51 protein-coding genes and 1 tRNA gene (1 of these 52 running past the window's edge) are annotated in these 57,671 nt (G+C 36.0%); 19 read left to right on the forward strand and 33 right to left on the reverse strand.

Going from position 1 to position 57,671, the window contains the following annotated elements; genetic code table 11:
- Window positions 1-105: 105 nt before the first annotated feature.
- The 3 genes from AC106K_RS22925 (at window position 106) to AC106K_RS22935 (ending at window position 3,387) form a co-directional block, all read left to right on the forward strand.
- A complete protein-coding gene (locus AC106K_RS22925) occupies window positions 106-1,449 on the forward strand; it encodes a sigma-54-dependent transcriptional regulator (protein ID WP_482447808.1) in 1,344 nt (447 codons plus the stop codon).
- Between the two features lie 91 nt (window positions 1,450-1,540).
- Window positions 1,541-2,857, forward strand: coding sequence for a sensor histidine kinase (locus AC106K_RS22930; protein WP_482447810.1), 1,317 nt, complete (start codon window positions 1,541-1,543; stop codon window positions 2,855-2,857).
- 131 nt (window positions 2,858-2,988) lie between these two features.
- Window positions 2,989-3,387, forward strand: a complete 399-nt coding sequence (locus AC106K_RS22935) for a VOC family protein (RefSeq protein WP_482447812.1) — start codon at window positions 2,989-2,991, stop codon at window positions 3,385-3,387.
- A 111-nt stretch (window positions 3,388-3,498) separates the two neighbouring features.
- Here AC106K_RS22935 and AC106K_RS22940 read toward each other — a convergent pair whose 3' ends face one another.
- Window positions 3,499-4,251 (reverse strand): hypothetical protein, encoded by a 753-nt coding sequence (locus tag AC106K_RS22940; RefSeq protein ID WP_482447813.1) that lies wholly within the window; start codon window positions 4,249-4,251, stop codon window positions 3,499-3,501.
- 110 nt (window positions 4,252-4,361) lie between these two features.
- Between AC106K_RS22940 and AC106K_RS22945 the strand changes: the two genes are divergently transcribed.
- On the forward strand, window positions 4,362-4,796 hold the full coding sequence (locus AC106K_RS22945; protein WP_482447815.1) for a hypothetical protein: 435 nt from the start codon (window positions 4,362-4,364) through the stop codon (window positions 4,794-4,796).
- A gap of 1,103 nt (window positions 4,797-5,899) precedes the next feature.
- Here AC106K_RS22945 and AC106K_RS22950 read toward each other — a convergent pair.
- Together AC106K_RS22950 and AC106K_RS22955 are read right to left on the reverse strand one after the other, a co-directional pair.
- Complete coding sequence (locus AC106K_RS22950; protein ID WP_482447816.1) at window positions 5,900-6,541, reverse strand: response regulator transcription factor; 642 nt, start codon at window positions 6,539-6,541, stop codon at window positions 5,900-5,902.
- On the reverse strand, window positions 6,531-8,237 hold the full coding sequence (locus AC106K_RS22955; protein WP_482447817.1) for a sensor histidine kinase: 1,707 nt from the start codon (window positions 8,235-8,237) through the stop codon (window positions 6,531-6,533). Before AC106K_RS22955 ends, AC106K_RS22950 begins: the two co-directional genes overlap by 11 nt.
- Window positions 8,238-8,853: 616 nt before the next feature.
- On the opposite strand from AC106K_RS22955, the gene AC106K_RS22960 reads away from it, so the two are divergent.
- The 4 genes from AC106K_RS22960 to AC106K_RS22975 all read left to right on the forward strand — a co-directional run bounded on the left by AC106K_RS22960 (window position 8,854) and on the right by AC106K_RS22975 (window position 14,738).
- Window positions 8,854-10,041 carry an FAD-dependent oxidoreductase gene (locus AC106K_RS22960; RefSeq protein WP_482447818.1) on the forward strand — a complete coding sequence of 396 codons (1,188 nt, stop codon included), beginning with the start codon at window positions 8,854-8,856 and terminating at the stop codon, window positions 10,039-10,041.
- Between the two features lie 14 nt (window positions 10,042-10,055).
- Window positions 10,056-11,819, forward strand: a complete 1,764-nt coding sequence (locus AC106K_RS22965; RefSeq protein ID WP_482447819.1) for a flavin monoamine oxidase family protein — start codon at window positions 10,056-10,058, stop codon at window positions 11,817-11,819.
- 276 nt (window positions 11,820-12,095) lie between these two features.
- The gene (locus AC106K_RS22970; RefSeq protein WP_482447820.1) at window positions 12,096-13,235 is read left to right on the forward strand and encodes a vWA domain-containing protein; all 1,140 of its coding nucleotides are present in this window, start codon (window positions 12,096-12,098) and stop codon (window positions 13,233-13,235) included.
- A 48-nt stretch (window positions 13,236-13,283) separates the two neighbouring features.
- Window positions 13,284-14,738 (forward strand): sigma 54-interacting transcriptional regulator, encoded by a 1,455-nt coding sequence (locus AC106K_RS22975; RefSeq protein WP_482447821.1) that lies wholly within the window; start codon window positions 13,284-13,286, stop codon window positions 14,736-14,738.
- Window positions 14,739-14,965: 227 nt separating this feature from the next.
- Here the strand turns inward: AC106K_RS22975 and AC106K_RS22980 are convergent, their stop codons facing one another.
- The 6 genes from AC106K_RS22980 to AC106K_RS23005 form a co-directional block, all read right to left on the reverse strand.
- Window positions 14,966-15,508, reverse strand: coding sequence for a hypothetical protein (locus tag AC106K_RS22980; RefSeq protein WP_482447822.1), 543 nt, complete (start codon window positions 15,506-15,508; stop codon window positions 14,966-14,968).
- Between the two features lie 164 nt (window positions 15,509-15,672).
- On the reverse strand, window positions 15,673-16,002 hold the full coding sequence (locus AC106K_RS22985) for a helix-turn-helix domain-containing protein (protein ID WP_482447823.1): 330 nt from the start codon (window positions 16,000-16,002) through the stop codon (window positions 15,673-15,675).
- 67 nt (window positions 16,003-16,069) lie between these two features.
- Window positions 16,070-16,516 (reverse strand): transposase, encoded by a 447-nt coding sequence (locus AC106K_RS22990; RefSeq protein ID WP_482447824.1) that lies wholly within the window; start codon window positions 16,514-16,516, stop codon window positions 16,070-16,072.
- 161 nt (window positions 16,517-16,677) lie between these two features.
- On the reverse strand, window positions 16,678-17,199 hold the full coding sequence (locus tag AC106K_RS22995) for a hypothetical protein (protein WP_482447825.1): 522 nt from the start codon (window positions 17,197-17,199) through the stop codon (window positions 16,678-16,680).
- Window positions 17,200-17,211: 12 nt separating this feature from the next.
- On the reverse strand, window positions 17,212-19,173 hold the full coding sequence (locus tag AC106K_RS23000; protein ID WP_482447827.1) for a hypothetical protein: 1,962 nt from the start codon (window positions 19,171-19,173) through the stop codon (window positions 17,212-17,214).
- A gap of 344 nt (window positions 19,174-19,517) precedes the next feature.
- Window positions 19,518-20,942: a tetratricopeptide repeat protein gene (locus tag AC106K_RS23005; RefSeq protein ID WP_482447829.1), complete on the reverse strand. Its 1,425-nt coding sequence runs from the start codon at window positions 20,940-20,942 to the stop codon at window positions 19,518-19,520.
- A gap of 426 nt (window positions 20,943-21,368) precedes the next feature.
- On the opposite strand from AC106K_RS23005, the gene AC106K_RS23010 reads away from it, so the two are divergent.
- On the forward strand, window positions 21,369-22,193 hold the full coding sequence (locus AC106K_RS23010) for an AraC family transcriptional regulator (protein ID WP_482447831.1): 825 nt from the start codon (window positions 21,369-21,371) through the stop codon (window positions 22,191-22,193).
- A gap of 68 nt (window positions 22,194-22,261) precedes the next feature.
- Window positions 22,262-23,389, forward strand: a complete 1,128-nt coding sequence (locus tag AC106K_RS23015; protein WP_482447833.1) for an agmatine deiminase family protein — start codon at window positions 22,262-22,264, stop codon at window positions 23,387-23,389.
- 102 nt (window positions 23,390-23,491) lie between these two features.
- On the opposite strand, the gene AC106K_RS23020 is transcribed toward AC106K_RS23015, so the two are convergent.
- Window positions 23,492-23,866 carry a VOC family protein gene (locus AC106K_RS23020; protein WP_482447834.1) on the reverse strand — a complete coding sequence of 125 codons (375 nt, stop codon included), beginning with the start codon at window positions 23,864-23,866 and terminating at the stop codon, window positions 23,492-23,494.
- Window positions 23,867-24,136: 270 nt separating this feature from the next.
- Here AC106K_RS23020 and AC106K_RS23025 point away from each other — a divergent pair, with 270 nt between their 5' ends.
- Window positions 24,137-24,280, forward strand: a complete 144-nt coding sequence (locus AC106K_RS23025) for a bacteriocin-like protein (protein ID WP_156173017.1) — start codon at window positions 24,137-24,139, stop codon at window positions 24,278-24,280.
- Between the two features lie 24 nt (window positions 24,281-24,304).
- Window positions 24,305-24,451 carry a bacteriocin-like protein gene (locus tag AC106K_RS23030; protein ID WP_482447836.1) on the forward strand — a complete coding sequence of 49 codons (147 nt, stop codon included), beginning with the start codon at window positions 24,305-24,307 and terminating at the stop codon, window positions 24,449-24,451.
- Window positions 24,452-24,661: 210 nt separating this feature from the next.
- Here the strand turns inward: AC106K_RS23030 and gwsS are convergent, their stop codons facing one another.
- The 5 genes from gwsS to AC106K_RS23055 form a co-directional block, all read right to left on the reverse strand.
- Window positions 24,662-25,753, reverse strand: coding sequence for a grasp-with-spasm system SPASM domain peptide maturase (gene gwsS, locus AC106K_RS23035; protein WP_482447838.1), 1,092 nt, complete (start codon window positions 25,751-25,753; stop codon window positions 24,662-24,664).
- 2 nt (window positions 25,754-25,755) lie between these two features.
- Window positions 25,756-25,935: a hypothetical protein gene (locus AC106K_RS23040; RefSeq protein ID WP_482447840.1), complete on the reverse strand. Its 180-nt coding sequence runs from the start codon at window positions 25,933-25,935 to the stop codon at window positions 25,756-25,758.
- On the reverse strand, window positions 25,926-26,843 hold the full coding sequence (locus AC106K_RS23045; RefSeq protein ID WP_482447841.1) for an ATP-grasp domain-containing protein: 918 nt from the start codon (window positions 26,841-26,843) through the stop codon (window positions 25,926-25,928). The genes AC106K_RS23040 and AC106K_RS23045 overlap by 10 nt, the downstream gene beginning before the upstream one ends.
- A 73-nt stretch (window positions 26,844-26,916) precedes the next feature.
- Entirely contained in the window at window positions 26,917-27,123 is a 207-nt protein-coding gene (locus AC106K_RS23050; protein WP_482447843.1) for a hypothetical protein, read from the reverse strand.
- 92 nt (window positions 27,124-27,215) lie between these two features.
- A complete protein-coding gene (locus tag AC106K_RS23055; protein ID WP_482447844.1) occupies window positions 27,216-27,482 on the reverse strand; it encodes a hypothetical protein in 267 nt (88 codons plus the stop codon).
- Between the two features lie 323 nt (window positions 27,483-27,805).
- On the opposite strand from AC106K_RS23055, the gene AC106K_RS23060 reads away from it, so the two are divergent.
- Window positions 27,806-28,645, forward strand: a complete 840-nt coding sequence (locus AC106K_RS23060; RefSeq protein ID WP_482447845.1) for a helix-turn-helix domain-containing protein — start codon at window positions 27,806-27,808, stop codon at window positions 28,643-28,645.
- 73 nt (window positions 28,646-28,718) lie between these two features.
- On the opposite strand, the gene AC106K_RS23065 is transcribed toward AC106K_RS23060, so the two are convergent.
- Both AC106K_RS23065 and AC106K_RS23070 read right to left on the reverse strand, forming a co-directional pair.
- Window positions 28,719-29,066: a helix-turn-helix domain-containing protein gene (locus AC106K_RS23065; protein ID WP_482447846.1), complete on the reverse strand. Its 348-nt coding sequence runs from the start codon at window positions 29,064-29,066 to the stop codon at window positions 28,719-28,721.
- A gap of 144 nt (window positions 29,067-29,210) precedes the next feature.
- Window positions 29,211-29,654 carry a transposase gene (locus AC106K_RS23070; RefSeq protein WP_482447847.1) on the reverse strand — a complete coding sequence of 148 codons (444 nt, stop codon included), beginning with the start codon at window positions 29,652-29,654 and terminating at the stop codon, window positions 29,211-29,213.
- Between the two features lie 326 nt (window positions 29,655-29,980).
- On the opposite strand from AC106K_RS23070, the gene AC106K_RS23075 reads away from it, so the two are divergent.
- Window positions 29,981-32,959 (forward strand): sensor histidine kinase, encoded by a 2,979-nt coding sequence (locus AC106K_RS23075; RefSeq protein WP_482447848.1) that lies wholly within the window; start codon window positions 29,981-29,983, stop codon window positions 32,957-32,959.
- On the forward strand, window positions 32,956-33,570 hold the full coding sequence (locus AC106K_RS23080) for a response regulator transcription factor (RefSeq protein ID WP_482447849.1): 615 nt from the start codon (window positions 32,956-32,958) through the stop codon (window positions 33,568-33,570). Before AC106K_RS23075 ends, AC106K_RS23080 begins: the two co-directional genes overlap by 4 nt.
- 127 nt (window positions 33,571-33,697) lie before the next feature.
- On the opposite strand, the gene AC106K_RS23085 is transcribed toward AC106K_RS23080, so the two are convergent.
- The gene (locus AC106K_RS23085; RefSeq protein WP_482447850.1) at window positions 33,698-34,798 is read right to left on the reverse strand and encodes a hypothetical protein; all 1,101 of its coding nucleotides are present in this window, start codon (window positions 34,796-34,798) and stop codon (window positions 33,698-33,700) included.
- 340 nt (window positions 34,799-35,138) lie between these two features.
- Here AC106K_RS23085 and AC106K_RS23090 point away from each other — a divergent pair, with 340 nt between their 5' ends.
- Window positions 35,139-35,900: a hypothetical protein gene (locus AC106K_RS23090; protein WP_482447851.1), complete on the forward strand. Its 762-nt coding sequence runs from the start codon at window positions 35,139-35,141 to the stop codon at window positions 35,898-35,900.
- A 300-nt stretch (window positions 35,901-36,200) separates the two neighbouring features.
- Here the strand turns inward: AC106K_RS23090 and AC106K_RS23095 are convergent, their stop codons facing one another.
- The 15 genes from AC106K_RS23095 to AC106K_RS23165 all read right to left on the reverse strand — a co-directional run bounded on the left by AC106K_RS23095 (window position 36,201) and on the right by AC106K_RS23165 (window position 52,185).
- Complete coding sequence (locus tag AC106K_RS23095; protein ID WP_482447852.1) at window positions 36,201-36,542, reverse strand: helix-turn-helix domain-containing protein; 342 nt, start codon at window positions 36,540-36,542, stop codon at window positions 36,201-36,203.
- A gap of 10 nt (window positions 36,543-36,552) precedes the next feature.
- Window positions 36,553-36,777, reverse strand: coding sequence for a hypothetical protein (locus AC106K_RS23100; protein WP_482447853.1), 225 nt, complete (start codon window positions 36,775-36,777; stop codon window positions 36,553-36,555).
- A 676-nt stretch (window positions 36,778-37,453) separates the two neighbouring features.
- Window positions 37,454-37,831: a hypothetical protein gene (locus AC106K_RS23105; RefSeq protein ID WP_482447854.1), complete on the reverse strand. Its 378-nt coding sequence runs from the start codon at window positions 37,829-37,831 to the stop codon at window positions 37,454-37,456.
- Between the two features lie 10 nt (window positions 37,832-37,841).
- A complete protein-coding gene (locus AC106K_RS23110; RefSeq protein ID WP_482447855.1) occupies window positions 37,842-38,606 on the reverse strand; it encodes a DUF2314 domain-containing protein in 765 nt (254 codons plus the stop codon).
- Window positions 38,607-38,630: 24 nt separating this feature from the next.
- Window positions 38,631-39,605: a hypothetical protein gene (locus AC106K_RS23115; protein WP_482447856.1), complete on the reverse strand. Its 975-nt coding sequence runs from the start codon at window positions 39,603-39,605 to the stop codon at window positions 38,631-38,633.
- A gap of 26 nt (window positions 39,606-39,631) precedes the next feature.
- Entirely contained in the window at window positions 39,632-39,988 is a 357-nt protein-coding gene (locus tag AC106K_RS23120) for a hypothetical protein (RefSeq protein WP_482447857.1), read from the reverse strand.
- Window positions 39,989-40,215: 227 nt separating this feature from the next.
- Complete coding sequence (locus tag AC106K_RS23125) at window positions 40,216-40,374, reverse strand: putative toxin (protein WP_482447885.1); 159 nt, start codon at window positions 40,372-40,374, stop codon at window positions 40,216-40,218.
- 264 nt (window positions 40,375-40,638) lie between these two features.
- Window positions 40,639-40,723, reverse strand: a tRNA-Ser gene (locus tag AC106K_RS23130).
- 270 nt (window positions 40,724-40,993) lie between these two features.
- Window positions 40,994-46,075, reverse strand: coding sequence for a hypothetical protein (locus tag AC106K_RS23135; protein ID WP_482447858.1), 5,082 nt, complete (start codon window positions 46,073-46,075; stop codon window positions 40,994-40,996).
- Window positions 46,075-47,094 carry a hypothetical protein gene (locus tag AC106K_RS23140; RefSeq protein WP_482447859.1) on the reverse strand — a complete coding sequence of 340 codons (1,020 nt, stop codon included), beginning with the start codon at window positions 47,092-47,094 and terminating at the stop codon, window positions 46,075-46,077. The genes AC106K_RS23135 and AC106K_RS23140 overlap by 1 nt, the downstream gene beginning before the upstream one ends.
- 13 nt (window positions 47,095-47,107) lie before the next feature.
- Window positions 47,108-47,947 carry a hypothetical protein gene (locus AC106K_RS23145; protein ID WP_482447860.1) on the reverse strand — a complete coding sequence of 280 codons (840 nt, stop codon included), beginning with the start codon at window positions 47,945-47,947 and terminating at the stop codon, window positions 47,108-47,110.
- 866 nt (window positions 47,948-48,813) lie between these two features.
- Window positions 48,814-49,917, reverse strand: a complete 1,104-nt coding sequence (locus AC106K_RS23150; protein ID WP_482447886.1) for a PAS domain-containing sensor histidine kinase — start codon at window positions 49,915-49,917, stop codon at window positions 48,814-48,816.
- Between the two features lie 305 nt (window positions 49,918-50,222).
- Window positions 50,223-51,053 (reverse strand): PAS domain-containing protein, encoded by an 831-nt coding sequence (locus AC106K_RS23155; protein ID WP_482447861.1) that lies wholly within the window; start codon window positions 51,051-51,053, stop codon window positions 50,223-50,225.
- A gap of 491 nt (window positions 51,054-51,544) precedes the next feature.
- Window positions 51,545-51,781 carry a hypothetical protein gene (locus AC106K_RS23160; protein ID WP_482447862.1) on the reverse strand — a complete coding sequence of 79 codons (237 nt, stop codon included), beginning with the start codon at window positions 51,779-51,781 and terminating at the stop codon, window positions 51,545-51,547.
- Window positions 51,751-52,185 (reverse strand): transposase, encoded by a 435-nt coding sequence (locus AC106K_RS23165; RefSeq protein WP_482447863.1) that lies wholly within the window; start codon window positions 52,183-52,185, stop codon window positions 51,751-51,753. The genes AC106K_RS23160 and AC106K_RS23165 overlap by 31 nt, the downstream gene beginning before the upstream one ends.
- 533 nt (window positions 52,186-52,718) lie before the next feature.
- Here AC106K_RS23165 and AC106K_RS23170 point away from each other — a divergent pair.
- The 3 genes from AC106K_RS23170 to AC106K_RS23180 all read left to right on the forward strand — a co-directional run.
- Entirely contained in the window at window positions 52,719-54,413 is a 1,695-nt protein-coding gene (locus tag AC106K_RS23170) for a tetratricopeptide repeat protein (protein ID WP_482447865.1), read from the forward strand.
- Window positions 54,414-55,485: 1,072 nt separating this feature from the next.
- On the forward strand, window positions 55,486-57,375 hold the full coding sequence (locus AC106K_RS23175) for a beta strand repeat-containing protein (RefSeq protein WP_482447867.1): 1,890 nt from the start codon (window positions 55,486-55,488) through the stop codon (window positions 57,373-57,375).
- 55 nt (window positions 57,376-57,430) lie between these two features.
- On the forward strand, window positions 57,431-57,671 hold the 5' end (the start) of the coding sequence (locus tag AC106K_RS23180; protein WP_482447868.1) for a hypothetical protein. It continues 1,334 nt past the right edge of the window; the window shows 241 of its 1,575 coding nt (coding positions 1-241); its start codon is at window positions 57,431-57,433; the stop codon falls past the right edge of the window.

Here is a 57,671-nt window from a genome sequence, read left to right on the forward strand (position 1 = left end):
CCTTTAATAACAATCAAAAGACTGTTCATTATCGGACACTTTTTGTACGGAAATGAACAGTTTTAACCATAAAGAACGATTTTTAAAAAGAGTCAAAACCTCAATATGCGTAAAAAAGAAGCTCATATACTCATCGTAGATGATGACGAAGATATATTGTTCTCGGCAAGAGTCTGGCTGAAAAAGTTTTTTTCCCAGGTAAGCTGCCTGAGCAAACCGGCTGAAATTCTAAAGTTCATAACTGAAAATCAGGTTGATGCCGTTGTATTGGACATGAATTTCAGAAAAGGTTTTGAAAGCGGACAGGATGGTCTGTACTGGATGAACGAAATTAAAACCCTGGAACCTCAGCTTCCCATTATCCTGATGACGGCTTATGGCGAAGTGGAACTGGCTGTTGAAGCTTTAAAAAACGGAGCTTCTGATTTTATCCTGAAACCCTGGAACAATGAAAAACTGTATGCATCGGTCAATCTGGCTGTAGATATTTCGAGAAAAAATAAAAAACTCAGCCAATGGGAAAATGTGAACCAGAAAAATAGTCAGTATCAGCTGGAAAGCCACTCCCCAAAAATGCAGGAAGTATTGGAACAGATCAGAAAAGTAGCCTCCACGGATGCCAATGTTCTGTTATTGGGTGAGAATGGAACCGGTAAATATGTTCTTGCGGAATCTATTCACGAACAATCTGAAAGGAAAAACCAGCCATTTGTACATATTGATCTGGGAAGTATTTCAGAAAATCTTTTTGAATCCGAATTGTTCGGGTACAAAAAAGGGGCTTTTACCGATGCCTATCAGGATTACACAGGAAAAATTGAAAATGCACAGAACGGAACTGTTTTTCTGGATGAAATCGGAAATCTTCCCCTCCAGCTTCAAACCAAACTATTAAGCCTGATCCAAAACAGAAAGCTATCCAGATTAGGAGAATCAAAAGAACGTGTACTGGATGTCCGTTTTATTTTTGCTACCAATGAAAATCTGAAAAAAGCCGTTGCTGAGAACCGTTTCCGTCAGGATCTCTATTACAGGATCAATACGGTAGAAGTTCAGATCCCGGCTTTACGGGACAGGCCGGAAGATATTGGTTTACTCGCTCAATATTTTCTTGACCGTTATAAACAAAAATACCATAAACCTGCCCTTGAGTTTACAGAGGCTTTGCAGGCTAGTCTTACTCAGTTTCCATGGCCCGGAAACATCCGGGAACTGGATCATTGCCTGGAAAGAAGTGTCATTCTATCCAATGACCACAAGCTTCAATTGCTTATCCCTCAACTGGAAGAGCAGGAAAGCACGATCGTCAACCTCAATATCGAAGAGATGGAAGAAATTCTTATCAGAAAGGCGTTAAGAAAACATACGGGAAATATTTCTCTGGCCGCAGAAGACCTGGGGCTTTCACGGGCTGCTTTATACAGGCGGATGGAGAAATTTGGACTATAGATCGGGATATTAGATTTGTAATCAGCGTATTGTTAATTGAAGTACCTTTTCACAGTTACTGATTACGTTCAAAAAAAATAGAGAAAAATTTATGCGGAAAAATCATTCTTTGTGGTTATTATTTCATCTGCTTGCGATTGTAAGCGGTATCATCGCCTATCATTTCTTTTCAGAAGGAAAATGGTTCAATACCCTGCTTTTCATACTGCTCATGATCATTTTTGTGGTTTTTACTCATTTTTCGTTGAACACCCGGATCTCAAAAGTGGAAAAAATCATTTCCTCCATCAGAAGAAAAGACTTTTCTCTATTTCCCAAAGAAGAGGGTGACGGATTTCTTGATAGCAGCGTCCGTTTATATTACCAAAGCAAAGAAGAACAATTCTCTCTATCTTCTTATAAGCTTCTGTATGAAAGCATCCTGGATCAAATGGAAACCGGGCTGATCATTTTATCCGAAAAAGATAAGAACTGGACTGTATTTTATGTGAATGCAGCCTTCCTCAATATTCTGCAGGTTCCCAAATACAATCAATGGGACCTATATGCATCAAAGGTCCCGGAATTTTATAAGATTATTGAGGAAACCGGCTATCAAAGCTCACAGGAATTTTTCGACATTTCCATTCACAACAACTCCAAACAGTCTTTCTCACTGAGAACCAAGCAGGTGAAGAATACGCAACACCGTTTCTACGTTATCACCCTCGAATCTGTTCAGAAAATTATCGAGCAAAAGGAAAAGCTTGCCTGGAATAACCTGATGAAGGTGATTTCTCATGAACTTCTGAATACGCTGACTCCGGTGAACAGCCTGATCCAGAACCTGGAATACATCAGCAATCAGGAAATCATAGAGCCTGATGATCAGCAGGAAATGAAAGACAGCCTGATGATCATCAATTCCAAATCGAAACAGCTTTTAAATTTTGTAGATCATTACCGCCAGATCGCCGAATTGCCTAAACCTCTTCTGGCTCCTGTTTCGCTTAAAAAGGTTATTGAATCTGCGATCAGCTTTCTGAAACCGGAATTTGAAAAATACAGGATTCAAATGGTAACAGATCTTGGAGATTATAGAGTGTCCGCTGATGAAAAAATGGTGGAACGCAGCCTGATCAACCTTTATCTCAACGCGATTCATGCCCTTACAGAGCAGGAAAACAAGGTCATCACCACTACAGTAAAAACTCACAACAACCGGATCATTGTAAGTATTATGGATAATGGTTCCGGAGTTCCGTCAGAAATCAAAGACAAAATATTTCTGCCTTTTTTCACAACGAGGGACAGCGGTTCCGGAATTGGGCTTACCCTTGCCAAGAGCATTATGGAAGCACATGGCGGCTATCTTAATTACAAGACATTGCAGGAAGGCAGCAGTTTTGAATTGTGGTTTTTGGAGTAAATATATTGTTACGATTTTTATGATATTGAACATGATCACATTTTTCCACCTGTAAAAAATCTACTGACATCCTGTTGTCACTACTCTCTTTTACCTTTGTTTAAAATTATTCAACAATACAATTTAAACAAATGAAATTAGCATCATTAAGAATTATCACACAGGACATCAGACAATCTGTTCAGTTTTATGAAAATGTAACAGGCTTAACAGCACGATGGTTTACGGAAGATTTTGCAGAGCTTTCTACCAACTCTATTACCATCGCCATTGGGAGTACCCGAACGATGAAAATGTTTGGCAGTGAACAGCAAGCTGTCTCTGAAGGCCATCACAATACCATTATAGAATTTATGGTTTCTGATGTGGATCATGAATATGAAAGAATTAAAACCCTTACAGATCGCATCATTCAGGAGCCAACGACCATGCCTTGGGGCAACCGCTCGCTATTGTTTTCTGATCCGGATGGGAATCTGATTAATTTTTTCACGCCGGTAAGCGCTGAAGCCATTCAAAAATTCAGCTAGAAACAATGATCAAAAAACGAGGCAATCTCAATGATGTCATTCTGAATGAAACAAGTCAAATAATACCTGGGAGCGCTTCGTTTTATTCATATAATCATTAATAAGTAAATTTTACTGCCCTTCAAATCTAAGTGTATTTGAGGTCACCACTTCCGTATACAGATTCTTATATTGCTGCTTTTGCTTTTCCGTCAGTAATGTGTACAGGTTTTTATTCAGAATGATTTTAAAATTCACTTCGTATGGTAATTTAGGATTCAAAACATCATAATATTCAGTATAGCAGTAGTGACATAATTTTTTAAAAAAGGGATTAAAATAAATTTTATACTGAATGCGTTCTTCGGGTTTTATGACGACCATACTTTTCATGATATACCAGTTATTGACCAACAAATCTTGAGTTTTAAAATGATTCTTTCTCTTCCATTCACTGAGTGCCTTTTCTCTTTCTTCCCGAGCTTTTTTATGGTCCGGATGCTCTACAATATCAGGCATATCACATCCTATATCTCCTTCAAGTGCAGGTCCATTCTGGTGGATAAATCCATATACACCCAAACGATAAAGCCTATCAGGATTTGATGACACATTCTCTTCTTCATAATAAACACGGGTATCTTCTGTAAAAGGGATTGCGTAGCTCAGCGTATCCAAAGGAAAAGAAACAGGCTGATCTGAAGTATTGGTAAGTGTGAATTCTAAAATATATCCTTTATGGGTAATCATTGATTGATATGCGTCAAAGATTTTAGGCAAAACAGATTTATTTTGCTCATAGTCAACCACTTTTACCTCAAGCTTCAATTGAGAAGATACCTGAAACGCAAAAAGCAAAGACAGAAATGTGAGAAATTTCAACATGGTTTTTAGTTTCCTGAAAGATAAATATTTTCTCCTTTTCAGCCATACTGCTTTGTAAATCCCGAAGTGAATTGATTATATTTGAAAAATAAAAACATCCGGAATATACCATGAACCTGAAATCGTACCTAGAAATTGCAGTAAGTGAAGCTGATGTAGATCTCATATTTACCATCAAAGGCTCCAATACGGTTTTCTCCGGAGAAATGTGGGACTATGGAGATCCTGAATCTCTCGAAGATTTTGCCAAAAGCCTTATTGATTACCCAAAAAACGAAAAGATCCTCTTTTATGAACTGGGTTATAAAGATTCCAGTCTTTCCTATTTCTCTATGAAGCTCTATCCTGCCGACTCACTTTCTCATATTGGTGTTCAGATTACCATGGCCACTGAGACCTACCGACGGCCTGAAAACCAATGTAAAATTCAGTTTGAGATGATTGTAGAGCCTCATGCTATTGATGAGTTCCGGAAAGCATTGCATCAGATTGTACGCAAAAGACATGGAAACGCCGTCTTATACGGAAATGATAATCGTATTTGATATTTTGTACATTACGAATACTCAGATTCTTTTTATTAGATCCCAATTGGGCATTTGATCCAAAGAACCAGTGCTTGATCCCAAAGGAGTTGTTTTAAACCACATCGGCCCATAAGTTGGATCAAGCGCAAAAGCTGGGGGACCATATTGATTGTTTTTATGGAATTTAATTGAAGCAAAGATTTTTAGCATCTTATCCCATATTCTTAAGGAAGCAAAGAATAGAATCAATGAAACTGATTTTTTCTAAGCGAATGCATCTCCATGAACTGCTCCAAGAAGTTTCGTAAATGATACAATGAATCAGGATCATGCTCAAAAGCTTTGGTAAAACAATTGAATACTGATTGATTATTCTAAAATTTATAAACGCAAAGAATTAGTAATTCGAATACTTTATTTTAGGAAGCTAAGTAATGCAACTTCTTCGCTGATGAAGCTTTGTGACTATGCGCTCGCTTCTTCAGATCGATTGAAAATCGATCCCTTCTTAGCTCACTTAAAATAAAGCATACACAAACATGAAGCTTTGCGTGAAAACCTATCTCCACAACTGTTGATTCTAATTGGTAAAGAATATAAAATTTTTTCTATTCAGATGAACTCATTTTTTTGCTTGGTCCACAACTTTTGAGATTGATCCCATAAGTTTTACTCTATATGCTGGTATGACCAATAAAAAAGGAGGCTTTACTGCCTCCTTTTGTTTTGTACTAATAACCTGCCTGAACCTCCTTATATAGATTTGTGTTTTTTTATCATTTGGTTTTTTTTTCAAGAAGTTCTCGCTAAAAGTCATTCATACACCTCTTTATTTTATTTCATCATTTGTTTAATTTCCTTTCATCACCTGTGTTTTGTATAACTATAGTTTATTATCTCTATAGTTATCATCATTGTGTGTTTTTGCATACAACTTACCTTCGAAGAAAAGTATTTTTTTGATTTACTTAAATCATACTTTTTTTATTTGGTAAATTTTATACTGCAAAGTAACGACATCGTTGAATAAAACCACCTATAAAACCCATCGATACATATCGATCGAAGCATAGATATTTATCGATAGAACAGAACAAATGAAGAATTTTCCCTTAAAGGACCTATATTTTGTGATGTGTTTTGACAAGATCAATCAGCTCTACCAGATTTTCTATTTCTAATTTTTCAAAAATATTTTTTTTGATAGTACTTACTGTATTTTGCTTTATGTTTAAAGTATTCGCAATTTCCAGATTCCCATATCCGTCAGCATACATTCCGGCAATTTCCATTTCTCTCTTAGTAAGCTGGCTCAGCGGGCTGATCAGATTTGGATTATAAACAAACTGTACCAATAAATTCCGGACAACGGGAGAAAAGTATTCTCCTCTTTCTATAAAGGCAGTCAGGGCATCTCTTATTTCATCCTCTTCACTCAATTTGCTCAGATAGCCATTGGCACCGGCTTTAATGAATTTAAGGGCATGCAGATCTTCCTCAAGACCTGTAAAAATCAGAATTTTAAGATTAGGATTTGCAGCTTTCATCTGTGGCAAAATATGCAGACTGTTTCCATCCGGAAAATGGGCGTCAATAACCGCCATTTCTATCCCTTTTGATTCTACAAGCTCTACCACCTGATGTAATGATGAAGTCTGGTGAATTTTAGCTTCCGGAACAATATCGCTGATAACGATTTCCATCCCCTGTCGTACAATACTGTGATCATCTGCTAAAAGAAATACAATTTCCTTATTTTCCATTGGTTGCTCCATTATTATTGATATTTAAATTGATCCTGAATGTTATTTTCGTTCCTTTGTGGAGTTTACTGGCTACAGATATTTCCCCGTCAAAAAGTTCCACAATCTCTTTCACCAGATTAAGGCCCAGCCCTGCGCCCAGATTATCCACCTCATCAGAAACCATTCCCTGATAATAAGGATCAAAGATCTTGCCCAGATCCGATTCGGAAATTCCAATCCCTGTATCTCCTACCGTGGTAATGAGTGCGATGGTATTCTTATCGACAGGTTCAGTGACCATCGTAAGATCTATCTGCCCGTTTTCTGTAAATTTATTTGCATTCCCCAGAATATTCATAAAGATCTGATTGATCCTGATGTTATCTGAGTTTACCACTACATCTGCCGGAATTCTGTCCGTTACCACAAACTTATTATTTCTGGTTTCCAGATAAGGAGTGATGACTTTTACAATAGAATTGATCTCATCTTTAAGGTTAAAAACAGACTGTATCAGTCTTTTCTCCGCATCCTGATTCTTTGTATATTCCAGGATCTGATTAGACTGCAGCAGTAAAGTACTGTTGGTAAACTTGATTGATTTCAGGTAATCTTTGATGGTTTCATCCTGAGTAGATCTGTGAATTTTATCAATAAAAATATTAATAATCTTCAGCGGCGACCTCAGATCATGGCTCAGCATTCCCAATATTCTGTTTTTGAAACTAAGATTCTTTTTAATTTCATCATGAGCCTCATTCAGCTTACGTTCATAGACGAATGCCATTCTTGTAAAATACATGATCAGGATAGATACAATAAACATCAGCACCATGAGCCCCAGAACAAGATACGTTCTGATCCTGTTATTGTCTGAACTCTGCTTATTATATTCTTTTTCCAGCTCTGCTTTAAAATCCTTGATTGCACTTTCATATACATCGATCAATCCGTTGCTGTATACCAACAGCTTACTGAAGGTGCTATAAAACCTCAGGTTATCCTTCTGGTTCTGAACGGCATACTGCTGAACTTTCTTTACTTCAGCGGCGTAATGCTTATCCATAGATTTTATGGTATTATCCATTTTCGACTTTACCTGAGAAATATCTATGGTCTTATTATTCGTTAAAGTGATGACTGTACTTTCTTTCTGCACATCCACTTTGCCGGTCACAGCATCTTTTAACCTTCCGAAAAAGCCTTTTTTCTTGATCGTATCTGCATAAGTACGGGTCTGAATATTGAAATCCTCAAAATCATTTTTATATTTTTCCGGTTCATATTTCTTATCCCCGATCTTGGCAGGCGGGTTCAGGGATGTCTGATATACTGAATCGATCAATGTCTTCAGCTGGGTAGCTTTCAGAGTATCTTTTTTATGCTGAGCCAGATTCTTTTTCAGTCTGGGGCTTGTATTCTCGTATTCGCTGATCTTGTCAAAGTTCAGTTTAAGTTTTTTCAGAGACTGGAAATATAGCTGCAGATCTTTATCATCCTGAGTGGCCATATAATTCTGGAAATGCTCCTGAGCAGCCAGAAAATCTTTTCTTGAATTATCCGTCAATCCGCCCAACGCCCTGCTATCCTCCAGTTGATTTTTGATAAACTGGAGCTTCTTTCCGTTGACAAATTCGTTATAAAAAAATATGGCGATAATGACCTGTATCAACAAAATACATATGATCAATGAGTAATGAACAACTTTCCTCAATTTAAAATTTAAGAATTTACTTTTCATATCTGTCGGTCAGCTAAATTAAATTTCTCTAAGCCTTGCATTAGTTTTCAATGATATATCATTATTATCAAACATTTTACAATACTGAATATACCACACAATTTACAAAGTTAAAGTAAATTTTCACTTCATAATAATAGTAAATATCGGGTAAAATCGGATAAATTCAATGTTATTTTATATTAAAATGCTTTTACCACTTCAAAATTCCATTCAGAATAACCATTTCTTCAGGTTTAGATGCAAAAAAAAGACGGAACAAAATAGTAAGAATATTCCTGGAATTATGATGAATGATAAATGATTATACTGATCAACTTATTACCATTATACCAGTAGGTATTTATACCCAAAGCAATAATTGGTTATTTACACTATACAATAGCTTCCTCCTTCTTTGTTACTTTGAAATGCTTATAAAACCCATCTGTTATTGAGTGGTCAATAATACTTACCTGTACCGGAAGTTTACTTTTTTATCAGAATCAGAAATCAGATGACAGATCAGTAATGACAGTACATCCTCAATGTGCCGGAGCTCAGCTTTCTGTATCTGCTTATCATTATAAAACTAAAAAACAAATAACCCATGATTACAGAAAACTACGACGTAATCGTCATTGGCGGGGGTGCAATAGGTCTGGCTACGGCCTACCATCTCGGCAAAAGGAAAGCAAAAACACTGGTTCTGGAGCAATTTACCTTTGTGAACCAACAGGGAAGCTCTGCAGGAGTATCCCGCCAGTTCCGAATTCCGTATCCTGACGAATATATGGTAAAAATGGCACTTGAGGCCCAACCCTACTGGGACGAACTGCAGAAGGAAACCGAAACGGAGCTTCTGGACAAAGTAAGTACGCTATGGTTCGGAGATCCGGAAGTACATTCTACCGAAGGAAATATTGCGGAAGCAGAGAAAGCCCTGAAAGCTTTGGGAGTTCCTTATTCTACTCTTACGGCAAAGGAAATAGAAGATCAGTATCATTTCAGAAATTTGCCCGATAATTATACCGGATTATTTCAGCCTGACGGAGCCAGCATCAACTTTAAAGCCACCATCGAAACCCTTCTGAATCTTTGCAGAAAAGAAGAAACCGTTCAACTGGAAGAAAATTCGCCTGTACTTCAGATTACCCCTAAGGATGAGCTATTTGAGGTCCTCACTCCTAACGGAATTTATATTGCTAAAAAGCTGACCATCATCCCGGGACCTTATATCAACAGTGTCATCAATCTTCTGGATTTTAAAATAGAAGCCACTTACTGGAATATGGCATCAGCGTATTTCAAAAAGACAGATCCGGATATACAATATCCTACCTGGTTTGTTTTCCAGAATTCTGTAGGCCAAAACGGCAATCAGTTTTATGGTTTTCCATCTGTAGACTGGGATCATCCGGAATACATCCGCGTTGCTCCTGATTTTGTCATTACTCCTCTTGAAGAACCGAACGACAGAACATTCATTCCCAATCCGGAGGAACTGAGTTATACTTCCGATTGGATAAAAAACCATATGACAGGCCTTGATTCTGAACCTGAATATACCTCAACATGTCTGATTGCGCTGAGCACAATCCCCAATAAAGAACTTCTGATTGATTTTGCTCCGAAATACGTTCCCAACCATAAAAACATTGTAGTATATGCCACAGGATGGGCAGCCAAATTCACTCCCTTTTTAGGAAAAATCATGTCTGATCTCGCGTTAGACGGGCATACGGATTTTGACATTTCACATTTCCAGCTTGGACGCAAATATTTCTTAGCCCTTTAATAAACCTTAAAACCATGAATAAAAACACCCACCTTGATCCGGGATCACATCCTGATCTGAAAACAGAAGTTGCTATTATAGGAGCCGGAACATCCGGATTATACACTGCTTACCGTCTGGTAACCGACAAAAAATATAAAGCCCACGAAGTACAGATCTTCGATATGAGCAATAAACTGGGCGGAAGACTGGAATCTGTCATTATGCCCGGCATGGACTTCTGGGGAGAACTTGGAGGTATGCGCTATCTGACTTCCCAGGAAATTGTAACGACATTAATAGAAGGCTATCCGTTAACGGAAACTGATCTGAGTAAACGAACTCCCGTCCTGAAAGACTCTATGACTCCTATTCCGTTCCCGATGGGTAATCCTGAAAAACTGCTCATGTACCTTCGCAAAGAACGTTTCAAACAAAGCGACTGGGAGCAGGCTCAGAAAGAAAACAGAAAACTGCCCACCCGATATTATCTGAATCATCACGATGAAGGGTTCAGCTCTGACCAGTTATTCAACAAGATCATTTATAATGTTCTGACGGCAGACCCATGGGTGGCTGAAAATTATAGTGATAAGATCATTGCGGGTCCTCATGTGTATGATTTTGCTTTTCAGCTGACCAGCAGAGATTGGGATGCCATAAAACCAAGATTGATATACAATTTCCCAGGTTCACCTTATGATCAGCGTAAAGTAAATGATATTGGGTTCTGGAACCTGATCAAAGACCAGGTATCTCAGGAAGGATATGAATTTCTGGCCAATGCCGGCGGATATTATTCTAATACAATCAACTGGAATTCTGCTGAGGCCTTCCCTTATATGGTAGGCGATTTTTCTGCCAATACAGTCTACAAGACCATTAAGGAAGGATACGACAGCATCGCTTATGCAGTAGCCAATGCCTATATGGAGCATGAAGGTGCCAAAATCTGGTCTGAAAACAAAATGCTTACTTTTACAAAAGACCATCCGCAATCCTCATCCTACCAATATGAACTGACTTTTCTGAATCTGCGCTCTAACACTCAATGGAAGGTCTACGCGAATAAACTGGTGCTGGCGATGCCAAGAAAGTCTCTGGAATTATTAGATCAGAACAACTTCTTTTTCAGCGCCCATGACAATGCAGAACTGAATACCAACATTCGTTCTATTATTATGGAACCAGCCTTCAAAATCCTCATGGGATTTGAACGCCCATGGTGGAAAGATCTTGATATTGATTCCGGGCATTCTATTACCGACCTGCCTATGAGACAATGTTATTATTTCGGTACTGACTCTCAAAACAACAACTCTATGCTGCTGGGAAGCTACGGAGATATGGAAACAGAGACCTTCTGGAAAGCACTTTCTGATGACAAAGTACTCTTTAAAGTAAGAGCTACCCGATCTGTTTCATTAGAGCAACTGCACGAACTGGATGATGTTCAGGCCACCCAATTTATGGTAAGTGAGCTTATGAACCAGCTCAAAGAGTTACATGGTGATAAAGTAGAGATTCCTGATCCTTATGTTACTTATTTTAAAGACTGGACCGATGATCCTTATGGTGCAGGATACCATGCATGGAAAGCCGGCTTTTCGGTAAAAGATGTGATGCCTTATATGAGAAAACCCCTGACTGATGAAGCCATTCATATTATCGGTGAAGCCTACTCTGATCAGCAAGGCTGGGTAGAAGGAGCTTTCTGTGAAGCTGAAAAAATGCTGCAGGAACATTTTGGACTGAGCCGTCCGTTCTGGCTAAACTCTGATTACTATATGGGATGGTAATCATTTAAAAAAATAACTCAATAATAGATAAAACCCTGGAGTAATCCGGGGTTTTCCTGTCTCAAACAGACAAATTATTCTTAATAACTAAGAATTAACATTATATTCCAATTTTCATATCACCACCATTAGTTTTTTCTATTTCTCACAGGAACTCCTGATCTGATATTTTACTAACTTGTCTCTTTAAAAAAGCAAAGCAAAGCTGTATACCTATCCATTATTTATCATATTCTATAATTACGGTAGATAACAGCAAAAAAGCTTCATTATCTTATGACAAATAAAGAATTTAATTCCCAGAAAGGCTTTATATTCAGCAAGCATATACCGGAAGATATATCAAATTTTGACCGGGTTTTTGATCTATTTAAAGATTTGCTTACCCATACCTCCGGGGATATTGAGGAAGCTTTCGAGTGGCTGGATATGCTCGATAAAGAATACAACATCTTTACTGATGAATATTCTTTGGAAGATTTTGAGGAAGACCTGAGAAAACGGGGCTATATCAGAAAAGAAGACTCCGAAGAAGGCAATTCCGGAAAAGGACAGGGCAAAAATATACTGACTCCAAAGCTGGAGGCCGCATTGAGAGAATATGCACTGGATCAGATTTTTGGAAAACTGAAAAAAAACGGTACGGGAAATCACCGTACTAACAAAACAGGAACAGGTGATGAACGGGATGGTGAAAACCGATCTTTTCAATATGGAGATGATCTGTCTGCAGTAAATATGACTGAAAGTCTAAAGAATGCCCAGGTGAATAACGGAATTTCTGATCTGCGTCTGACTGAAGAGGATCTCGTTGTGGAAGAAACCCGGCATAAGGCACAAATGAGCACCGTTCTGATGATTGATATAAGCCATTCTATGATCTTATATGGTGAAGACCGCATCACTCCGGCCAAAAAAGTGGCAATGGCACTGGTAGAGCTGATCAAACGAAAATACCCCAAAGATTCCATCGACATCATTGTGTTTGGAAATGAAGCATGGCCTATTAAAATCAAAGACCTTCCCTACTTAAAAGTCGGGCCTTATCACACCAATACCGTTGCCGGACTGGAACTGGCGATGGATATTCTGCGTAGAAAAAGGAATACCAATAAGCAGATCTTTATGATCACCGACGGGAAACCAAGCTGTATTCAGCTTCCATCGGGAGAATTCTATATGAACAGCTATGGTCTGGACGAAACCATCGTGAACCAATGCCTCAACAGAGCAGCACAGGCCAGAAAGCTTAAAATCCCTATTACCACCTTTATGATTGCCCAGGACCCCTATCTCCGTCAGTTTGTAGAAGCTTTTACCGCTCAGAATAAAGGAAAAGCTTTCTTAACAGGTTTATCCGGTTTGGGGCAAATGATTTTTGAAGATTACGAGAAGAACAGAATAAAGAGGATATAAAAACTTACAAGTAAAATTCCTTATCAGAAAATTATTATTTAAAAGAAAATGAAAAACGATATTACATTCAAGGAACTGAAAGATTCCGGATACACCCATACAACGATCAATGAAGAAATCAAGGCTAATTTAACCGCAAGGATCAAGGCTAAACAACCTGTATTTGAAGGACTCTGGGGCTATGAAGACACAGTAATTCCCCAGTTGAAAAAAGCCATTCTTGCCGGTCACCATATCAACCTTTTAGGCTTACGGGGCCAGGCCAAAACCAGGATTGCAAGAAGTATGGTAGACCTTCTTGATGAATATATGCCGATTGTAAAGGGATCTGAGATCAATGACAGTCCGTTTCACCCTATTTCAAAATTTGCCAAAGACCTTATTGAAGAATTGGGTGATGAAACTCCTATTTCATGGGTACATCGCTCTGAACGTTTCTTCGAAAAACTGGCTACTCCTGATGTAAATGTTGCAGATTTAATCGGCGATATAGACCCAATCAAAGCAGCAACCTTAAAACTCCCCTATTCTGACGAAAGGGTTTTACACTACGGAATGATTCCACGGGCCAACCGTTCTATCTTTGTACTGAATGAACTTCCGGATTTACAGGCCAGAATTCAGGTTTCTCTATTTAATATTCTGCAGGAAGGAGATGTTCAGATCCGTGGTTTCCAGTTGAGAATGCCACTGGATATTCAGTTTATTTTCACTGCCAATCCGGAAGATTATACCAACCGGGGAAGCATTGTAACGCCTCTGAAAGACAGGATCGGATCACAGATTTTCACACATTATCCTAAAACAATCGCCTTAGCCAGACAGATCACTGAGCAGGAAGCTATGATTTCCGCTGAAGATCATTCAAAGATTCTGATTCCGGATCTTGCCAAAGATCTTTTGGAAGAAGTCGCTTTTGCAGCCCGTGACAGTGAATATGTAGATGCTAAAAGTGGTGTAAGTGCCCGTCTGACCATCAGTGCTATGGAAAACCTGGTCGCAGCCGCAAAGTTACGACTTATTGAATCAGGAGTTGAGAGAACAACAGTCCGACTGCTTGATTTCATGTCTATTATCCCATCTATTACAGGGAAAATTGAACTTGTATACGAAGGTGAGCAGGAAGGTGCCGATTATGTGGCCAGACTATTGATTGATAAAGCGGTGATGAGACAGTTTGAAAACCTGTTCCCACGCATTCCCAAGCTTGAAAAAGAAGATATAAAAACACCTTACACCGATCTGATCAGATGGTTCAACAAAAATCACCTTGAACTCAACTATAATGATACGGATGAAGAATTCTATGCTAAACTCGATAAGATCACTCCTTTAACTACGGTAGTGGAAGAAAATACTTCAGAATTAAGCAAAGAAGATCAGAATTTCTGCAAAGAACTGGTGCTTTGGGCATTAACCATTAGCAGTAAAATTGATAAGTCTGAAAATCAATCGGTTTTCACGTTTGATTCTGCAGGAATTGGACAGTTTTTGCGAAACTGAAAAAAGTGATAAAGTATCCTTCGAAACTGTTTATTTAAAATATCAAGCGGCTGTGTGAAACGGTCGTTTTTTTTTTGCCACGAATGCACGAATTCTTTTTTTATTAGGGCATTCGTGGCAATTAAAATTTCCGAGGTATTGTACAGATTTCTCTCTATATACCTACAAAGTTAGCGCGAGAGATAAAATCTTTGCATTAGATTTTTTTCAGCAACTATTACAGTTTTTTAATTCGCTGCAGGATCAATAAGTTCTTTCGTAATGCTTACGAATTTCAGCAGGTTCTTGTTATCAAAAAGTAATGTTGCATAGCGCGTTCCTTTTTTAAAGGTCAATTTTGAACCACCTGAATATTCGCTGTCATCACCAAGCTTTTGAACTTTAGCTCCATGTTTACTGAATTTTGTTTTGCTTTCCTGAAGTGTCGTTTTATTCATCGCAAGACCAAATGGCAAACCTTCAACAATTAAAAACTTATTATCAGGAATGTCAAAGAATATTTCGTTGACTGTATTATTCTTTCCAAGATTGCTGTAAAGTTCCAGCCCGGACGGTGTAAGCCACTTCGCATATTTTTCCTCATTGGCATCTTCATAAAAAACAGTTTCTGCACGCAACACTTTTGAAATTTTATCAGTGGTCTGCGGAAAAATAAACTCGGAATCTTTATTGAGTAAGGAATTCAGGCCTGCTGATTTCTGCGAAAATGCGTTTATACTTATTAATTGAAAAACTAAGGTTAAGATCAGGGTGAATGATTTCATCTTCATAAGAATTGTTTAATATTAATAATTTGATGATCAAAGGTATTAAAATTAATAAAAATTGATAGGTGTTTTAAAAAGCTTCAACCTGTTTTATAAGCTAAATTTCCATTATAGATGGTTATTATAAGTAGTTCTGTATCCTTAACATTTTCATTCAAAATAAAAAACTATACTAAAAACTGTCTTCTCCATTTTGTAACCGTATTCCTACTTAGTTTATAGTGTAAAGCCAATTGTTTATTATTCAAACCATTTATTTTCTGAAAATCCAATATCTGAAGGATTGTTGATTTGTCATAAGCACGAAATCTTTGATTAATTGCCCCCGACTCAGGCTTTTTCTTTTGAAATAATAAAGTATTGACCTCAATAATATCCAACACCGAGAGGTTTTTCTTTTTCAGGATATGGGAACAAAGCTCTTTTTTGTCAGGAAACTTCTTTGCTACAATATCGCGATATATTTTACTGTAATCAGGTTTTATTGATTTATTCATTATAATTTAGAATTTAACAATTATCATTTATCAAAAGTAGGATTTGATGAGGGGTCGGGAGGTTATATCATTCATCCGTAATACTTGCTGCACCATATTTATTCATCCATTTATACAATGTTGTTTTGGGAATCCTGTATTCATCAACCACCTGTTGCCTGGTCTTTTCTTTGGTTATGATCTGTTCTATAATAAAATCAATCATTTCTTTTGTATAGACATTCTTCCGGAACTGAGAAACATTCACTTTTTGCTTTTTCATTTCTGATTTTCTGATTTTCGCAGAAGCCGGAGCGTAAAGAATAAGATGCTGACAGTAAATCCTAAAAAAATCAACCTCTAATAATTTGCACCACTTCAGTAATATATCCGTGGTGAGGTCAGTATCTGAGTACATCTTGGTGATTTCTTCTTCCGTGCACTTAAAGAAATTACAGATCCTTGCAGATTCCATTCCGCTTTCCATTACAGTGGTCCGGATGATATTTCCAATATGGATACTTTTATAATTCATCACAATGTTGTTTTTAGTTTTTTAAAAAAATTCTGACAGAAAGCTACCTCTGACAGAATTTATAATCGATATTCTATTTTGTTTTTTGGGACCTTGTCATCAATACAGTCCCAATCTGTTTCTTGTAATAATTGGTGTGTACAACCTTTTCACCAACTATATTATTTCCAGTAATTCCAATTGGCCCCATCAAATACAGCCAGCGATTTGCTGGTAAGGTCATAACACATCATACCGGGATAAGGGCTCTTTACAGTGGTGTGTGGATTGGTTATTTTAGGAAGAATCATCGCTTTGTCGTCGGATTCCAACACCAAAACACCTTTTGCGTTACTTATTTTTTTTCCAATAATAACACCTTGATTACTTCCGGACTCTGCACTTGTATTGGGAATAATCTGAGAAGAGCTTCCGGAATCACTCAGTACTACCCAGGTATTATTTTCGTACATTTTCACTTTTCTGTCGGTTTTATCAAACAGAAACGTTCCATTATTGTCAGCAGTAAGTACCGGTGGTGCATTCTCTACTGAAGAAAGAATAATTCCTTTAGAATTACCTGTTGTATTATCAAAATCCAATACTGTACTTGTTCCGTTGATATTTTCTTTGTTGATCGCAACCTGACCACTGGCATAAGATGCCAGTGAGCAGAATGCTGTTATGATGAATGTGTTTTTCATATTGATTTAATTTTAATTGTTACAGCTTCTTTGAATACAGTTCCATAGGGTACCGTTATATAGTTTCACACAAGCGGCATCGATGTCATAAATAAGCATTCCTTCTTTCGGATCTGCAATAACCGTCTGATTCTGAACTCTTGTTATCACCAATCCTTTTGTTTTCGATTCCAGGGTAATGAATCCGTTCGGGATACTTTCCGGCCATCCTGATTGCTTTTGCTGAACGGTAATACCAAATTTGGTAGGAACTCCCGCTGATGAAAAATCCCCAGGTTTGGTACATAAAAAGCTGAAGGATGTGCTTGCTGCCGATGTACAGCTTCCATTTTTGGCTGTTACTGTATAGCTGGTTCCTGCAATCATACCGGAAATTATACCTCCTACCCCCACACTCGGTCCCGCTGGAGAAAACACATACGTATAAGCAGAATTATAATTGCTTATCGTGGCTGTACCAGCTATAACGCTTACCACAGGAACAGCTGGTGTCGGAAGCATTGCCGCAATACTGAATGAAGCACTCGCTGTTGACGTACAACCGGCACTTTTTGCCGTTACGGTATAATTAGTTCCTGCTGTCATACCGGAGATAATCCCTCCTGCCCCTACACTTGGTCCTGAGGGTGAAAATGTATAGGTATAAGCAGAATTATAGTTACTTATGGTAGCTGTACCAGCTGCCGAGCAACTTGCCGGAGTTGTGCTCACCGTAGGAACCACTGGAGTCGGGAGCATTGCCGCAATACTGAATGAAGCACTTGAGGCTGATGTACAACTACTGTTTTTTGCCGTCACAGTATAGTTAGTTCCTGCTACCATCCCGGAGATTTTCCCTCCTGCCCCTACACTCGGTCCTGATGGTGAAAATGTATAGGTATAAGCAGAGTTATAGTTACTTATTGTAGCCGTTCCGGATGCCGAGCAACTTGCCGGAGTTGTGCTCACCGTAGGAACAACTGGAGTCGGAAGCATCGCTGCAATACTGAATGAAGCGCTCGCTGATGACGTACAACTGGCACTTTTTGCCGTTACGGTATAGTTAGTTCCTACTGTCATCCCGGAGATAATTCCTCCTGTGCTTACGCTCGGTCCTGATGGTGAAAATGTATAGGTATAAGCAGAATTATAGTTACTTATGGTAGCTGTTCCGGATGCTGAGCAACTTGCCGGAGTTGTGTTCACCGTAGGGGTAACTGGAGTCGGAAGCTTTGCCGCAATACTGAATGAAGTACTTGCTGCCGATACATCACCATTATAGACTGCTTTTACCGTATAATTGGTTCCTGCTGTCATCCCGGAGATAACCCCTCCCGCTCCTACACTGGGACCGGAAGGTGAAAACTGATAAGTAATGACACTGTTGTAATTGGTAATCGTTGCAGTTCCGGCAGCTGAGCAACTCGCTGCAGTCTGCTGTATCACAGGTACATCTACAATCTGATCTTTGAATACGATCTCACTTAATGACACTCTGTTGATTGGACTAATTCCATAACCACTCACAATTTTAAATTCTACCCTTGCTACATTAATGTATACTGCTGACAATGGAACATTAGAATATGCTGTTCCGCTTATCTGAGGCAATGTTAAAGTTTCAGTCCCTAGCAGTGCATTGCTATTATTGTAAAATTTGATTTCAACATCTTTAACCCATTCATCAAACCCCCAGGGGCCATAAAATGACATGGCGCTTATTTTGGAAGGACTGGCCATATTCAATTTTACTGTTATTGGATTTAGATCTTTGAGCCAATAACAATTGTATGCTCCCTGCCCACTACTAACATTTCCAGTTTTCCCTTCTCCATCACAAATGACAGCTAAGCTACCAACGGTAGGCGTTTTGTCAGCAGACACATAATTGGCAGGTCTTCCTACATAATGAGTTCCTGTAATCTGGGCTAGAAGTATGGAAGAAAGCAGTAAAAAAAATAAATTAATACACTGTTTTAAATGACTGTTTTTCATCTTTTAAATTATTATGTTTTTATATCATTAGAAAAGAACCGGGTTCAAAAGGTTCTTTGTTTTTCTGAAATAATCATCGTGAATTTTTACAGGTACAAATAGAATAAATTTCTTTAAAAAAAGGAGAAAACAGCCCCCCTCATTAGGCCCTCTATTTTTAAAACAACTTAACAATCAATACATTACAAACTAGCCAAAACCCGATAATTTCTGAACTCAAAGGGATAAGAAAATTAGACTTATCTTATTTCATCTATAAAAAAGTATCATTCATTAGAGTATGATAAAAAAAAAAGAACCTTTTGAAGGCTCTTTATAGGGTATGACGAAAAACTCAAACACGATCAGACTTTATCTATATACTTTCTGATCTGGATCATCAGATCTTCTTCCGGATTCAGGCCCAGTCTTTTTCTAAGATTATACCTGTTGTTTTCAATTGTTTTATTAGCTTTAAAAGTATATTCTGCAATTTCTTTGGTAGAAAACCCAAGGTATATATAAGCACAGAAAGTGAGCTCAGAAACTTTTAAATTAGAATTTACGTCCAGCATTTTTGTACAGAAATCAGGATAGATCTCCTGAAAACGTCCCCAGAAATGAGGAGAATTATCTTTCACCATATCACTGAGCTCGGAAAAGGATTCGGTGACTTTTTGTTCTAGTTTTTCAATTTTGCCCTCTTGCTTCTTTATTTCAGACTCTTTTTCAGAAAGCCTTCTTTTTTGCTCTCCGATGATCTTTGCTTTTCTTCTTCTTATTTTTTTAGAGCGGATGATCACAACCATCAAAAGCAGAATAAAAACAGAGATTAACAATATGATAATCATTGCTCCATTTTTTTCCAACTCGGTTTTCTCCTGTTGCTTTTTGATTAACATTCTGTCCAGTTCTTTCTGAACAATCTTTCTATCATCTTCCATATCTTCTTTATGCCTCCCCTCAGCCCTTTGCAGGTAATAAATTTCCTGCTTATGATCACCCAACATTTTATAGGCTGCCGCTATTTTAGAATCTACGAATGCAGAGTATTGACCAAACTTTTCCTTATTTTCAATACATTTTTCATAGAAAGTAACTGCATTTTTATAGTCATGAGTCTGGAAATAATAATCCCCAAAGGCTTCATAGAAAGGTGCCAGATATTGATATTTTTCAAGAAGTGCCAGCTCATACCCTTTCTGAATGGATGAATATGCCAAAGAAGGATTTTTTTCCTGTAAAAAGATCCAGCTTTTATGGAAATAAATAAAAGGTCTGTTTCTATACATTTTCTTAGCAGAAAGATACTCGTTCAGGGGAATTTTTTCAGAAATCATTATAGATTTATCCGCATATAAATGAGCCATTTTATAATCTTTGCGCTCAGTATAATAATCGGCAATTCCTGAATATACATTGGCAATTATAAGTTGTGATTCCAGATCATCCCTTGATTCCAAAAGATTGAGTGCCTCATTATAATTCTGATAAGACTGCTCAAATAAAGACATTCTGCTATAATAAACAGCCTGTAGATTCAGAAAGGCAGCTTTTAATACCTTATTTTTCTGGAGTGCCTTTTCCTGAAGCCCTTTTTCGAGGTATTCGGCACCCTCATCAAAGTTTCTGAAAAAAACTAAAGAACGTGTCATATAATAATAGGACATTGCTTTTCTTTCAGAATCTTTTTCCTCCCCTGCTGCTTTGAGTGCTTTCTCAGAAAATTGACGCATTTTCCCAAAATCCACATACATATAATCATCTGATAAGCTGAGCCATTGATACATTTCGCTGGCCCTGTTCAAATCCTGACAGGAAAAGAAATGACAACTTTGTATAAAAAATATAAAGAGGAATATAATCTGTTTACGGGTAACTGCTGATTTACAAAAAGAGAAAACAAGCCTGGAATGAGCAATCATGAAGTATTAGAATAAGTAATAAGGAAATAATTAAAATATAAGGAAGTACAAAAGTAGAATAAATAGATTGATATTTTCAACCATAAAACAGCATATAATTGCTTTTTTAAATAGATTTTTATCTATAGACTTATAAAAATCCAGGCAAAAAATAGTTTCTATGGTAATAATCCGGTTTTTGATACTATATACTATGGAGATCAACTGAACAGACTTCTATGTGGGTCTATTCTGTTTAAATATTGTTGGGACCTTTTTTATTTCTTTTATTTGTAATTTATTTAACAGCCTATGGAAGATCAAATGAACTGCATCTATAGAGTGATCCATTTTATGGAAAAAAATTATGATCAGCAAGTCTCTGTAAAGGATCTGGAAGAGATTTCCCATTATTCTTACAGGAACATCCAGCGCATCTTTAAATACAGTTGTGGAGAAACCATAGGAGCTTTCCAGCAAAGACTGAGGGTTGAAAATGCCTATAAACGAATCCTTTATACTCAGGAAAACCTTACTTCTATTGCCATTGAAGTAGGTTTTGCCAATATCGCCTCTTTTTCCAAAGCCTTCAAACAGCATTTCGGGATTTCTCCCAAGGCAGCAAGGCTGAATAAGGAGCAGCTTCTTTGCGGAGATGAGCTCATTCCGATAACATCTGACGTATTGCTGGAACCTGAAATTGTGTACCTTAAGCCGGTTCAGGTATATTATCAGAGTGTCAGCACCTATTACAACAATGAAGAAATTGAATGGCTATGGGAAAGGTTTATGCAAAATGAATTTCCTGCTTCCGGTACGGAATATTTTGGAGTTATAGCAGACGAACCGCTGATCAAAACCGAAATCAATTGCCGTTATGACGCATGTGCCACTTTACAGGCTCAAAACAAAAAATTACCCTCAAAAACTATTTTAGGAGGCAAATATGCCCGGTTTCCTCATATCGGCAGCTATGAAACCATAGACGATACTTATACCAAAATTTATTCACGCTGGATCTTTAATTCGGGGCTTGAGTTTTCCCATACTCCGATTATCGAGAAATACGAAAGGCATGCAGCTGACCCAAATGATCAGGAGGAACAGCTAACCTATATTTTGTTGCCTCTGAAATAGATTGTCAATTTTGGACAAGTCTGACCATGTTGATCGATTTAATTTTGCCCTATCAAAAAAGATCAATCATGCAAAGAAAAAAAATCATGCTCCTGTTACTACCTTTTATTGTATTGTCCTGCAGTACGCAAGACGAAACAACAGATCAACCTACGAGTAAACCAGATCCCAGTACTATTGTCTATAAAATGCCGGAAGAATCTGCTCCGCATGAAGGAACCTGGCTTCAGTGGCCTCACGAATATCAATATGGCATTACCTACCGCAAAAGACTGGATCCTACCTGGGTAGCCATGACCAAAGAACTGGTACAAAGTGAAAAGGTTCACATCATTGCTTATGACAGCACGGAAAAAGAAAGAATCATCTCGTTGTTGAATAATGCCGGAGTTTCGCTCAGCAATATCGATTTTAAACTTTATCCTACGGATGACTTTTGGGTAAGAGATAACGGACCTATCTATGTAAAGGATAAAAACGGAAAGCTGTTTATCCAGGACTGGGGTTTTAACGGCTGGGGCAATAAAGCTCAATACAACAACTGTAATGCTGTTCCTTCTAAAATTGCTGCAGACACTAATGTTCCGAAAGTAGATCTTAATTCAGTAATGATCAACGAAGGAGGAAGTGTGGAAATTGATGGCAATGGCGTATTGATGGCGTGTAAAAGTTCTATTCTTAATACGAACAGAAATCCGGGAATGACACAGCAGCAGGCAGAAGCTATATTTACCAAAAATCTGGGAATCACCAAATTTATCTGGCTGGAAGGTAAAGCCGGACTTGACATTACCGATATGCACATTGACGGGTTTGCAAGATTTGCCAATGCCTCCACCATTGTCACGATGAACACAGGTGATCTGACCTACTGGCAGGTTCCCGGCAGTGACATCAGTAAGCTTTACAGCGCTACAGATAAAAACGGTGCAGCTTACCAGTTTGTAAAAATTCCTTTGACCCAAAATGAAGTGATCACCACTTATGGGAAGAATGTAGGCCGTGCCTCATACATCAATTATTATATCGCCAACAACCGGGTACTGGTTCCTAATTATAACGACCCGAATGATGCTGTTGCCAATCAGATTATTCAAAAGCTGTATCCTGGCAAACAGGTGGTGGGAATCGATTGCCGGAACTTATTTGCCAATGGCGGAATGGTACACTGTGTCACACAACAGCAACCCAGATAAAACCTTTTATTATTCTTTAAAAAAACCTGCCTATACCAGCAGGTTTTTCTTTTTTAGCAAGATAACATCCGAGAGATACAGATTCCCTGAATCGCAATGATATTATTTATGCTTTCCTTTCTGTACATTAAAAACCGTGCCTGCCGGGTCTGTAATCCAATGCATTCCTTCAGGAAGTTCTTCAATTTCATCACAAGTCTCTACTCCATTCGATCTCAGATATTCTGTAGCCTCCTCTACATCAGGAACGGTAAGCTGAAACCAGGTTTCAGAATGGGTATAGTTGTCCACACAGTCCAACCATATCACATTGTGCCCGAATTTTACTTCATGGGTTCTGGAAACAGTAGGATTGGTGATCGGTTTTTCTTCAATAGCCAGCTTCAGAATATCTCTGTAAAAAGCTACTGTCTTTTCATATTTATTTTTGGGAATTTTGATGGCTATATTGATGCCTGCTTCAAATTTTGTATTCATATTATGTGATGTTAATTGAGTCTGTTTTATGATCCGGTTTTAAGTTATTAAACCATTCGGATCGCTAAAATTACCAAGTCATTACGAAATCCAACTTGTCACAGGGCAAGATTTCACCCGGATACAATCAATTCCCTGATGACTTTTCTCCAATATAAGCCAGCACCCTCTCAAACACAGAAAATTCATCTAAAAATAAATATTTTCAAGAATAATTTACTTCAATTAATAAAATTTGATTAATTTCGAATACAATCAAACTTAAATATTATGAAAAATTTAAAAAGAATCGAAAGACAAGAATTAAAATCTATCAAAGGGGGAATTAACTGTCCCGGAGGTCAAATATGCTTAATCGGCGGAAAATGGCAGTGTATGCCATATGACGGATGTGGCGGTGGAAACCAACCTTAAACTCTAACTTTAAACTACCTGACTATGAAAAACTGTAAAAAAATTTCGAGAGATCAATTAAAAAGTATTAACGGCGGAGCAGCCACCTGCTCTGAAGAATGCTGCCCACCACCGGGAGTAAAAAGATGCCCATGGGTATTTTGTTTTGCACCATGCCCGGTTCTTAGCTAGAAATTTCACTGAATTAATTAAAATTAATCAGATATTGTATCTTGTAATGGATCACTAGACATACAAAAAGCCTTAAGATCAATGATTTTAAGGCTTTTCTATGGAATATGGGTAAATGCAGTCTGTACTTTTGGAATATTGAAAATGCTTTATTAATACTGCTGCTTTTCCAACTCTCTGGAACTATCTTTCTCTTTTCATGATTAGGGCTCAGTTCCACTGATCTTTTGTTATCAACTGCTGCATATTGTAATGCTCAATTGCTTTTTGCTTTAGCGGATGGGTACTCCATTCTTCCCACTCACAGGTAGAAGGATCATATCCGCATTTAAGAGGAGCAGAATAAATGTTTCCAGGATCATCCAGATAAGCCCTGCAATCTGTACAGACATGGCGAAATTCACAGTCTTTACATTTTATAATCCGGTCTTTACCGATCTCCCAGTATTTTTTAAAACCAGGTTTGCCCAGTGCTTCCCTAAGCGCAGTATCTTTTATGTTGCCATAATTTTCTTTCATACTGGGACAGTTTTTAATGTTACCTTCTGTATCAATACTTATCTTACGGTGAAGACAGGAATTGTACTGCAAAGATTCAGTAAAAGTTTCGGTATAGGAGATGAATTTTGATTCACTGATCTTGCCACAGCATTTTTCATCTGTTATCATTCTTTTGGAAAGCAGTATTGGAATCTGGAATTTAGGGGATAAATATTCTCCGGAATGCTCACAGCTATGCACTGTCAGAGCCGTAATCCGAACATTATGATCACAGAATAATCCAAGATTTTCTTCCGTTAATTCTTCATGATCCATCATGATGAAGTGTACTGAATTAATCACTGAGTCTTTCAGACAATCTGCAATCTTCTGGTAATATTCTAATCTGAAAGGAGAATAGCTTCTGATTTCAATATTCTGACACCCCAGATCTTCCAAAGCATCAAATACCTCTTCGAATCTGATTTTTGTATTGAAATTAAGATCAATGATGCAGGTATTTATTTCAGACGGTGTATGCCATTGTAAATTTAACGCAGGAAACCATTCCGAAAATTCAGTATAAAAGATTATTTCTTCTTTTTCAAGAAATTCAAAATATTCGTCAATGACCTCATCAAAATCGTTGTTGAAATGATTTTTGACCTGCTGAACCGACTGCCCCTGAAATGTTGAAAGAATTTCTAACAGAGAATTAGGGATCAGGTGAATTTTATTTCGTTGTAAATCGCATACCGTGCTTCTTTGAAGACCTTTCACCGGAATACAGTTTGCAAACATCTTAAATGGAATATTCTGCATTTTTAAATTTTAGAAATAGGTTTATAAGGCGGGTATACACTACAGTAGTAACTCTTGTACTTTTTGATCTTCGCATATCTGTTGATCAATACGGTTTCTGTTCTTTTCATCGGTTTAAAATACCTGAACGTTAAAGGCAGGAAAACCATAGATTCTTCTTTTATAATATCTTTTATCTGCATAAAAATTCTGCTATTTCTTTTTCAATGTAATAGTTACCTGCTTCTGAAAGAAATCCGTACTGGCCATATGGGTTGACTTCTAAAAAGTAAAATTTCTGATCTTTTGAAAAGATAAAATCAACAGAGCCATAGGTTAATCCTGTTTTTTTCATGAGAGCAGTTATTTTGGATTCTAAGTCCAGCGGAATCGTAAAAGGGATTTTACGTTGGGGAATCTGTGAATCTACCTGTCTTCCATCAATCTGAGATTTGGTATTGGATTGAGAAAAGATGGCAATTGAATAGAATTTTTCGTTAAAGTAAAAGACTCTTACCTCAAACTCTTTTTCTATCAACTTCTGAACAAAAGTGGGATAAAATCGTTCTTCGAAATGTTCCATATCTTCTGAAGTAATTTCTTCCGTCTTCTGACCGTTAATGAGTACTTCTCCGGTGATGATACTGATCCCGTCTCCTAATGATTTACAAATCATGCGGCCCCATTCTTTCTTTGCCTCTATCAACATAGACCTGGTACTGACCAGTTTAAAATCAGGGATAAGAAAACCTATCCTTTCAGCTTCTTTCAGTATTCCGAGCTTATTTATTTTTTCGGAATAAGGCATCAGTCCAAATACTTTTGCCTCCGGTATGCCGGAAAACAGGTAGCTGAACATGATTTCCGCATCATCATTAAGATAATTTTCTATCTGATACTGAAGCAGCTGATCTTCGGTCTCTATCTTATTCCGGAGCAATCCCATGCCATTGAAATACGCACCTTTGATTTCGTTCTGTTCAATATGGTTTTGCAGAGGATAGATGTCATTGACAGAATTGATTCTGAAAATGCATTCCCCCATTGACTGTATCCATCTGATCATATCTATGGTGGTATCATCGGTTTGCCTGGTAAAAATTAAGATCATATTCTATTCTGTGAGAGGTCATTCAGTGAAAAAATAAATCGTCTTTCACTTTGGGAATGAAAGACGATATAGGTTAGCAAGCTGCTACTGAAGAGTAATAATAACCTTCTCCATAGTAGCACATTACCCCATCCACCAAAGCGTCTGAGGTCCATGATCTGTATCTTGTCACGGTCCATGCCCCATTCTGATTAGATTGAGTAACAGGTATTCCTGCCTGCTGATTGCCGCCTGGTGTTCCTGCTCCTCCTTTAAACAGAACCATTTGGTCATTTTTCATTACTTTAAATTTTTTTGATTTTAAACTTTCAAATTCCATAATAATATTGTTTTTAGTGGTATTATATTTTTTTACAGGTTCCTAGAGAAAAATCAATTGACCCAGCCATAACCTTCTCCCCAATAGCATTTTACTCCATTAGCAGAAATACTGTCTGAACTCCATACTCTGATTTTAGTCATCGTTACATGGTTATAATTAACGCTACTACCGCCATTTCCAGTCTCACAAGGGACATTGATGTTATACTGTCCTATCACCTCGCTTCCCCCCGGTGTATCTCCGCCTCCTTTTACCAGGAGCATCTGATCAGCTGTGATCGTTTTAAATTTTTCTGATTGTAAGCTTTCTAGTTTCATTTTAATTTGGATTTAGTTTTTACTTCTGTCTTTCCGCCCATGAAGCAGTTGTTCAGCGTACAGCGTTTTACTCAGGTTGTAACTGCATCTTCCTGTTCCCTTTGCTGTAAATACAATTGAGGGTATATAATAAGTATCATGATCATCAGTTCAGGTATTTTTATCAAATAGCTGAAGTAAAAGTAAAAAGGCTATTGAATGAAAAAATAGTATAAAGGCGACGAGTTTAATTGGAAATAAACATAAGATTATTCATCACTCATTGAAAAAAACAATCATGTTGTGATTAAATAAATAATACTTTTATCAATAAAACAAAATTTATGGGGCCTCTTACATTTTTGCCTATCAGAGGCGAGCTGAAACCTTTCATACAGTCTATAGTAATTTTGGATGCCGATTTTACTTCATTATCAATGAATTCAGAATACCATTACCCCTGGATGGCCAAGGCAAGTATATTTTTCACCATCAATGACGAGCCTGTATTGATGAAATATAACCAGGAATATATCCCTATCCCACTCTGTTATGTTGTAGGGCCAAGACTGGTGAATGATACCATCAATTTTGGAAAGAAAAGACGAACTGTGGGAATCACCTTCAAGGCAGGAGCCTTCCAGCGGCTTATGGGAATACCGGTGCATTTACTGACCAACGAAAGCTTTGACGCCCATCAGGTTTTTGGAAAAGAAACTGAAATCATAGAACAAAGGCTGAAAGAAGCCGGAAATAATTTTGAAATTCAGCACATTATAGAAAACTTTCTTTTAAAAAGAATTTTCGCGGTACACAGCTTTTCGTTATTTGATTATGCTATTGAGCAATGCGTCAACAGTAAGGGCAATATTCCTATAGAGAAACTCGCTTCAATAGCCTGTATCAGTATAAGACAGTTTGAAAGAAAATGCAGAGAAAGTCTGGGAATTCCGCCTAAACTTTTTTCAAGATTAACCCGGTTTTCAATGGCTTATGTGCTTAAGGAAAAAAATCCGAAACTCAATTGGGGCAATATTGCCAACGAATCCGGATATTTTGATCAGATGCACCTTATTCATGATTTTAAAGCATTCTCCGGATACAGTCCAAGCCATCTCAATCAGCTGGAAAACCAAAATCTTAAAATACTCTCCATTCTTGAAGAGAGTTCAGTAACTCATTGATGTAGTCCAAACATATGGGTCAATGCACTCCAATAACAAAGTGATTAAATTTCAACATCTCAGACTTTACCCTTTAGGATAGATTAGAATTGTTGCAGGTATTGATATACTTCTTCCATTTGGTTAAAGTATTTTTACTTAGTTGAAAATGAGCGGCAAGCTCACTATTGCTCAAGCTGTTCCTGGCCTGATAATCCAGAATTTCAAGAATCGTATCAGAATTGTATGCCCTATATTGCTGATTAACACCAAAGGAATTCTTCTCATTCTCAAAAATCAGGTTATTGAGCTTAATTATATCCAAATAGGAAAGCGCCCTTTTCTTTAATATTCTTTTGCACACCTGTTTTTTATGTGGAAATTTTACTTCTAAAATATCCTCAAAGATTTTTCTGTAATCAGGTCCTTCTGTGTTTTTCATGATATAGTTTCTCAATAATATAGGCCATTATAGAATGTGCTCTTTCAGGAAGAGATTGGCATTATCAGCTATAAAATGGCACTAAAATTCTTTGTTGTTTATTTCGGGTTATCTTTAGAAGTTTACAATCCCTTTAAGAAAAGTTTATAAGGGTTTTTCAGGTGCATATTTTTTTATCCATTTGTACAGGGTAGTTTTCGGGATGCGGTATTCTGTCATTATTTCACTTTTGCTTTTCGCCCCTGTTAAAAACATTTCCAAAATGAAATCTACAATATCTTTTGAATAAATGCTCTTTCGGAATTTAGGAAGCGCCGTATCCTGATCTTTAAAAAAGTTATAGGATTTGCTCGGTAAAGGTGAATAAAAAATTAAATGCTGTGAATATAGTCTGAAGAAATCATACTGAAGCAATTTGCTCCATTTCAATAATAGATTGCTATCCAGACTGCTGCAATTCATCATTTCTACTATTTCTTTTTCAGAACACTTCAAAAACTTACAGATTCTTACATTATCAATTTTCAATTCTAAAACCCGGATACGAATGAGCTCACCAATATGGATATTTTTATAATTATTGTTCATGTTTATATTGTCTTGTTTGTGCTATTATCCCGGAAGCTACCTGTGTTTTCATCCGGGATATTTTACAGCCAAAGATTCTCCCAACGGAAGAATCTGAGGGTGCAAATTCATGGTTTGTGTCTTTAGAATCATCTGCAATGTATCATTGGGAAGCAGATCATCATAAGTACTGCAAATCTATTTTTAAATTTTATATGAAGTAGAGATCAGGCTGTGGGAAGATTTCATATTTCATGTAGAACAAGTTCTATTACTTATTATCTTTATTTACATTATTTTTGCTAATAAACAATTATGTTTGCTTTATTCAGTATCTCTTATTCAGTATGAGGAAACTTCTATTGATCTTATTTCTTTTTAGTCTTTCTGCTCCTTGTATGGGGCAATATATATCCAGATGGTACAATACAGATAATGGATTATCTCAAAACAGTATAAAGGATATTATACAGGATAGATATGGTTTTATCTGGCTTTCCACAGAAAATGGGATCATCCGATATGACGGCCAGAGTTTCATTAATCATAACGAAATGAAAGTCAAAAATCTACACTTTCACAATTTCCACGGAAATATTGCTGCAGACCGTATATTCTGTCAGAATGATTATATGCAGGATCAGGTATTGATCAACCGCAGATCCATCAAACTCAGTACAACAGCACATTCTCTCCAAAAACAGGATGTAAATAATGATTCTGATCTGATACAGATTTTCAAGATCCATATGTCGGAAAACTTTCATAATAATATTACCTATTATGTAAAACTTTCTTCAGGAAAGTATTCTTTTTTCAATAAAAAAATCGAGTATTCTGATGGGAAGAAGACCATCACAATCCCCATATCAGTCAATGACATGCATAGTCTATTTGCGGATCATGAAACATTATATATTACTGATAAAATCCAAAGAAAGACCTACTCTATTTGTGACGGCCAGGTCTCTGAGGTTGAAAATGCAACTGTAATCAATGATCCTGCTACAAAAATATATTGGCATCAGGCCACCAACCAAACTTTTATCATTCATCAAGACCGGATTTATCTGCTGAATATTTCGGATGGCAAGCTGCATTTAAAGTATCTTATTACCTACGACAGCATTCAGAAAAATGATATTACTTCTATTTATTATGACAAAAATTACAACAGGCTCTATCTCGGCAGCCCGGTAAGTGGGTTGAATATCGTTGAGCCCAGCCAATTTCAGTCTATGAAAACAGGGGCAGATCTTCAGACCAATATAGGTTACGCTTCATTGCCTCTTACTTCCAATACCATCATTGATTCATGGGGAAATGTGTTTAATAGTGAAGGAATCATTAAGAAATACAATTTTAAGTATAATGATGAGTATATGATGCTGTTTGATTCCTTTCACAACATTTTAATAGGTAGTACCAATCTCATTACAAGATATACAAAGAGCTCAGGCTACACCCGTTCTTCCACCATTACTTTTAGCAGTAAGATTACCGGTATATGCAGTGAACCCGGTCTGCACGCTGTGGCAACAATGGATAAGCAAGGGGCTCTTATTCATTTTTTTGAAAACGATCAGTTTGGTCCTGTTCTATACACCTGGAGGTTTGCAGGTATTGTCAATTCAATCCTGAAGTACGGAACAGATAAGATCTTAATAGGAGCCTCTACAGGTCTTTACATTATAGATACGGACGGGAGGAATAAAAAGAAACTCCTTGATGCCATCAGCATTAAAAGCATTATGCGGACTTCCGACGGCGAAGTATGGGTTACCACCCGAAAAGACGGTTTTTATATGATGAAAGATGGGCGAGCAATCAAAGCTCCTCTTGATCATGATCTCTATCTTTCTACAGCCCACTTTATTCAGTATGATGCTTATGGAAATTATTGGATTTCATCGGACAATGGCCTTTTTAAAATCTCCAAACACCAATTACTAAGGTCTATCCAGCAAAAAGAACCTACCACATACTACCGCTTCACCAAAAGCATGGGACTTCCCAGCAGTGAGTTTAATGGAGGTGTTCTTCCTGCGGCATATACCCTGAAAAACGGAGAACTTGTTTTTCCCTCCATGAAAGGGTTTGTATTTATTTCTCCTAAAAATATTAAATCATATTATCCGGACAAATCAGCAATTTTTATTGAACGGGCGAAAATAGACAATGGTCCTGTCACTCCATTTAATCAACGTCTGGTGGCAGAACGCGGTTCAGATTACATCGAAATATTCATCGACATTCCTTACTATGCCGATGTTGCCAATATCCTGATGCATGTAAAAGCAGAAGGAACCCCCTATCAGGACTGGCAACAGATTGACCTGAAGGAAGAGAAAAAAATAAAACTGTCTGGCCTGGAGCCAGGCGTTTACAATATAAACATCCGTACGTTGATTTCTGAGGAGGGAAAATATGAATATAGAAATATCGTTCTGGAAATAAAGCCTCAGTTTTATCAGACTGTAGCTTTTAAAACCTCAATAATCATGGTAGTCATTCTCTCATTGGGCGGTTTTGTACAGACAAGATCCAAATTTCTAAATAAACGGAATAAAGCTCTGAAAAGGACCGTTTCCAGTATGAGCTCAGAACTGAAAGAGGCTTCCAAGAATCTTCATCTCATGAAAAATGATATGCAGCAGCAAACTGAATATCAGAAAAAATTAATAGAAACAATCAGCCATGACATCAGTACTCCGGTTAAGTTCATTGCTATGCTTTCTCAAAAGCTCCACCATACTGATAACATTGAATTTCAAAAGAAATATTTTGACAGTATCCACAGGGCTTCAGAAGAACTCTATAAATTCACACTGAACCTTAAGGAATATAATGATCTTTATAAAACCGATGTCATTTACACAGACGAGAGTTATGCAATCAATGAAATTCTGACTGAAAAAAAGAAACTGTTTGATGAAATAGCTCTGGACAACAAAAACAGCATATCCATAAAGGCCAACAATGAAATATCGTGTACGATCAACAGGAATATATTGGCCTGCATCATACACAACCTGATTGATAATGCGGTAAAATATACAGAAAACGGGATCATCACCATTGGTATGAAAAAAACGATGACTGAGACCCTTATCACAATAGAAGATACCGGCTGCGGAATGTCTGCTGAACAGATCGAATATTACAACGATTTATTTTTAAAAACAGAACAGATGGCTTTTAAAAATTATGGGCTGGGTCTCCATATGGTCATTCATTTAATCAAAAAAATCAATGGCAGGATCAGTTTCTGCAAAGCTTTATCCAATGGAACGATCGTTACCATTGCATTAAAAAATAACCTATGAATAAAAAAATTTTAATTGCTGATGATCATTATATTGTCAGGGCAGGCACAGCCGCTATTCTGGAACTTGAGTATCCGGAACTGGAAATCCATTTTGCGACCCGATATGATGAAGTAAAAACACAGGTTTCCAATACTACGTATGATTTTATTTTTCTGGATATTGATATGCCGGGGACGTTATACACCGGAATGATCAGTGATCTCAAACGCATTCAGCCTGATATAAAAATCCTTATATTTTCGGCTTTCGAAAAGGAAACCATCCTGCAATATATCCACGCAGGAGCTCAGGGATACCTCAATAAGAAAAGCGAGGAAGATGAAATAAAGTATGCCGTACAGTCAATGTTTCAGACAGGGATCTATTATCCTCAGGAAATCATTCCGTTCATTATTAAAAATACCACGGAGAGAACGGTTGTCAACAGCCTTTCACCAAGGGAATATGAGATTTTTGAACTGCTTGCTCAGGGAAACGGAAATCTTGAAATATCCAATATATTAAATATACAGAAATCAACCATCAGTACTTTAAAAAAGAGGATATTTGATAAACTGAAAGTGAAAAACACGATTGAGCTTGCCGAATTCCATAAAAAGTTACATTAGGAACATTCCTGTATTTTGGGGGAATAAAAAATGGGGTTTAGTTTGTCTGAAAAGACCTGCATAAAAAAGAGACTGCTTTTGAGGCGGTCTCTTTTTTGTAAAACAAATCATGAATAAAATTTACTGATTACTCTACAGATTCTACTCTTATAAAAGTATGATAATTTCCTCCGAATAATATTGCAATACCTGTTCCCGGGCCTGTCTGCGCTCTCCAGTCAATATATTCTCCCTGGTTGAGCTCTACAATTGCCGAAGTGGAGCTTGCAATATCGCTATTGCTCGCATTATTCATAAACACGGATACGATATTGATTGGAGAGGTACTATTTTTATATCCATATATACGGGGATTTATTGAGGATGCCGTTCCTGTAGGGCCAAACGGATTAAAATATCCATTTGTTGTTACTCTGTATTTACCGGTATAAGGGGCTACCCATCTTTGAGAGGCATCATTCCATCCATAAGCATTCCCATATACGGCTTTTACATTTTCTCCTTTGATGGTATGAAAGAAATTCACCAACTGATAAGGGGCAAATTCCACACTTACCCCTGGTGTTGCATGTACTTCAGAATATACAAATACATTGTTTGTTGGCTGCCACACCCCATTACCATTAATATCTGAGGTCAGTACTTTTCCTACTCCCGCACCATTGGTAAGCTGCAATCCGGTATCTGTGCCTGATCCGGCTACGGTGAGTTTATTGGCTGGTGTCGCAGTGCCCACTCCTATCCTATGATTGACAGCATCTATATTGAATGTAGTGCCATCCACCTTGAAATGGCTTGTCCCTGCAGTTGCTGTGGAAGCAAAAGTGAGCGTTTTATCTGACATGGTAACGGTTCTGTTCCCTGATAACGTTCCATCGACACCATAAATATTGGTATCACTACTTCCATTGATGACCTTTTGCCAAATATTTCCATCAAAATAATAATAGCCTTCACTATTAATATTGACCGTTTTAGGAGTACTGCCCGTTACCGCAGCAGTCACATATACCATGGTTCCCTTCTGAGCAGGTGTATAATTAGCATCTCCTGATTTCACCTGGTCTCCCGTCAACCTTGGTAAGATCATCCCTTCTGCTTTACTACCGTCTGATGTTTTTGCCGTAATATCTAATGTAGCCGCAGGAGTGGTTGTATTAATTCCGATTTGTGAGAACAAAGCACCATAGCTTAGCATGAATGACGCAAATAATAACTTTCTTTTCATTTTATTCAATTGTTTTAAAAGATATATCTGCGAAATTAAATATTCACCTGTGTATCAGATGGATGAATAAGCTTAAATGATTTCAGCCTCCCAATAGAACTTGTTCTACATTGTTTAAAAGGAATTTTTCTGCCTTTCTATTTTTGAAAATACTGTCTTTTTTCAAGTTTTATCCCGGGCCAGCCAAGCTTTTCTATTCTACAACTTTTTTCCATCATGTTGAGACCTTGTTTTTAAAATCCGTAGAACTAGTTTTAGCTTACCATAAAATCTTTCTACACCCAACAGCCTTATCCAAAGCATGGTAAATAATAATTTTATCAACGTTAAATTAATAATTATGATAAAAAATTTATGCAGTGCTGTACTCCTGCTTATTTTTGGTGTAGCCTCCTCCCAGGTGGGCGTAAATACCCAAAATCCACAAGCAGTGTTTCATGTTGACGGCGCAAAAGACAATCCCTCAACCGGCACTCCCTCTGCAAGCCAACAAGCCAATGATTTTGTTGTGACCAATCAAGGGAAAATCGGAATTGGAACCAACAGCCCATCAAGCAGTCTTGAAATAAATTCTGCTCAGAGCAATACCTCAGGTTTAAAGTTTACCAATCTTACCTCAGCATCTCCTCTATCTTCAGGAAGCACTTTAGGGGTTGATGCTTCAGGAAATGTAATTACCGTACCCGGAAATGCATTTACTCCAGCCTCCGGAAGGGTTGTTTTGGGGGGAACGGCGAATGTAGCGGCAGGTGTTACCAACTATAGCCTGATGAACTTCACTCTCCCTTCGGCAGGTACATACCTTATTACCTATTGCCTTCGTGGTGAAATTCAGGTGCTTGGCGGATATGGCTATCTCATAGGCTTTCTAAGCAGTGCTGCATCAGCATCTTCCATTATTCCCAATACAGAAATACTGATTGTATCTTCCAGAGATAACAACAGGGAAGTTATTGGAGGAACAGGAACGGGGTCTTTAGTGGTAACGGTAAATGGCCCTACAACCTATTATATTGGGATAAGAGCCAATGGGCTTGCAGGAGTAATATATGACAATGCTGATGGTAGAACATCGGTTAATTATGTAAAAGTAACTCCATAACGGAATAGCTTATTCAAAATTGATACTATTAAATGATAGTCGTAATCATTCAAAACAAAGCCTCAGGAAATCTGAGGCTTTGTTTTAAGATGTTAGTTTTAATTTTTATAACACCAACACCCGGTTTTATTTAAGTCAAAGTTTGATGGAAATTTTATATTTTGAATACTCTTTGAATGGAAAAATGGACTGCAAAAAGAATCTACAGCCCCTTCTCCACCTTCTAACCACAAAAGATTTATCGATTCAGTAAGAGGCCATACCTCTCTCATTTTTCAATTTCAATAATGAACAATGGATCTAAACTGAGTCTTTGCAGAAATTAAAACACTTTTTCCATCTGGTTATCGTGTTTCTGCTCAGGCTAAAATGAACTGCAAGCTGGCTGTTATTAAGTCTATTCTTTGTTTGATACTCCAGAATTTCAAGAATTGTTTCGTAATTATAGGCTCTATATTGCTGGTTGATACTGAAAGAATTATGCTCATGCTCAAAGATCAGACTGTTGAGTTTAATAATATCCAGATGTGAGAGTTCTTTTTTCTTCAATATTTCACGACAGGCTCTTTTTTTATTGGGAAACTTTAAGGCCAATATATCTTCAAAGATCTTCCTGTAATTGGGTTCAGTGCTGTTTTTCATTCATTATTTTTTAATAGAATCTGCCATACATAGTTTTTACCTGAGCATTAATCACTTTATTCTTATCAAATTCAATGACCAGTATTGTTCTCTTCCCCCACCATCTTTTTTTAATCTCATAGGTCCATATCTCCTCAGGAAAAAAATTGAATCCATCTCCTAATTGTATTAAGATGTCTTTTTTAGTTTTGCCAATCACAGACTGACACAGCGTTAAAAGATGTTTATTATTCATCTGGACAAATATTGGTTATATACTATTCTAAGAAATCCTTATAGTCTCAGCTCTAAAATATGAATTTGAATGAGCTCCCTATACAAATCTTTTTATGATTATAAATGACACTTACATTGTTTTTATCATCATCATAGTCATATCACCCTTGTTTGTTACAGCCAAAGCCTCTTTTTCAGCAAAGAAGCCAGGACTGTAAACTTTCAGTTTGTGTTTCTAGAATCATTTGTTAATCTAATTGTTAAAAGCCTGACAATGATTAACTATTGCAAATCTATTTTTATTCGGCAAGAAAGCATAATTTAACTTGTGTAAACATTTTACCACTTCTGTAGAAAGAGTTCTATTTCTTTACCTATACTAATTTTACCAATGCATGACAATGATCTATCCCGGATAAGTATGGGAATAGCTGGTTTTTATAGAAAATGGGATTTTGGGATATGAGGAGGAGAATTTCAGGACGGGAAAAACATGAAAATTAAAAGCCACTACTATTAAACTTAATAGCAATGGCTTTGTTTTTACTACTTCACCACACGATATAATCGTGCGATAGCAAAGGAATGTAAGTAGGCTTTTTATTTTCTGCGGGGAGAGAGGGCTCAAATCGAACTTTAAATTCCTCTTTTAACTTTTTAAATGAAATAAGAGAATAACTGAATAATTTGAAATATTACAAATACTCAATATTCCCTTCTATAATATTGACTTCATCATCTTTTAATTCATATTTGTAAACTAATTCATACCAATCTTTTCCATTTGATGTATTATAAATGACAATTACATCACCTATATTAGCAATCCGAGCATCAATACAGACGGCTCCAAATTCAGCATTTCCATCTTCAAAATATTTAATTATTGAATTAATAAGAAGGCTCCTCATATTATTAGAATCCATATCTTCATCATAAGTTGCTAGGTTTAACCATTTTCCTTCTTTAATTAGCAACCCGAAAGGAGCAAATTCTCTCAATTCAGTCAAAAATTTCTTAGCCGTTTCAACAATTTGATTGATACCTTTAATACATTTTTCTGACATATTCATTAGCTTTTATTTATTCAACCAAATTCAGAACCTTCCATTCTTCATTTGAATAACCTACCCATAGGGTATTATAAGTTACACTTCCATCTTCATAAATAACTTTCTCCTGTATTAATTTTTGATTTACTTGTTCTTCAATTATAGAAAAACTTCTTTCAATGTCAGTAAAATATGGAAATCCATTTGTTTTTAAATCTTCTACAAATGAAATTTTTAAAAGTTCGGACATTTCTTTCTCTAGTTCTATTGTAACTGCCAGTCCCTTTTCTTTTAGGATATTCTGTGCTTCCATAGAAAAGTCTTTGCAAGTTAAAATACCTTCTAAATCTTCTTCTGTATAAAATTTTTCAAGAAGAATGATTACACCTTCAGGGGTTGAAAAATCAGGCTTAAAAAAATCGTCTCCGTCATCAATCTTAACCCCAAAATCAATATCAAAGTTTAACCTAGCTTCTTCATCAAGACTATTTCGATAATGTCTTATTGTGTAACCACCTAACAATCTTCCGTTATCTATAACCATCCAATCGATAATATCTTTAATCAAAACGTTATGTGAAGAATTATTTTCAGAAAGATTTCCAGTATAAAATTCATTCACAATACTTACATTTTCCAGCCAAACATATGTTCCTTGCTCATTTTTAAATTTTACGGCATTATAACCATTAAAACCTCTTGAAATTGATTCATTAAAATACCATAAAGAATTTTTTGCTTTATACAATCCATATTGATAATCTTTATTCACTTCTATTGTTGCATTATTATTCATAAGTAATAAATCCTGGTTATCGTGTTAAACCAATTCCCTTATCCATTCTGCTGATTTTAAAAACCGTTTCGCAGTATCATCAGTCCACTCAGCCCCATAATCAAACTTATAACGAACTAAAGCTTCATTTTTCAAAACAGAATGTACAATCAGTTTAAATTTATCATCAGTTACTTTCACAGATAGTTCATTGAATTTCTTATTCCAGCTTAAAGATGGTCTTGCTCCTTTAGCTGTGTCAAAAAAACTAATCAATTGAACTTTAATTTCAAAATCCTCCCATTTATCATTAAATAAATGCAAATTCAATATTTCATGAATAATCTTATAGCAGCCTTGATCATTTTCTACTTGAAATTTTTTCAAATAATCCATTAATTCCAGATCCGTTTCTGAAACTAATTTTAAAATTTTCTTAAAAGATATAATGTTGTGATGAAAGGTCTTTTGAAAAATAATGTGTAAAATATTTTTTAAAGTTTCGAATTTGATTTGTGCTGATGCATTTTTAAAAATACCACGAACACTTTCAATTTTAAGTATATCTTCCAAAAAATTACTGTTAGGAGAAACAAAATGATTATTTCTGAGATAAACAGTAGCATAAAAAAAAGCTTCTGGTGAAAATGCAATCGTTTTATCATTAACAAATTTTGGTATCAAATCGTCTCTAAGCAGAAAGTCAATCCTTGCCACATATAATGATCTTAAAAATGCACTATTAAATATATTATTATAATTTAATAGTTTGGGCAATATATATTGATAACTCTTCTCTTCTATTTCTGATGAAATTAGTTCATTATATTTGACTTTTAATTCTTCTACTGTTTTTAATTGCTCGTTGATGTCACTAGTTGCTTCTTCATACTTTGCAAGCAAAAGATTAAACCAACGTTGAATACTGTAAAAATCTATTTCCGAAATCCCTAATTCCTCGGATAAAATATTAGATTTTCTAATTTCCTCTATTTTAAAAATTTGATACGAATTACTCATATTTATTATTCTCCATAATTTTAAATTTAAACCATTTCTCCAAATATCACTTTTTTATTTGCTATTATATAAGGATAAACTTGCTGATATTTGCTTTCAGGTGATAGGATAAATTCAATAACTAATACATCCTTTCCTTTATATCTTCCATCCATACCAATTGCATAAACTCTAACATCTTCATCTCGCAAATCATCATAAGCTCCAGCTATTAGAATATCATACAATTCTTTTGAGTCAGCTGATTCTGAGTAGGCTCCAATATAAGTCAGTTTTCCATTTGATCTGACATGAGTGGCATAAGGTGCAAACTCACCATTTTCAAGTAAAAACTTTTCAGCTTGTTCTTTCATAGCCTTAAGCAATATATCAACGTTAGTCATTTCATAAATATATTAAAATTCGATTTTATGATAAATTATATACAACCCGGTATATCTGCACAGCGATTTTTTGGTTTAATTACAGGCATAAGATTTGGTGCAGGGCCATTATTAATCTTTATATTATCCATTTTAGGTCTTGGAGGAGGCGTATATCTTTGAATGTTAATTCCTGATTCTTTTAAAGGCTTGGTAAGCTGTGCTGATTCGTTAATTTTTAGAATTGCTTATTCCCCATTAGCTTTTGAAATTTCAATCTGTCCTCTTAGCTGTTTGGTCAGGGGTTGCTTAACAACATGCTTTATTTCTATGGTTCCCCCTTCCTCTGTCATCGCATCAGGTATTGTTCTTCTCATTGCGCTCGCTTCTTCAGATCGATTGAAAATCGATCCCTTCTTAGCTCACTTAAAATAAAGCATACACAAACATGAAGCTTTGAGTGAAACCCTATCTCCACAACTATTGATTCTAATTGGTAAAGAACATAACATTTTTCTATTTAGATGAACTCAACTTTTTGCTTGGTCCACAACTTTTGGGACTGATCCGCTTTTGCGCTTGATCCTCTTTAGTATAATGTTTTAAAAATGAAGAAAAAAGAATATGTGACCTATAAAAAAAGGGATGATTAAAAAAATCATCCCTTTCAGCGGAGAGTGAGGGATTCGAACCCCCGGACCTGTTACAGTCAACAGTTTTCAAGACTGCCGCAATCGACCACTCTGCCAACTCTCCCTAAACTCTGGCTATACCGTCGTTTTCAGTGGTGCAAATATAAAGCGTTTTTTAATTTCTGCAAAACTTTTTCAGACTAATTTGTAACTTTTTTCAGATCATTTTTCCATCTTCGTAGAAAACAGAACATCAAAAAGCATCATTGATCACAATGATGCTTTCTGATTTTACAGAGAGTAAAATTATCAAACAATCTGTCTTTCAAAAAGTTCAAAAATTCTATATTCCACAGTTTAATAGATATTCTTTTGTTTGTGAATTCCTGTTTTACTACATTTTATTTTGCGCATATTTATAAACTTTCATGTCCCTCCAAACGAATAACTGGATAGAAGTATTAGGTGGTATACTATAGGAATATCCTATTTCTTTGATTTCAAATTCTTGCCAATACATCTCATTAGCATTCAATACCAATATTCGTTGACCTGGGAAACAGGTTTTTAACACAAAAGTATCCTTTCCATATGTACATCTAATGACTAACATTCTGCTCTCAGAATAATAATCCGTAACCATTGGCTCCTGCTCAATCATTGCATGAGACAATCTCATTCTGGAATTTTCATTCACGATCTCATCATCAAGATAAGACAAACTTCCGTCCGGAATAAATAATGTATTAGGTTCTTCATTGGCGGATCTAAAGTTTTGAAGAGCCTTTACTGAGCCTCCTACTCCTACTGAACCACCAACCTCTAATGAACTGCCAATACTTGCTGATTTTCCAACATTCAGCGAGTCTGAAATATTTACGGCACCAGCAATATTTACTTTATGGGAACTATTAGCCTGGGTACCTATACCAATATTTCTGTTGGCTCTACTGAAGTTAATCCCTTCCCAACCATTATAAGTACTTGAATATTTATAATACTTATCCTGTAATGCAACTAAATAGTATTTATCCTTTTCATTATATATACCGGATTCACCTCCGTTATTAATATTATCTGCAACCATTAATCCATTCCCCGTAATATTGGTAAATGGACGGTTGAGCATTATGGAGTTATTCCAGTTATTAATGTCTGTTTTGGTAAAGTGACCACTATGCCATAGCCATCTTTCAGGATTCCATTTTTTATCTGCGCTATCACCATTACGAGATCTGACTCCTACGTCCATTCCATTACCATTATACTGCATAAATAGCTCTGTAGAATAATCAGAATTGAGACCGGTAAAATTAATTACAGAACCTGCTCTTCCGGACCCTGCCCAGTTATAATCAAACCATGATGTATTGTGCCTTCCTGTTGAACCATTATTGATACTTGCTGTATAATCTACTTTATGGAATTTATTATTAATCCAGGATTCTGTAACAACAAGATCATTTCCTAAGTATGCGGTATTAGAACTTGCTAATTTGAATGATGCCGTATTTACATTGGCTCCAGGTACATTTATTTCAATATAATCTCCATAATTATTATTCCATCCTCTGGATAAGAACTGTCTTTGATTCCAATTAGCATATCCTAAAGAAATGATATTTGATAGTTCATAATCATAATCGATCGATTTACCTGCATGAAATATCATTTTTCCTTCTACTGTTGGATTGGCTCTTTTAAAATCAACAACACCATGATTGCTAATGGTCATGGAAATCTGGGGTCCTGCTGAAAACATATTAGTTGTCGCAAAAGCCATAGAGGTACCATTCTCATCATTACTTCTTACATATATACCGGCCTGTGCCCCGCTATTAGAGAAAAATCCTATAGATCCTGTATACTGATTATCAGGATTTGAACCACTTTTCGTCTCTACCAGGAAAGAATAATCCGTGGATGTAACGGTATTTCCCCAGCCTGCACCTGTGTTTCTTGCTCTATCTTTAATCACCTTAAGACCGGTAATATCTTGCTGCCCATCAACATTCACAAACCTACCGTTAGCCCAGTTATGGGTTGCTAAAAATACATAACCATCTGACTTATGATACATATAAGGAGCTCCTCCTGATAATCCGCTTGAGAAACCTACTGCTAAGGCATTTTCCCAACCTCGTGCAAAATTACTGTCAGTCCATGATTGGGTAGCATAGCCAACGTTGGCATGATTACCCCACTGATACGCCTGATTCCATTGCTGGGCCTGGCCATAATTTTGTGTAGTAATATTACCATCTGTGTGTATTCTTACTTTTTCTTCATAGGCTCCGCCATCAGTAGAAAGTTCAAACCTATATCCTACTGTATTGGAACTTTCCCCTCTCATATTACCCACTTTCCAGGATGTATCATACCAATTGAAAGTATGACCCGCCACGACCTGGTTAACATCCAAAGAAGAAACATAGGTCTTAACAGAGTTCATCTCGTTACCTTTAGATACAATCCTACCAATGGTTTCTAATTTATCATGATGATAATCCATCTGATTATATCCCACAACGACATTACCTCCACTTGGCTGTAAAAACAGGTCATAGGCATTCGCAGTCCCGTCAAATCTTTGCTGCTGAATATAACCATGCCCGGAATTTACTATCCCTATACCCATTCCATAAGTTTCATCAATTGATGAAATCTTTGAAGGAATGTTATTCGCCTGCCCTAATACTGGTAAACCTACATAGTTGGTATTGACTGTTAATCCTTGTGTGAAATTCTTTTTAGCATTAATATTCTGAGGAGTATCTAAGTTTACATAATTCACTAAATTAGAAGATGATATAAAATCTGATGCTAATCTATGACCGCCACCTGCAGTCAGAAGATAATTATCATTATACCCAATTTTATTAAAACCTCTTGATGAAACCTGACCCGCATCTGTAAATTCTATACTATTACCAGAATCCCAGTCTTCCGCATTCTTTGTAACAGAAGGTGCAAATAATAAATTGTTATTAGTCTGTTTCTGAATGGACCAGGATTTATAGGAACTGTTTTTCAGTTTAAAAGGGATTCTGTTATAATAGGATTTTGCTGCCGATATAATTTCATCCGTATTTCTTGTCTGGTAATCTCCTGGTTTGAAATTTACATTATCCCAGGCCGTTCTCCATGGAGCCCAATTACCATTCAATCCTCCTCTATAGGATAATTCTCCTTTATTTACACTACTATCATTATGTCTTATCTGCAACTGTGCCGTCGTACTTTGAGCACCCATGTGTAACATAGGACTCTGTACATTATTTACCCCTCCTGCATCAGCGTTTGCTCTATAAATTCCAGAAGTTGAATCTCCTCCAAGGCTATTGAAGTTATCATTATATTGTACTGCTCTAGGGATGTAATTATTGTTTGCAAAACTGGTTAGCCAGCTTCTTGTAGCGACTACATCAGAAGGCAAAGTAATGATATTAGTATTATATAAGTCAAAGTTAGATTCTATAGCATGGGACCATCCTACATTCCAGTCTAAATTATAGTTTCCATATTTAGCTTCTACTTTAGCAACTTCAAATGAAAAATATCCGTTCCAGAATGTATCTGCCTCTCCTAATAGAATACTGACATATCCATCAGTACCAATTCCGACCCTTGCTGTAGTTGTAGGAAAATTATCTGTTACTTCCCATATCGCTTTTGAGCCATTAATAATCATAGTGCCTGATACATATTTGTAAAAAGCAACATTCACTTTTCCTAAGTATTGACTTTCGTATCCGTAAATATTAATATCAATACTAAACATAACCTGTTCTGGCGAGGCCTGCGGCATTTTAATCGCTAAAATACCCGTATGCCCTCCATCATCATAATACCCCTGATAAACTTTATTAAATATTCTTACCTTGTTCTGGAGCTTACTGATAGATCCTCCTTCCTCAAATTCCAGATCTTTTGCTCCCAGATTAACATCCTGTTTTGCACCATGATAAGGAACGTAATTATTCAGAGCTGATCCATTAACAAAAGTGGACGGATCTAAATTATGAGAATCCCAAACAACCCCATTTACCCCGTTTTTGGAGTGTCGTATATCGCTGTTATTAGATTCTATAATATTATTAATCGTAGGGTTTCCTATATATAATGTAGAGGGATTACCATAGTTTAAAACCTGTTTGTTCCCCGTAGTAAATGAAGTAGAATTAATCCCCAGTTGAGAATAATAGTGGCCTGATCGCCCAAAAAAGTGATTAGGCTGATCTACATTTCCAAAATGAAGACCGATTCCTTCATTCAGGGCATTGGCACTTCCTTGATAATAAGAAAGTCCATAAGTATCTGCGTTTGCAAATGACCAGATCCTATTTCTGTCGTCTACTTTATAGAATCTGTTTTGAAAACCTTCATCAGTCTGAATCAGACCTCTTGAATGTATTCCGTTTGCGGGAATAAATTGAGAATCAGAATAAGAAGAAGAGGTCAGTAAACCACCTGATAAAATTGTTTGCGCAGCGTTTCCGTTGAATCCGGCTATAGGTTTATCCGAATCCAATGCCCAATAGGCTCCAATACCTTTCTTTTCCCAAAATGCACCACTTGATATAAGTTCTTCTTTGGTCAATAAATGTTTTAGGTCAATCTGCACTCTTTTAATTCCCCCCGGATCGGATGAATTATCGATGGATACTACTCTATTTCTACCCTGTTCTAAACCTCCATACCCCACAGTGACTTTAACATCAAATCCCTGCCAGTAAGACATAGGTGGAATCCAGAAACATAGTTTACCATTAGAGTTTAAAGCAATTACATAATTAAAATAATGAAGCGTAGAATATCCTCCAACCTGGATAATACTTCCAGAATAGATATACCCTTGAATTTTTGCATCTAAAGGTAAACCTCCACCATACATATTCCCTTTCAGTTCCAGTAAAAACTGGTCTCCATTATCCTGGGAATAGTCAACATCGGTCTGAATAAGGGTTCCCGATGGGAAATCTCTGCTGGAATGAAACCAGGAGTCTTCTTTCCTTCTGGAATCATAATCACCTCCACCACCGGTTAAGAAACGACCGTCATCCGAATTGGATTTTATAAACTTTGATGCAGCAACCGGCATACGATCAGTATCATTGCTGTTACTGAAGCTAAATGCGCTACCATTAAATACCAGCTGCGCAGCATTACTTCCACTTTTATAAAAGCTAAGTGCCGGATTTGAACCGTCATAAGACCAGACCTGTAATGTATTCTTGGTATAATCACTCCCCCCTCGGGTTATAAAATGCTTATTACCTGTTACATCTTGAACAGTATTGGTGGTCATCAGGTTTAAATCGGAAACGATTTCAGCATGAGTTCTCATGCTTATTTTTTTTGTGACAGAGTTCCAGACCAATACAGTACCTGTATCGTTCGGAACACTTTTTACAATAATCTCACCCTCTACGGCGATATGATTATTAAAATATTCAGGAGCTATTAGTGATGCCATTAAACAAATCTTGCGGTTAAAGTAATTCTATATTCATTCAGAGTAAGCGGTGCCAAAACATCTATCTGTACTTTATTTTTAGATACAGGCATACAGCTTAGATTGATTTTTCTATTATCAGCAACACGATAGCAGAGATAATCAATATTCTGGGTATCCCAATCATGAGTAATGGTAAAGCTTGTGGAAAGACCATCTCCAATTTCCAGCGTTTTGGATTTAATTTTTGCATCCAAAGCAGCTTTTGTAGAGCTTGGTGTCATTGCTTTAGTGGTATCCACTCCCGCAATGGCTTCATTATTGGTCGCCAGCTGAATAATCCCTTTCACGGTATCTGTAGCATCTACGATGTCAGGAATTCCTTTTTCTATAATCTGGTAATTTTTAGGAACATTGGAGCCATTATCAGTATTGGCAATAAGGTGATCACCTACAGAAACAGGCTCGTTCCCCACCCATCCGTTTGACGTAATTACCCATACCATCCCTGTTTTGATGGTGGCTGAGGTAACGGGTGTTGGAGCGGTCATTGAACCTTTAGTTCCGGAAGGAGTATAGCCACCCGGCTGATAGATCAATGCACCTGTAAGACTCTGCCCTACCAGGTTTTCAATATAAGTTTTAATCTTGTTGGATGACCATGTAAATGTACCGGATTGGATGGCATCATTCAGGAAAATAGAGACAATATCTGCATTGGTAAGATTTCTGCCAGCTACTTTAATAACATGCCCTGAACTATTGGTAAGAAGCTGACTTAGCAATAGAAGTCCGCTTGTCTGATCTGTCTGGAACGGATTATTGGTCAGCGGATAATCAGGATGCACATAGTTCTGAGCCAGATTAATCCATTGGGTTCCGTTCCACTGATGCAGCTCGTTTCTATAATCAATGATCCAACCCGGAAGTGCTTTATCCGTGTTGGGAAATGTATCGAAATACTGAAAACGGGTATGCTGCAACTCCCCAAAAAAGTTATCCTGATGTGCGTTGTTACTTATTACTGCGTTATTATTCATAGTTGTTTATTTTTTATGGTTTAACTTTTAAAATGAGAATATTAATAGGATTAACAATTTCGCCAAACATCTTAATCTCTATGATTTGGTTGGTTGCATAGTCATCTACATTTATTTTTTTGCCGGTAACACTATCCCGGGCCTGGATGATCACATTTTCCGTTTCAAGGGTATTGGGGAATTTTGCACTTCCTGTGATCTGTACCACTGCGCTTGTAGGCGTCTTTGTGAGCAGCTGAACTTTATCATAGATCTGCTTATTAAATTCCTGTTGATTTTTCGGACTGCCTAGTCCATTGTAGTCCAGCAATAGCTTTACTTTATCTTCTCTTGATTCTCCTGAAGTCGCTTTTAAAGCTTCAATATCCTCACGGCTTTTCTTAATAAAATCGACTATTTCCTGAAGTTCATCCAGAGACAGGTCATTGGACAGGAGTAGCTTTTTAATCTTTCCGATCTCCAATGCCAGGTCTTTATCTGCATCTTTCAGCTTATCGACAAAGCCATCTACCTGTATTTTAGTGTACACATTACCCGGTTGACCAGAGCTGTCGACCGTAGCCACATTGCTGAGTCCCAGTTTACTTTTCCAACTATCAACATGAGCTGGGGTCAGATTGCCGGCATTCAGTAAAGCCAAATACTCAGAATGAGCCTTTGGGTCTGTTAAATGTTTTTTAAATGCTTCTGCACTGACAAATAATTGAGAGACTTCTCCCAATCCCTCGATACCTTCCAAAGGAATTAAGTAATCCTTGTGATAAAAAGAGGAAAATGTTTCTTTAAACTGCGCTTCTGTTGGAAAATCTCCAGTTTCAAACCAACTGAAAATTGTATTTAATGGTGTACTCATTTGATTATTGAAAATTTATTTTGATAAAATTGATAATTGGGGAAAGGCTTATCTTAGGTATAAGCGGACAGCCTTAGATGGAATTCTGTGTTTTTTTTGAGCGATTTCTGATGACATCCCTCTTTTATCATCCTATCAGTTAGTGAATTATTTAGATGGTCATCCCCCGGGAAAACCATGTATTTTGTAAATATTTTGTAATTTTTTTCCTATCAACAACATCACCCCACCCTTTATTATTCACATTCTTCAGAGCTCAAATTTCATCTTTCTTTAGCTTTTATAAAAGTTTTTTGGCCTCCCTATTCTGTAGTTGCAATAACCTTTTACTTTGCTGAAACCGGATGATATTGCTTTATAATTTCAAGGTTCAAAATTCTCTTTTTTTAAATTCCTGTGAAAGTTTTTAGCCCCCTCGGTTCTGTAGTTGCAGTAGATCTGCCGTGCTTCGAAAAGTAGAAATATTCTGAATTCGGGATAAGAATTTCTGGTTTGGATAGATTTGAAGACAAGAGACAGAAAAAGGAAATTATAAGAGTGACGCAGCTTAGTAAAGCATGTCAAATAAAACCTAACAGGTTTTTGAAACCTGTTAGGTTTAGGATAGGATAACGCAAAAGAAATGCTTTCAAAAATCAATCAGCTTCTATCTCCGAAGAACTCATTCAAATAAAAAAGGTACAAATCAAGTGATCTGTACCTTTTTATGAAGAGTAAAAAACTTAAACTTAACTTCTAATTCCCTTTTTATCATTTTTAATTAAATGGAATAAAAAATGGACTCTTAATATAAAATAAATTAGTCATTACTTAATCTGGAAGCTATAATCAAATTAAATTGTAAATATTGTAGATTCCTTTTATATTTAAGAATTAACTATAGGAAGTTCAAACCAAAATACCGATCCCTTCTCCCTTTCAGAAGAAACAAATATTTTACCATTACTTCTTTTAATAATTTCTGAAGAGATGTACAGTCCCAAGCCTAAACCAGATATTGTATGTTCTTTGTCACCACTTACTCTATAAAACTGGTCAAAAACATACTTTAAATTCTCTTTAGGAATTCCTATTCCAAAATCCTGAACACTAAATTTGACTGTATTTTTCTTAGTAATAGTGGATACAATAACTTCCTGTGCATCAGGAGAGTATTTTATTGCATTGTTAATTAAGTTACTCATTACCTGAGAGATCCTATTTCTATCAGCTTGTACACTTCCAACTTTCTCACCATTAAATATTATTTTATGATTACTTGCCATTTTCTGCTCTTCAATAATATCAATAACAAGCTCATCAAAATTAAATTCTGTTATATTAAAGCTCATTTTATCTTTCTGAATTTTTGTAACATCCAGAAGTTCTCCTACTAAAGCATTTAATCTATTTACCTGCTCATCTATTTTCTTAGCAATCGCTTCATTTTTTTGATCTCCTATTTTTTTTAGATTATTAGCAAGATATTGTGCATATAACTTTAAACTGGTTAAAGGTGTTTTCAGTTCATGGCTTACAATACCTAAAAAAATATCTTTTTGGTTTTGTAATTCTTTGAACTCATTTATATCTGTACAAGTACCTATCCACATTTCCAGCTCCATATTTTCGTTGTATACAGGAATTGCCCTGGCTAAGAACCAACGATACGAGCCTGGATTGCGGGGATCTTTGAACTGGTATTCAATCTCATACGGTTTTTCGTTTTTCAAACAATCTTCCCACGTTTTCAATACATCATCCACCATCTTAGGATTTAAAATATTTTTTAAGTTTTCATTTGGGTCGGAGTCTTTAGGAAATTGTGTGTATAAATACCAGTTTTGATTGAAATAGGTTGCATTACCATATTTATCGGCAGTCCAGACAATCTGAGGCATAAATTCGGCAAGAGTTTTGAACTTTTTCTCGTTTTCCCGAAGACGTTTTTTTATTTCCAGTTCTTCAGAAACATCATACCCAAGTGTCATCACATATTTTACCACTCCATCATCATCCCGGATAGGCTGAAAAATATAATTAATATGTTGTTTTTTATTATACTGATCTTTAAACTCATGTTCTTTTTTGGAAATCTGAATACCTTCATGAAAGGCTTTTAATAAATCTTTATAGATAGGTCGCTCTTCTATTCCCGGTACAGTATCTTTAACGAAGCTACCTATGATAGGTTTGTAACCCCAGACTTTTTCTGAAATCTGGTTAGAAATTTTATATTCAAAATTTTCACCTTCACATACATTGATGGCAACAGGTACATTTTCAATAAAGTTCTTTAGTAAAATCTCATTCTCATATGCTTTTTTTGGGCTAGAAAAAGATCTGTAACATTTATACAGGTAATCAAGACAGAATCTAAGACCCCGGTTTCAAAATTAGGAACGAGCCGGAAAGAAGTGTTATAATAAGATGTTCGTTTTTTTCTGTTAACTATTCTTTCAACTTTTAATCCCATTACATCAATTGGTTTGCCTTCTTTAAGTGTCATAAGATAGTGTTTATAAAAAGGCTGATCAATAATTTCGGGTAACAAATATTTCAGTTTTCTTCCTATAATATTTCTTCCTTTATTAATGACATTTATTACCCCTTCATTGGCCATCTCAATCACCATTTCTTCTCCAGAAAAAATAGAGGTCATGTACAGATTATTAGAAACTAAATGCTGAATTTTTTTCTCAGCATCAAGCAATTTCCGTTCATTATATACTTGCCGGGAAACTTCTATCATTACGATACTTATCCCTGAGATTTCATGGATAGATTCAGAAATTACCGGTGTAAAAAGAATATCATAAAACCCTTCATTAAATTTGCCTTTTTTCTCAAAAGCAACAATTTGCTTTATGCTTTTGTATGGTTTCCCAGTCTCAAAAACAGATTGCAGGATTTCATAAAAACCCTGGGTTTGTAATTCCGGAATAACCTCTTTCAGTTTTTTACCTATTATAGCTTCATCTTTACCCAATATTTCCAGCATTTGAGGATTTACTAATTCGATAAGCATATCCTCTCCTTTCAAAAGAGCCAATGCCACAGAAGCCTGGGAAAATAAAGTAAATAAGGACTCTTGACAAATATCAATTTTATTAAAATGAGTATCCATAAAATAAAAAGGGGGTTAAAATTTACATCAACATTCTAAATCCTAATTCAGAAATAATCATAATATATAAGGCATATTGGCAAGAATAATCTTTATCAAGCTGAAGAAACAAGCTAATAATATAGATTTTACTTCATAAATACATAATGATAAACTGTCATTATTTTTTACGTTGAGATCATCAGATGAATAATTTTTTCCATTTCGAAATCGTATTTCTACTCAGCCTGAAACATTCCGACAACTGACTGTTATTCAAATTATTATCTCTCTGGTATTTTAAGATATAAAAAATGTCAGATTTTTGGTAGGAACGGTGTTTCTGGTTTGATATTTCAGTTTCTTCATTTACACCAAATATTTTTTGATTCAATTCAATGATATCAATTGTTGTAAGTACTCTTTTTTTTAAAATATTCTTACATTCTTCTTGCTTGTGTGGATATTCTATATTCAAAATATCAATATAAATTCTTTTGTAGTCAGGTGTTTTATATTTCATTGCTGTTTTGTAAAATTACGGTATCTGCTTTGCCATTTTCATCGAATTCTATGTATAATACTTTTTTCCTGCTCAGCCAATGTCTTTTTAGATGAATCACCGCACTTACTTGTGAGTCTGATAGAAAAGCATTAGCTCCACAAATCCTTGAGATTTCTTCCCAACTCATTCCAATAAGGCTTATCTTTTCTATGTTTATCTTTTTTCTTCGTATTTGCTTATCCATTTGTATAAAGTCGTTTTAGGAATCCTATATACATTTATAACTTCACTCTTTGTCATTTCGCCTAATCTTATTCTTTGTAAAATAAAATCTATAAGCTGCCTGGTATAAATGTTCTTTCTAAATTGCGGGACAGAGTATCTTTTATTTTGTTTATTCTCCTGGAATCCTATAGTAATGGGTGAGTACAATATCAGATGTTGTGAATAGATTCTAAAAAAATCATATTCAGATAACTTGCTCCACTTTAATAGTATTTCAGCATCAAGACTTTTCTCTTCATACATTTTATTAATCTCTACTTCAGAGCATTTCATAAAGTTACAAATGCGAGATATATCAATATCGTTTTCGGCAATTCTTTGTTTTATAATTTGCCCTATATGAATATTTTTTAAATCCATCATAAGTTTTTTAACTATTTGAATAATGTTTTAGAATAGAATAAAGAGATTATTTTTTTTGAACTAAAAGAGAAATCATCATTTGTGTTTGAAGAGGAATATTAGCGATTGAATCAATGAGAACAATTTTAACACTAACATAACCTTTGATTATTTTTTTTATAACTTCAACAGTTTTGAAGTAAAAAAAAGAGTTCATTAATGACCTATAGTAAAAAAGGGATCATTACTAATAAAAATTTTTTCCATAAAATATGTTGCGTGATGTTTTATTTGGGTGCTCATTACTAATACAAAACTCAAATATTTTTTAGATAAAAGCGAATATTACAAATTATAATTCATGTACTTTTTTGATTTCACGTATGTACAATTCATGTACACTCTTTATAAAACACTGAATTATAGCCATTTAAAAGAAATTAACGGGATGAGATTTATATACGTTTCACTTATTATTGACTATAGAAAAATATATATTTGTACACGTATTCCTACAAACTATTAATCATATTTTCTTCAAATAAAACTTAACTATGGGAAAAAAAATCCTCTTGCTCATTTTATTATTAATTTCTATGTCCTCATTCGCACAAAGTGATCAGGACATAGACCAACAAAAAGTTTCTACATTAATATACAAAAAAGATTTAACAAAAGTTCAACCCTTTATTGATTCAAAATTTTTAAGATCAACCAGTACTTCAAAAAAAATAATCGGATATGTTTATCTGTCTGATTATTATTCTTTTTTTGATGACAAAGAGAAAGAAAAAGTAGAGGCATTGGAAAAAGCAAAAAAATTGGCTCTTGCAACATCCAATGATGTGGATATGGCATATGTTCATATGGGATACGCCCGGTATTATAAAAAATTAGGCAAGAACGACTTGTTTATAAAATCTATTAATAAAAGTATTGAAACTTTTGAAAAATATCCTAATGAGAATTTTATTCTCACTCAGCTCTATACTTTGAGATTTAAATACAAAGCCGAAAACCCTCTTGAAAAAGATACCAGATCAGATTGCCTTAAAGCCAATTATTATGCATTGAAATCCAAAAATAATATTTTAATAAACTTTACCTATAATAATCTGGGATACTTTTATAAAAAAAAATATTATGACATAGACGATAAAAAATATCTTGACTCTGCTATGATTAGCTATCAAAATTCTTATAAATATATAGATTTGATAAAGGATAATGAAGCAAGAAAAAGGTCTCTCGTTGTATATTATCTTAACTATGGAGGGATAATGAGCATATTAAATCCTAACAGCTACGATACATTATTAAAACAATTCAATAAAATATTGTCGATCAGTAAAAACAACAATAAATTCAATGAAATTACATCTTCTACCTACAATAATATCGGATCTGTATATGAAAATATAAATAATATGGACTCGGCAAAAGTCTATTATTTAAAGGCTTATCATTTATCAAAAGATGACGATGAGGTTTTTATAGGTAATAAACTAATCATTTTCAATAACCTTTCAAGAGTATATGAAAATTCACACCACTTGGAAAAAGCATTAAGTTTTGAAAGAGAAGCTAAGGAACTTATACAGAAAAACAGTGAAAAACAATTCCTAAACAATACAAAGTCTTTGGAAATTTTTTACCAGACAGAGCAAAAAAACCAACAGATAAAAGATCTCAGAAAGCGGCAACAGCTTTATATTGTCATCATTGTTCTTGTGGTTTTGGGCATTTTGCTTATGATTTATATTTTTTCCAATAAACAAAAACTGAATAAGCAAAGAACAGCCCTTTTAGAAAGCGAACAAAAATATCTTGCCTTACAACAGCAGCAATTACAAAAACAGGCAATAGCAACATCTCTTCAGCTGGAATCCAAAAACAATTTTATTAACGAGCTAAAGAGCAAAATAAAAGAAAATAACGATCCGAGCTTTGAAAAAATTCTGAGAGAGGAGCAATTAGCCGATAATGATTTCAGCGGAATCCAAAAGATCATCCAAAATATTCATCCCAACTTCTTTAAGCGACTGCAGGATATAGCCAAAATAAAGCTTACAAATCTTGATATGAAGTATGCTGCCTATATTTACCTGAATATGGACAACCAGCAAATCGGGAATATTCTAAAGATAGACCCCAATACGGTAAGAGTCACAAAATACCGGTTAAAACAGAAATTTGGGTTAAAAAAAGAGGATGACATACATAGATTCATTCAAAATATAGAGTTATGATAATTTCCTATAAAAAATTAAATTACTTTTTTTCTTAAAGCTTCCCTTTAAGTTCAATACAGTATGAAGTATGCTAACCGAACCTAGTACTTCGTTTATAATTATCTCTTTATCAATTAAACCACATCAAATATAGCTGACAATCACAACGGATCTGGTATTGCTCTACTCAAGAATCTCTACCAGATCCTACTTTACCCTGTAGATCACGACCTTTATTTCAAAGACTACCCCAGAAAGCTTTTGCCTTAACCCTCAGCTTTACTTTATAGTGGATTTCTACCAATGCTTTTCAGTTTCGTTCCATTTCTCAATAGGCAGAGGCTTCTCCTACTCTGCTCAATTTTTCTTTCATCAAAAAAAGTCAGTCCGGGATAAGAATTTTTGATTAGGACAGTTTTAAATGGGTAGAAAATCATTCATCATATTACTGGTTTGGTATTTATCTTTTTAAGGTAATTTAATTATAACTTAACCTCAGTAAGTATAGTTATAAAGTAGTTCCAGGCCTCTTCTATCCAACCCTTGCTTTTTACTCTTAAATTCCGTAACCCGAGGTGAGACAAAAACAAAAAAAAACGTAAAACATTATTAATGTGACAATTACATTATAATGTACATAAATTAGAATGGTGAAAAAAATGCTGTACATAAATTGTAACACATAAAATTTGTGCATTGTTTCGGAATACTGAACATTTGCTCTCAAAATACAAATGATGAAAACTATTATGTTAATACTATATTCTTCCCTATTCCGCAAAAAACTTTAACCAAGCTATTATTTAACCCTTTACAATACCAGCACAATTACAGACAATGCATTGATGAAGATTAACTGCTCAAACATTTTGAAAGTTCCCTGAGCAGTGAGTATAAAAATTTTATTTAAAAATTATTTCAGGTCAAGGTTGTTTCAAAGAACAGATATTAATTATTAAAATTTTGCTGTACTGCCAGACATCTTACAGTAAAAAGAGTTCAGATTTTCACTGAATAAAAAAAACAAAATTAAACGCTAAAACAAGTTCCTAACTCAACAAAACAACTATTTAAAAACATAAAAACAACTATGAAAAAGTCACTATCATGTATTCTTTTTGGAATAACATTAAATGCCTATGCTCAGGTGGGCATAAATACAGATAAACCGGCTGCAAGCCTTGATGTTGTTGGTAGACCTACTGATGCAGCAGTACCAGATGGTTTTATTGCCCCACGTCTCACAAGAGCACAGTTAATTGCCAAAACTTCTTATAGTACAAACCAAGCAGGCGCTATAGTATATGTAAGCGACACTTCTGGTACAACCAATACCGCAACAGCAGATATTACAACAGTAGGTTACTATTATTTCAACGGAACAAAATGGGAAAGATTTACCCCTACCGTAGATTTACGTATGGTGGGATCAAACAATCACGTTACACAAGATGCCGGTGTAGGATCTAATGGTACTTCTTCAGGTACAGGGAGTAATAATGTTGCCATAGGTAGTGATGCTTTAAAATCAATTACTACTGGAAGTTCAAATATAGGTATAGGAGCCAGCTCATTAAGCAATATTTCAACGGCCAGTCAATTGGTCGCAATAGGTGATAATGCACTTGCTTCAAATACCGTTGGTCTGTATAATACAGCCGTAGGTACAATGGCATTAGGGGCCAATACCACAGGAGAGCAAAATACAGCAATTGGTTCTTATGCGTTATCCCAATCACAGACTTCAAATAATAATCTTGCCATTGGAAGTGATACATTCAAAAATTTTGTTGGTACAGGTTTTGGCGGAAATATAGCCATTGGTCCAGCTGCAGGAATGAGTTTAGCTAGTGGTACCCAAAATATTTTAATAGGGACAAGGGCATTTCTTCAGACCACTCAAGGGACAGATAATACGGTCATCGGCTCTGATGCTTTACGTTATATCACTTCAGCACAGTCAAATAATAATACCATTATAGGAAGACAAGCCGCTGAACGATTACCTTCCGGTAATTTTAATACCGTAATTGGAAACCAGGCACTAAATGCCTACTATGGCAATACACGTACTGTATCTATTGGATATTATTCCGGAACTAGCGCATCAAATAATACCAATGTAATCGCTAGAGACAATACCTTTATTGGAAGTTCTACTAAAATAAGTGATGCAATTACTTCGGGAACTATAGAATATGCAACAGCCATTGGTGCAGGTTCTATTGTAGGCGCAAGCAACTCTATTATTTTGGGGAGAGTGAGTGCTAATGTTGCTGTGGATAACGTTGGAATCGGAACCATTACTCCTTCCAATCCATTGCATGTAACTGCAGCTGCAAACCCAGTAAAATTTGAAGGGTTACAAGCTGATGCAACCGCGGCTAATGTAGTGGTAGTTGGCGCTGACGGAGTTTTAAAAACAGCATTAAAAAGCAGCATTAGCGGTGCATCTTCAATCTGGAGTATACAGGCTACAACAAATTCTGCCACTACCCTTGTAGACAATGTGTACCACACCGGCAATATTGCTATTGGAACAGCAAGTACAGATGCAGCATCTACGTCTAAATTATTTGTAAAAGGAAATATTGAAACCACCGGGAATATAATTACCTCATCTTCCAATTATGCAGATTATGTTTTTGAAAAGTATTTTACCGGAAATTCTACCATCAATGCAAAATACAAGTTTATACCACTAAGTGAAGTAAAAGATTTTGTTGCAAAAAACCATCATTTACCTGGCGTTACTCCTATTGATGAAGTAGCTAAAACTGAAAATGGATACAAGGTAGATCTTACCCAGCTTTCTATACAGCAACTAGAAAAACTGGAGGAACTGTATTTACACGTTATTGAACAACATGAAATTATAACTCTACAAAACCAAAAAACAGAACAACTTCAGAAAGAAATAGACGCACAAAACAATCGCATTAAAGCTTTAGAAGAGAAATTAGAAAAATTATCAAAATAACCTGACTGTTATAATGATGATTTTTTAAAACATTTAACTTTTAAAACTACTTCATATGATCAATAAAAAAATACTGAACCTGGCATTCTTTTTATTTGCATGCACAATAGCGTTTGGACAGATAGGACCGCTTACTCCTATAAATAACGGAGATGTGATAGGCTATACCATGAACAAGGGAAAAGGAGCACTGTCTAATGGTTCCGATGGTATGGAGATCACCTTTACAACCTACGGCAATATCATGGTACGTTACAAAGGGGTCTATCAGATGTACAGCGGTACTCAGAGTGGTA

It is taken from the genome of Chryseobacterium sp. FR048, from assembly GCF_056844665.1.

Coding starts and splice junctions, on each gene's coding strand:
- AC106K_RS22965 (WP_482447819.1), top strand. CDS start 10,056: ATGAATAAAAACACCCACCTTGATCCGGGATCACATCCTGATCTGAAA.
- AC106K_RS23085 (WP_482447850.1), bottom strand. CDS start 34,798: ATGAAAAGAAAGTTATTATTTGCGTCATTCATGCTAAGCTATGGTGCT.
- AC106K_RS23025 (WP_156173017.1), top strand. CDS start 24,137: ATGAAAAATTTAAAAAGAATCGAAAGACAAGAATTAAAATCTATCAAA.
- AC106K_RS22950 (WP_482447816.1), bottom strand. CDS start 6,541: ATGGAAAATAAGGAAATTGTATTTCTTTTAGCAGATGATCACAGTATT.
- AC106K_RS23100 (WP_482447853.1), bottom strand. CDS start 36,777: ATGAATAATAAACATCTTTTAACGCTGTGTCAGTCTGTGATTGGCAAA.
- AC106K_RS23040 (WP_482447840.1), bottom strand. CDS start 25,935: ATGCAGATAAAAGATATTATAAAAGAAGAATCTATGGTTTTCCTGCCT.
- AC106K_RS23070 (WP_482447847.1), bottom strand. CDS start 29,654: ATGAACAATAATTATAAAAATATCCATATTGGTGAGCTCATTCGTATC.
- AC106K_RS23155 (WP_482447861.1), bottom strand. CDS start 51,053: ATGGATACTCATTTTAATAAAATTGATATTTGTCAAGAGTCCTTATTT.
- AC106K_RS23015 (WP_482447833.1), top strand. CDS start 22,262: ATGCAAAGAAAAAAAATCATGCTCCTGTTACTACCTTTTATTGTATTG.
- AC106K_RS23000 (WP_482447827.1), bottom strand. CDS start 19,173: ATGAAAAACAGTCATTTAAAACAGTGTATTAATTTATTTTTTTTACTG.
- AC106K_RS23055 (WP_482447844.1), bottom strand. CDS start 27,482: ATGAAACTAGAAAGCTTACAATCAGAAAAATTTAAAACGATCACAGCT.
- AC106K_RS23135 (WP_482447858.1), bottom strand. CDS start 46,075: ATGGCATCACTAATAGCTCCTGAATATTTTAATAATCATATCGCCGTA.
- AC106K_RS23120 (WP_482447857.1), bottom strand. CDS start 39,988: ATGACTAACGTTGATATATTGCTTAAGGCTATGAAAGAACAAGCTGAA.
- AC106K_RS23110 (WP_482447855.1), bottom strand. CDS start 38,606: ATGAATAATAATGCAACAATAGAAGTGAATAAAGATTATCAATATGGA.
- gwsS (WP_482447838.1), bottom strand. CDS start 25,753: ATGCAGAATATTCCATTTAAGATGTTTGCAAACTGTATTCCGGTGAAA.
- AC106K_RS23170 (WP_482447865.1), top strand. CDS start 52,719: ATGGGAAAAAAAATCCTCTTGCTCATTTTATTATTAATTTCTATGTCC.
- AC106K_RS23065 (WP_482447846.1), bottom strand. CDS start 29,066: ATGAAAAACACAGAAGGACCTGATTACAGAAAAATCTTTGAGGATATT.
- AC106K_RS22990 (WP_482447824.1), bottom strand. CDS start 16,516: ATGAATTATAAAAGTATCCATATTGGAAATATCATCCGGACCACTGTA.
- AC106K_RS23115 (WP_482447856.1), bottom strand. CDS start 39,605: ATGAGTAATTCGTATCAAATTTTTAAAATAGAGGAAATTAGAAAATCT.
- AC106K_RS23140 (WP_482447859.1), bottom strand. CDS start 47,094: ATGAATAATAACGCAGTAATAAGTAACAACGCACATCAGGATAACTTT.
- AC106K_RS23005 (WP_482447829.1), bottom strand. CDS start 20,942: ATGTATCAATGGCTCAGCTTATCAGATGATTATATGTATGTGGATTTT.
- AC106K_RS23160 (WP_482447862.1), bottom strand. CDS start 51,781: ATGGATAAGCAAATACGAAGAAAAAAGATAAACATAGAAAAGATAAGC.
- AC106K_RS22930 (WP_482447810.1), top strand. CDS start 1,541: ATGCGGAAAAATCATTCTTTGTGGTTATTATTTCATCTGCTTGCGATT.
- AC106K_RS22945 (WP_482447815.1), top strand. CDS start 4,362: ATGAACCTGAAATCGTACCTAGAAATTGCAGTAAGTGAAGCTGATGTA.
- AC106K_RS23020 (WP_482447834.1), bottom strand. CDS start 23,866: ATGAATACAAAATTTGAAGCAGGCATCAATATAGCCATCAAAATTCCC.
- AC106K_RS23075 (WP_482447848.1), top strand. CDS start 29,981: ATGAGGAAACTTCTATTGATCTTATTTCTTTTTAGTCTTTCTGCTCCT.
- AC106K_RS22995 (WP_482447825.1), bottom strand. CDS start 17,199: ATGAAAAACACATTCATCATAACAGCATTCTGCTCACTGGCATCTTAT.
- AC106K_RS23030 (WP_482447836.1), top strand. CDS start 24,305: ATGAAAAACTGTAAAAAAATTTCGAGAGATCAATTAAAAAGTATTAAC.
- AC106K_RS23010 (WP_482447831.1), top strand. CDS start 21,369: ATGGAAGATCAAATGAACTGCATCTATAGAGTGATCCATTTTATGGAA.
- AC106K_RS23095 (WP_482447852.1), bottom strand. CDS start 36,542: ATGAAAAACAGCACTGAACCCAATTACAGGAAGATCTTTGAAGATATA.
- AC106K_RS23165 (WP_482447863.1), bottom strand. CDS start 52,185: ATGATGGATTTAAAAAATATTCATATAGGGCAAATTATAAAACAAAGA.
- AC106K_RS22980 (WP_482447822.1), bottom strand. CDS start 15,508: ATGAAGATGAAATCATTCACCCTGATCTTAACCTTAGTTTTTCAATTA.
- AC106K_RS22970 (WP_482447820.1), top strand. CDS start 12,096: ATGACAAATAAAGAATTTAATTCCCAGAAAGGCTTTATATTCAGCAAG.
- AC106K_RS22975 (WP_482447821.1), top strand. CDS start 13,284: ATGAAAAACGATATTACATTCAAGGAACTGAAAGATTCCGGATACACC.
- AC106K_RS22925 (WP_482447808.1), top strand. CDS start 106: ATGCGTAAAAAAGAAGCTCATATACTCATCGTAGATGATGACGAAGAT.
- AC106K_RS23080 (WP_482447849.1), top strand. CDS start 32,956: ATGAATAAAAAAATTTTAATTGCTGATGATCATTATATTGTCAGGGCA.
- AC106K_RS23150 (WP_482447886.1), bottom strand. CDS start 49,917: ATGACACTTGGGTATGATGTTTCTGAAGAACTGGAAATAAAAAAACGT.
- AC106K_RS23045 (WP_482447841.1), bottom strand. CDS start 26,843: ATGATCTTAATTTTTACCAGGCAAACCGATGATACCACCATAGATATG.
- AC106K_RS23090 (WP_482447851.1), top strand. CDS start 35,139: ATGATAAAAAATTTATGCAGTGCTGTACTCCTGCTTATTTTTGGTGTA.
- AC106K_RS23060 (WP_482447845.1), top strand. CDS start 27,806: ATGGGGCCTCTTACATTTTTGCCTATCAGAGGCGAGCTGAAACCTTTC.
- AC106K_RS22985 (WP_482447823.1), bottom strand. CDS start 16,002: ATGAATAAATCAATAAAACCTGATTACAGTAAAATATATCGCGATATT.
- AC106K_RS23050 (WP_482447843.1), bottom strand. CDS start 27,123: ATGAAAAATGACCAAATGGTTCTGTTTAAAGGAGGAGCAGGAACACCA.
- AC106K_RS22960 (WP_482447818.1), top strand. CDS start 8,854: ATGATTACAGAAAACTACGACGTAATCGTCATTGGCGGGGGTGCAATA.
- AC106K_RS23175 (WP_482447867.1), top strand. CDS start 55,486: ATGAAAAAGTCACTATCATGTATTCTTTTTGGAATAACATTAAATGCC.
- AC106K_RS22935 (WP_482447812.1), top strand. CDS start 2,989: ATGAAATTAGCATCATTAAGAATTATCACACAGGACATCAGACAATCT.
- AC106K_RS23145 (WP_482447860.1), bottom strand. CDS start 47,947: ATGAGTACACCATTAAATACAATTTTCAGTTGGTTTGAAACTGGAGAT.
- AC106K_RS23105 (WP_482447854.1), bottom strand. CDS start 37,831: ATGAATATGTCAGAAAAATGTATTAAAGGTATCAATCAAATTGTTGAA.
- AC106K_RS22940 (WP_482447813.1), bottom strand. CDS start 4,251: ATGTTGAAATTTCTCACATTTCTGTCTTTGCTTTTTGCGTTTCAGGTA.